Origin of the sequence: Dehalobacter sp. TeCB1 (genome assembly GCF_001707455.1) — a bacterium.
GTDB lineage: Bacteria > Bacillota > Desulfitobacteriia > Desulfitobacteriales > Syntrophobotulaceae > Dehalobacter > Dehalobacter restrictus.
Genome location: NZ_MCHF01000025.1, coordinates 1 through 57,671 on the forward strand (window position 1 = coordinate 1; position 57,671 = coordinate 57,671).

The following is a 57,671-nucleotide window of genomic DNA, read 5'->3' on the forward strand; positions in this document are numbered from 1 at the left end:
AGAGAGTGATAAACTAAGCCATTACATATAAGAATTGAAAAACCAGGAGAATGAGTCAATATATCTCATCTTCTGGTTTTTTGGTTGTGTGGTTTAAGCGAAAAACAAAGTGTTTTTCAGTGGCCTCCTAAAATGGCGTTCTTTTTTACTGCGTTATTAATCAGGATATTAATGGAAATGGTTTATTTGTCCACAATTTTTGCCCCAAAGGGAATCAAAGCCAGCTGGGCAAACTTAAGATGCTGGAGTCCAAACGGAATGCCGACGATGGTGATGCAGAAAATAAGGCCGATAATTAAATGATGTACGGCCAGCTCCCATCCCAGAAAAACCAGCCAGAGAATATTTAAAAGTAATCCCCCCACCCCAAAGCCGCCGAGAATAACTTCTTTGCCGAATGGCCACAAAACGAGCAAGGATATTTTAAAACACTGCAGGCCAAAAGGAATGCCGACGATTGTGACACACAAAACCAAGCCCGCCACAAACCACAGAATTGCTCCGATAATGCCGCCGAATATCAACCAAATCAGATTGCCGATGAAGTTCATCTTTGTTTTCCTCCAATCCGCATTGAATGTCGAAGCCTATAGTCTTCGTTCTGCTTGCCATTCGCATAACCGAAAAAAGCATATTGGCTATTGCAGTTTTCAAAGGTCACATCCCGCAGCGTGGCTTCACTCAAGTTAATCCCTATCAGCTTACAGTCAATAAATTCGACCCGATGCAGGAGGGCTTCACTAAAATCAGCATTGGATAAATCACAATTCTGGAACCGGACATTCATCAGGTCGGCATACCGGAAGATTGCTTCAGTAAACATGACTTTTTGGAAGACGACTTGTTTAAACGTGATACGATCCGCTTCAACATGATCGAGCGTGCAGTCGCTTACTTCCACGTAGGAAAACATTGCTTCATCCGTGATATTCTCTCTTGCCAACGTGGCAGGTTCCAGTTCGTTATCAAATATTGGGCGGGTCGCATAGAATTGATCATTCCGCATTGGCACTCAGTGCTACCGGGATCTGAACCCATTTGCCCCTCTTTTTATCCCCTGCATAAACAACATAGGTATCGCCGATGATATCAGTCAAGGCCTGTTTCCGGGGATGAAACGCGCAAATCAAATAACCCAGATAGGTGCCGAGCAGCTGTGCCAGTGTTCTCCCGACGACTTCCCGCATGGTGACTGCAGACCAACTGAGCGGGCTGCCATCTTTGCTTACAACTTTTATTCCCATGATCATTTTCCCGAGTGTTTGTCCGAAATACATCGTCAGCAAAACGAAATATATACTTCCCCAGATGCCTGGAAAGAGTGCATTGATTAGAAAAAATGATTTGATGGTTGTCGTTTCAAGACCTGCCGGCCATATGACCCGGAAAAATATCTGACTGCTCATCGCAATGACTGCCAGATCAATGATAAAGGCCCAGAATCGGGTCCAAAAACCAACGATTCTTAAATCTACAACATTGACACTTTCCACTGTATTTGAACTTTCCACTGTCTGATCACCGCTGTTTGTCATATTATCAATATCCATGGCTGAATCACGCTCCTTTAGCGATACAGGTACATCACGGTAGGGGCCGCGCTGTCCTGCAAATTCTGTTTGATCCCCAAGAAATCAAGTTGGGGCGACACCATGGAGAAGAGCCGATTCAAATTAAACAGCGTTTCATTTTGATATTGGATAACGGTGGGATCACTTTCGTTAATCATTTTTGCTGCTTCGGCAATCGCTCCATCCAGATCGCCGATCTGATCAATGAGGCCCAGCGATTTGGCCTGCGTCGCTGTATAAACCCTTCCATCCGCAACTTTGATGACAGCCTGACGGTCCATTTTTCTTCCTTTAGCCACTGCATCGACAAAATAGCCATAATACTCATCAATGATTCCCTGCATGATCTGCTTTTCTTCCTCCGTCGCTTCACGCATCGGATTCATGATGTCTTTGTTTTTACCGCTTTTGAAAACAATTTCCTCAACACCCAATTTTTTTGCCAGCTCACTGTAATTATACGTGCTCATAATGACGCCGATGGATCCGGTCAGCGTATCCCGAGTCGCCAAAATTTCATCCGCAGGCATCGAAATAAAGTAACCACCTGAGGCTGCCAATGTACCCATGGAAACAACCAAAGGTTTGGGGTATCTTTCTTTTAAACTGATTAATTTCTGATAAATCTCATCACTTTCATACACACCGCCGCCGGGCGAATCAACTGCCAGGACAACCGCCTGAATCTCAGGATTGGTAAAGGCATCTTCGATTTCCTGTAAAAATATCTGGTGATTATAGGTATCGGTGGATGACAATGAATCAGTCCCCGACTGAATGGTTCCGTTGACGTTGATCAGAGCAATCGTTTTACCGGTTCCTTCCTGATAAGTCCCCGTGGTGAATGAGGGCTCCGAAGGCAACAGGGATTTTTCCAATTTTCCCATGTTTGTTCCTCCGGAAATAACATCTGTCTGTACGTATATCACCAGCAAAACAACGATAACCGCGATAGAAATCCAGCGTTTTTTATTCATACTCTCCTCCTACTGTTTTTCAACATTGATCATAAATTAAGATTGGATATGATTTTGTATCTCTAGATGTTATTCTATGCAAAACCTTTCGTATTTAAAAACGGAACTATTTCCTTTTCTGTTAATATAAACTTTTAGAATAATTCGCTAAATTTCTGCACTTTCCTTCAAAAAATCCATATTTTAGACGATAAACCTCCCGAGATAATTGCTCGGGAGGTTTACGGATCTTCCTCTATCACGTTTTTGACAAGTAAATTCAGCTATCTCTACTCTTCCTATTCGATGGGCATGACAATTTCCGTAACATACTTATTGGGGTTCCCCCTGAAAATCATCCCGGGACCTTTATGATAAATCTCCCTGGAAGGCAGCTTATACTCCAGGCTATGCTCGCTGGCATAATCTAGCACAGCTTTATAGGCGAAACTCAAATTTTCATAACTGCCGACATGCGTTGTGCAGATTGCTTTGATCTTCGGTAACTTTTTGCAGCATATATTCGGTCCGGCCACCGGTCCTTTGACCGGAACGCAAAGCTCGATATCCGCTTCTTCTTTGAAATCCTCATCGTAATAGCAGCAAAATGGTTCTCCGAAAGTCTTTCCTCTTGCTTCTTTATAAATGATCCCAATGTACTTCCCGACGTCACTGTACCTGCCTTTATACCGGATTGCGGCGACTGTCATTTCCTCAAATTCTTTCGTTTCAATGTTGTAGTTCATACTCCCTGCCTCCATTTCTTTGGGTTCAAGGTAGAGGTTCATCTTTTTAATCAGCTCTTTCTCTTTCCTAATCTGTTCCGCGAGCATATCTTGTTTTTCAGCTAAATAGTAGGATAGATCATCCGGACTTTCACAATGGGCTAGGATGTCCTTAATTTCTGAAATAGAAAAACTTAGATCACGCAATAAAACAATCAGCCTTGCCCGGCTAAAATCATGGTTATCATAATAGCGATAGGAATTTTCCGCACGGTAAGACGGTTTCAAAATATCTTGGTCATCATAATACCGCAAGGCCTTAACTGTTATATTGGTGATCTTGGAGAACTCACTGATTTTATACACGACCTCACCTCCCTGCAAGCAGTATAAACCCTCCACTACGGGGGAAAGTCAAGAGAAATTAAGAAATTGCTGGTTCTTTCCAGCTATTACTCCTTTTTCTCTTTCTTTTTCTTTCGGGATAAGGACGCCCCACCGAAGCCACTGATTACAGCAATATAAAAGCCAAAATCATACCACCAGCCTGTATTTATAGTCTCATAGATTCTGATATTGTCCTTAAATAACCCGACAATCAGTGAAATCGGCGCAATCCACCCATGCCAAACGCCCCATAAAAACCCTGCCGGTCTTTCAGATGTATACGTACCATCTCCCGGTATACATCCTGTCAATGTGAATGAAATTAAGATTGCCATAATCATGAAGATAATATATTTCTTTTTCATATATAGGCCTCCTTACGATTGTTCATATTCACCATTTTACATTTGTTGCTGCCTTTTTAAAAGGTAAATTTGACAGCCTGTTTGCAGCCAACTACAATTAATTTCAGACTTAATCCATTGAGAAATGATATCACACTAAACGATGGCAGGAGATAAATCATGGACTATTTAGGCAAAAATATACGGAAGCTCGGTTTTGGACTGATGAGGCTTCCGATGATCGAAAAAGAAATTGACCTTGAGCAGACCAAAGAAATGGTTGATCTGTTCATGACCAAGGGTTTCACTTACTTTGATACGGCGTACGGCTACATCAACGGGAAATCGGAAGAGGCCATAAAAACAGCCCTTGTTGACCGCTATCCCCGCGAAAGCTTTCAGCTTGCTACTAAGCTTCCGGCCTGGGCGGCTGCCACTGCCGCAGAGGCCAAAGAGATGCTCCATACCTCGCTTAGGCGCACAGGAGCCGGATATTTTGATTACTATCTGATGCATAATGTGAGTGAAAGCCGCAAGAAGGTCTTTGACGACTTCGGTATCTGGGATTATATGCTGGAGCTGAAAGAGAAGGGACTTGCCCGTCATATTGGTTTTTCCTACCATGACAAGGCTGATTTACTCGATCGCATCCTGACTGAACACCCGGAGACAGAATTTGTTCAACTCCAGATCAACTATGCCGATTGGGAGAGCGAATCCGTCCAGTCGCGCCAATGCTATGAAGTGGCACTTAAGCATAACAAACCGATCATTGTCATGGAGCCTGTCAAGGGCGGCGTACTGGCCAACCCAGCCGACAGTGTCCGGAAAATATTTGAAGAAGCCGATCCTAAGGCCTCTTTGGCATCTTGGGCCATTCGCTTTGCCGCTTCTTTGGACAAGGTCATCACTGTGCTAAGCGGGATGTCTACCACCCAGCAGATGAAAGACAATCTTTTCTATATGGAGGATTTCCGGCCTTTGAGTCCGGAAGAAACGGCCGTGATCGTACGGGCACGGGAGGCTCTCCGTGCGATTCCCTCTATTCCTTGTACCTCGTGTGCGTATTGCGTTAAAGGATGCCCGCAGCAAATTCACATACCGGTTTTTTTAGATGCCTTGAACCGGAATATGATCTTCGGTGATTTACAAGGTGCCAAAAGGACTTATCAAATTGCCTTGATGCTGGGCAGCACAAAGCCTTCCGCGTGTATTGCCTGCAGCAACTGTGAAGACGTCTGTCCTCAGCAAATCCATATTATTGACACGTTAAAGGATGCTGCAGCTCTCTCGGAATAGGATTAATTCGTTTGCAGTTCAACCATCTTCGCTTGAATTGCCTTCAATAAATCCTGCCAGGTCTTGTTATATTTTTTAAGGAACGGGATTGGATCAATATGATCTGTTTCCCGATAGGCATAAGAGATATCCATATGACTGAAGATATCTTCTTGGGGGTCCCAACCATATCGGATACAAGCATCTGCAACCAAAAGAACGGTCTGATCCCAGACTTTTTTAAATTGCTCGGGCTGATTCCCTTCCGGTTCACACATTTCTACGGAAAGGTACCTTTGGTTGGCTGTTTGAGCAGCATGCCAGGCCATCTCGTCTTCCTGAATCATTTGCACGGTTTCAGTCCAATCCGCAACATAATGGGTAGAGGAATAACGGTTGGGGTAATTAAAATATTGAACTATTTTCTGCGCGGTGGCCCCAGGATCCGCTGTGGAATGAATGACAAATCCTTTTGGGGATAAAGGCGTAGTCGGCCGGTTGTAAGAGAGCAGCTGTATCCCCACTTTAAGACTCGGGAAACGAACCGGAAGCGTCCTTGACTCCGTAAGACTTCCTGAGCTTGGTCTGAGAATCCCTGAGCCATCTGCATCCGCGATCACCTTAAAACTGTAGTTGCCAACGTCCTGAACGCTTTTGTCATTGAGTGTCAGGATTATTTTTTGACCGGTCGTAACGTTCAGTCCCGATATCTTGACCCTTCGTCCAGCATCGGAAATCTGTTCAGAGGTCAATGAATTCATGGTTCCGTTTATCGTGATTTTATCCTGTCCGGCTATTGCCAAGTACCTATCCGGAAGGAAGAACTCCACGGTTCCGTTGTTCATGTTCTCCCCAGGAAGATAGACCAGGTAAATATTCTTGGTGGCTCCCGCGATTGTACTCGCCGGAGATACTGAAAGTTTGCCATCGTTGGTATTGGCTAAATTAATGATCCGCTGCAGTACCGAAGATCTAACTGCATTCTCTCCTCCAAGTCCCGTCACAACCGTAAAAGGTGTGATCTTCCCTTTGAGATATTTTTGCGTAACCTCCGGCAGGGTGTCACGCACGAGAATAAGCGGGGATGATGACTTAGCCGCCAGTACAGCACCGGTTAAAGCATCGGCGAACTCTGTTCCTTTGGGCCCCTCACCCACCGCGACAAACAAGCGGGAAAGGTCCAATTGGCCGGAAAAGTGCTCTAAAACTGCTACATTGGTGGCATAACGGTCAGAACCAGCTAACCGGAAAGCTCCCGGCACTTGTTGGGCTACCCCCTCGCTGATTACGCCTGTACCTCCAACAATATAGGCTTGCTGAGTGGTCTGTCTTTGCACATATTCCTTAACGCTTTGCGGCAGCCTGTCTTTACCGGCGAGTAAGATCGGTATTTCCGCTTGAGCTGCCACCACCGCAATGGAGAGTGCATCCGGATAATTCTTCCCTGTCGCCAGAATCATCTTATTGCTGTTTAACGCTTCGGCAATCTTTACCGAGGTCTCATAACGGTCTTTACCGGCGAGACGAACAATCTCGATCACACCGGCTTCACGCAACGTTGTCTCAATCTCCGCAGAGATGCTCGAAGTCCCGCCTGTAATAAATACGCGCTTGACACCAAGCCGTTGAATCTCACTCCGTGCATCAGCATTCAGGGATTGAGACTCAGTCAGTAGGATCGGAGCATGATACTTCGCCGCCAGTGGTCCCGCGCAGAGAGCGTCTGCAAAGTCATCGCCGCGGGCCAAGACAGCATACTCCGACGATTCCCATCCTTTCTGAGAAATGGCTGCCGCTGTGGCATAACGGTCTGAACCATAGATTCGATCGATTTGAGTCGTATCTGCATTCGCTGCGCTTGTCATCCATCCGGTGAAAAAAAGAAAACAAAGCATAAGCAATCCACCGAACCGAAGATACCGTAATAATTTTATGTACAATCTGCTTTCCTCTTTTGTTTTATTTCTTGCCAAATCATGATGTTTCCATAAGAGAATTGTACTATATTCGTTCCTTTCACCACTAGTTGATATGTTTTCCTCTTTTAGAAATAGATGTAAAACCTCCAAACAAAAAATTGTAAGGAGGTTTTACAAATCCAGGATTTTATTTTTGAATAACCGGCATTACAATTTTGGTCAGAAGTTCACTCTCCGGAACATCGCTGGGGGCATTATAGTAATATTCGTAATACTCGCCTGCCGGTTTGCAGCCATTTTCTTCGATCCAGCGGAACATTTCGTTATAAGGCTGCTGCATCCCGCTATAGGGTCCTTTGTAAATGCAGCTGACAAATTTGCCGGCTGGAATCTCCCGAGGATGAATGTCCTCCTTATCCGGGAAAAGCTTAGCAACGGGGAACCCCATTTCTACATCCAAGTTCTCCATATCCAGGTTGTAGTAGGCGGTATATGGAGCATCGACCGGCTGGACACCCAGTTCATTCAGATACCCCATGATCTTCCCATAGCTTTCGCCAATCACTTTCGGCAGTTCGGCCACGGCCGTTTTCGTCCTGACCATCAGAGCAGGTTGAGCTTTACGCTCCGAAAGTTCAATTTGAAACATGACACTTTTCTCCCTTTCAAATATTTTTGTTCCATTAAGTTTTCACTATCTCTAAGTTTTCACTACCTCTATCTTACTGGAATGTATTGACAATAGGATGTCATATTTGAGGAGCTTCGTATTTTTCTAGAGCCTGTTTTAACCGTTCGGTCACGATACGCCGGATATGTACAGGCTCCAATACTTCAACATAGCTGCCAAAAGAAAGGATATAGCCATAGACCCACTCATCTTCCGGAAAGTCCACCTCGACGACCAAAGTGCCGTCCTCATTTTTCGTAATGAGTTCTTCGGCAAAATCATCGTAAATCCGGTTTAAGATCCTAGGCTGAAACTTTAGTTTAAGATGGACAGAATCCGGTAGGCCGCTTGCCTCTTCTTCCCATTCCGGACAAAGCCTCGGGGTAAATGTTTCTTCCAAGACCGTAACGTTTTTAACTCTGGTCAGACGAAAAATGCGGTGCTCTTCCCGCTTACGGCAGTAAGCAATTAAATACCAGGTATGGCCTTTGTACAGCAGCCTCTCCGGCTCAGCCGAACGGCTGCTTTTTAGGCCATTGGAATTTACGTAATCAAAGGAAATTACCCTGTGCTGCCAAATCGCTTCTTTAATATCGTTGAATTTATTCTTTTCATTGGGCGTGCTGCTCCAATATGAGAAATCGATCTCGATCCGATCTTTGCGGGAGGGCTCCTTAAACACTGCTCCAAGTTTTGTCAGGATATCCTCACTTTGCGGATATCTGGTAGCTTGCAGGGTCTGCAAAGCAAGCAGCAAACCGTCCCTCTCCTGCTCACTGATCATGACCTTGCTCAGAGAATACTCCTCCAGCAGCGATATTCCCCCGCCGTTGCCTCTGGTCATCACCACCGGAACTCCGGACGTGGATAGAATATCAACATCCCGGTAAATCGTCCGCACAGATACCTGGAACCGGTCGGAGAGTTCACCGGCAGTGATGGTCCCTTTATTCAATAAAAGAATAATCATTTCCAAAAGCCGGTTGATCTTCATCGTTTCACCGTCTTTCCATGTCAGATTTTTGTCGGCGCTATAACCCTCAATAAAAATAACCGGACGAAAAAAGAGCTGCCTGTCAGAGGTTTGATAGGCCGTCATCTACTACCTGATGTATACCTCCGGCTTTTTGCCTCTCTTAGAACATATGTTCTATTGGTATTTTATACCACAACAAGATTAAATGCAAGAATTTTGAGGTTAAAATTAAATGTTTTTTCATCCTGACAAATCTTAATAATCTAAATATATAGGAGGCCAAGTGGCTGATAGGAGATCTCGCCTATTGCTATTTATTCAATAATAGCTAATACTAAATACCAGAGTTTTTTTATACATAATGGCAATTATCTTTTGGAAATATCCTCGCTTACTCAAAATAATATGATCATGAAGGGGTTAACAGATGAAAAAAGCAAATTCCAAACATCGTCCTGAGAAACAAACTTCCCTTATCGTTGATAAAGAAAATGAATTGTTAAAATTCCTTATCGCTCAGTTGCCACAAAAAGGGAGAAACTCTATCAAGTCACTTCTCGCCCATCGCCAGATTTCTGTAGACGGCGAGGTAACAACTTTGTTTAACTATCCGTTGGTTGCAGGTCAAAAGGTTATCATTAATCGGAGCAAAGTCTATCAAGAAAGAAGAGAGCTCAAGCCCCTGGGGCTAAAGATTTTCTTTGAAGATGAATATCTTATCATCATAGAAAAACCTGCCGGAATGCTTTCGATCGCGACCGACAGAGAAAAGGAATTAACAGCTTATAACGTTTTAAGTACACATATCAAAAAAAGAGATAATCAGAGTCGGGTTTTTATTGTACATCGGCTGGATAAAGAAACCTCCGGGGTCATGATGTTTGCCAAAAGCGAAGAGATAAAGGAAAAGCTCCAAAACGCCTGGAAGGAAGTTGTTCTGGAAAGAAGTTATGCCGTGGTTGTTCATGGTCCCCTAACCGACGATCAAGGGATCATTACCTCTTGGTTAACAGAAAATAAAGCGCTTCGAATGTACTCCAGCAAGACTCCCAATGGTGGGCAAAAAGCCGTGACCCATTACAAGGTATTGGAAAAAAACAATTCCTATTCTTTATTAGAGGTAAAACTGGAGACCGGCCGCAAAAATCAAATACGTATTCATATGCAGGACATCGGGCACAGTGTTATCGGGGATATAAAATATGGAGGAGTAAAGAGCAGCATCAACCGGTTAGGACTTCATGCTCACATCCTGGCTTTCAAGCATCCGGTAACCAATGAAATCATGCATTTTGAAAGTCCGATTCCTAAAGGGTTCTTGAGTCTCTTTCATAAAAAAATAAAATAAGTGATCCTAAGGAATGATTTGCTTTACTCGACCTACAATGCCATTACTTAGCCGGACTTTAATTCCATGAGGATGATTCGATGAATTGGTTAGAATATCTTTAACGATTCCTTCGGTCAATTTTTCTGTTCGCTGATCTTGTTTTTGTACGATTAAAACATGTGTACCGGGCTTAATATTTGCACGGTTATTTCCATCCATTAATATAAACACCTACTTATTACTAATTTTTCCGGCAGCTAAATCTCAGAAAATATATCAGGTAACAGTATCTCCAAACCTGGAAAGACAGTCGATTGGATCGTATCACCCTGTTGGTAGCTTTGCGGGTAATTGATGTCTCTTTCTTCAGAAAAAGAATATTGAAGAATACTTTTGTTTTCCAGGTTTACAACCCAGTATTCTAAAACGCCACTTTTCATATAGAGATTTAATTTTGCTACCAGATCTTTGGCTTTGGTAGATGGCGACAAGACTTCGACCGCCAGTGTCGGTATACCTTCATACTTGTTCTTCTCATTCACCTTGTCTTCATCACAGATCACGACGACATCCGGCTGAACCACATTCGGATCTTCTTCGAACTTCGTCGCATAACCAAATAGCCGGACATCCAAGGGTGCGGTTAAGGAACGGCAAGGTTTTCCCTTAAAATAGTTATAAAAACAACCTGAAATTTCGTTAACGACTACCTGATGGGTGAATGATGGCGACGCTAACAGATAGATCTCACCGTCGATCAGTTCATACCTTTGATCAGAGGACTCCACCAGCTCCATGTATTCTTCATAGCTTACCTTTTTGGTAGGTTGATATTTTTTTGCCTCTTCATGGACAAGAAAATAGTCCGGTTCGTTATAGCGGATGAGTTTGGCAACACTCTTGCCGTTCTTTGTAATAATAATATCTTCCTTCTCTACCAGAGAAAGATATTTTCCAAAAGCATTTTGCATATCTGTGGTATTAATACGCATAGGATCACCTTCATCCTGAATTTACTAATTTAGGTATAATTATAAAAAATATTAGCTACTATGTCAACTTATTATTAGCTAATGTTCTTCTCTCACATTTTTATAAAGCGAGAATGATCTCGCTTTCTTCCGAGAAAGGAGTAGTTCAATGGAAATACATGAAATCACCGAAAACCAACACCGCTATTTTTTCAGCGGCAAGACTCGCCCTGTAGAATTCAGAATCTCGGCACTCCGAAAATTGCAACGTGCCTTGCGCGAAAATGAGGATGGTTTATGTACTGCAATGATGCAGGACTTCAATAAGCCACCCTTCGAAACCTATATGACGGAAATCGGTATTGTATTGGATGAAATCAGATTCCATATTCGTCATCTGCCCGGATGGTCAAGAGAACGCAAGGTCAGAACGCCCCTCTCCCAGTTCCACGCCAAAAGCTTCCTATCACCAGAGCCTTATGGCGTAGTGCTGATTATAGCACCGTGGAATTACCCGATACATCTTTGCCTTGAACCGTTAATCGGTGCAATATCCGGCGGGAACTGTGCGGTCCTCAAGCCTTCCGCTTATACTCCCAATACCAGCCGCATTTTAGCTAAAATAATTTCCGATATTTTTGACCCTGAGTATATCACAGTCATCGAGGGCGGCAGAAATGAAAATCAGGCGCTGCTGGATGAAAAATTCGACTACATCTTTTTCACCGGAAGCGTGGCCGTAGGGAAAACCGTCATGGAGGCCGCATCCAAAAACCTCACACCTGTGACGCTGGAGCTGGGAGGAAAAAGCCCTGTTATTGTGACCGAGACAGCCAATTTGCATCTGGCAGCAAAGCGTATCGCCTTCGGCAAAGTGCTTAATGCCGGGCAAACCTGTGTCGAACCAGATTATCTGATGATCCATGAGTCCGTCAGGGATTGCTTTCTAACCGAATACGCCAATGCCCTAAAAAATTTTTTCCCTTCGGCAGATATGTCCGACATGCCGGTGATTGTAAATGAAAAGCATTTTAAGCGCCTTGTCGGGCTGATGGACGGCGCAACCAAGGCCATAGGCGGCGGATATGTCGAGCCAAGGCGTTTTATTGAACCAACCGTATTGATCGACGTTGGACCCGAATCTCCCATCATGCAGGAAGAAATCTTCGGTCCCATTTTACCCGTGATGACCTATACAGATATCGAAACGGTTATTGAATATATCCGGAGCCATCCCAAGCCTCTGGCGCTCTATTTGTTCACCTCAAGCAAAGCGATGGAGGATAAAATCCTGGAAACCTGTTCCTTTGGCGGCGGCTGTATCAACGATACGATCATCCATCTAGCCACACCGCACATGGGCTTCGGCGGTGTGGGATATTCCGGCATGGGTCAATATCATGGCAAACTCAGCTTTGATACTTTCACGCATTATCGCAGCATTGTCAAAAAGTCCACTTGGCTTGATCTGTCCATGAGATATCACCCTTATACAGATGAAAAGTTCAAACTAATCAAGCGTTTTTTGAAGTAGAGGTATTATTCTTTCATGGCAATTGCTGCTACGGAGCAGAATAGCCCGAACGTACAATCCCCGTCCTGCTATGACAAAATGATCGACAAAATATCGCAAGAAAAGGGAATTTCTAAGGAAGAAGCTAAAGTTCGATTAGAGGCAAAGCTCAAGGAGATCGCCCAGAAAAAAGGTATTACGGTCGAAGAACTGAAAAAGCGGATGGCGGAGGGAAAATGCTGCAAAGGCCACGGAAAAATGGATGAAGCGAAACTTAAGGAAATAGCTGAAAAAAAAGGCATAACGGTTGAAGAGCTAAAGCAGAGGATAGAAGAACACCATAGCAACAAGGAAAAAGCTCTTCAGTAGCGGATAGACACCCTGCTGACAACATGATTATTCTTGCCCTTTCCTTTACCATTCACCTCAATACTGATCCCTTTGAGCACTCATTTTCTTTTTTCCCGGGTTATCGTTCAGCATTTTTTGCAGGGCGTCGCGCCCGTAACACATACCATTTTGGTAATGATCCTTTATTTCGTGGTACAATATATCGGGCGATTAGGATGTAACCGACAATAAGAAGCCTCACCGCTGACCATACCAGCGATAAACTGTGATTTGCAATCTGGGAGCAAGATATGATTTTCTTCGGACATTTAGGATTGACAGGATTAGCTGCAAAAGCAGTCGAAAAATCCTTAGGAAACATCAAAATTGATTACAGAGTAGTCTTTGTCGGGTCCATTTTGCCCGACTTGATTGATAAACCTATCGGCCGTTTTTTGTTTGCCGAAACCTTCCATACCGGTAGAGTATTTGCACACACGTTATTGTTTATCTTTCTCTTATTGGGGATTGGATACTATCGTTGGCATAGATATCAAAAAAGTGGTTGGTTGGTGTTGACCGGAAGCTGTCTTTTCCATGACATATTTGACGCCATGTGGATGATTCCGGAGACATTTTATTGGCCGCTTTACGGCATGAAATTTTATGCGTCAACAGAAGGGTCATGGCTTCAAGCAGATTTGACCAGCCTAATGACCGATCCGGCATCTTATGTGCCGGAGATTACGGGGTTTATCATCATCCTGTATTTCATCCGAAAATTGATTGTACACCATAGGGCTAAGGCTTTCCTCCAAAATGGCGTACTATAAAGAGCAGTGACTCGGCCGCCCGGCACATGGATACATAGAGACTTACGTTTTAAGCGTCCGCAGGTACGCCTTTGCTTCGTCGCCGATCCGGTAACTCTCAATCGCTTTCTGGATAGCTTTGTTGTGCGTCCACTTCTCCAAACGCTGTTCCTGTATGTACGGCAAGACCGCTTCGTACTGCTTGGCCAATGCCGTTGCGAAATACCAGGCGATCATCATGTTGACATAGTATTCGTCTGACCGGATAACCGCCACAAGCTCAAGCATCTCCGGCTGGAAATCGTCATCGAGATAGAAGCGCATCAGCATTCCGATCCCAAACCGCACCGTATAAGTCCGGCCGGATACCAGCCATACTTTGATTTTTTCGTAGAGTTCGGGCAGGTGCTTTTTGAATATCTTCGGTGAAATGAGGTCACAGGTTGCCCAGTTGTCTATGTACGGCAGAAACTCGTCAACGGCGGCAACAGCAGTATCATAATCCCTGATCGTTTCAATCAGGAAACCGTGCAGGTTATTTTCTTCATAATACGCATGCGGCAGGATTTTGAGGAACTCCGAAGCCTCCGGCGTTTTGGAAAACTCCCTGGCGAGCTTCCGCAGATCCGGCGTGCGGACGCCGATCACGTTTTCCGGGTTCACCGTCGGCATAAGTTTGCACGCAAACTCTTTGTATTTCAGATCCTGCAGCTCGAATAGCCGGCGCAGTATCTCTTCTTTGCTGCTCATATCGTTATCCCTTTCATCAACAGAATGTTATTCTGGGATTTATTAACCGAGTAAGTGCATCATTTGTTTCCATAGGATTCTCCTAATCAACAATATCCTTCACTAAAAAGAAATAGACCGCCCAAAAGCGGCTGTTACGAGGAATCAGGTATCAGCATGGTTCCTCTTTGCTTATAGTATATACCATACCTAAGTTAAATCACATACTAATTGTAAGATTTTTGAACGACAATTTTCCTCTTGACGTCCATTTAGTTCCGGAGTAGAATTAAATTACTTCGAAGGAGGAACTAAGTTTGGATGCTGAAAAACTCTTAATGGAAGATACCCTATTTCAGTTCATCGACCGGATCAGACCGCTGATCTCCAATGAGTTATGGGCGAATATTCTGCTGAACGTCACCAAAAATGAATTACTCGTCCTCCTGCTTTTATATCGCCAAGAGGATGTCACCATGTCGCAGGTCGCCCAGTATCTGCGTGTTCCACTAAACACGGCAACCGGCATTATCTCCCGCATGGAGAAGCAAACATTGCTCAGCCGCGAGCGGAATGAAGATGACAAGCGTGTCGTAACCATTCGTCTCAGTGCGTCCGGCAGGAATCAGATCCGACAGATTCTTACGACCTTCAGGCAATACGGACAAAAGGTTCTTTCCGAGCTGACCTCCGAGGAAACAGCCCTGATCTTCACGATCATCGAGAAAGTCATCTCTGTTATGCAAAAGGAGCAGTTCCAAGCGATGAACAGTCCCGCGCAGACGATACGAAAAATCATCATCGAGTGAGTCTTCAAGTGAACATCAACTGAATGATCAATGAGTGATTGATTACGATTAACGATTGTGACTCAGGCTGCCGGACGGGCAGTCTGCTTTAGAACGAATACTTCCATCATGGAACTATTCGTCTGTCGAATCTAAGAAAGGAGTTTTTGAGATGGGTACGATTTTGATCTTTACAGGCAAAGGCGGCGTCGGTAAAACAAGTGTCGCTGCAGCCCATGCCATGCTTTCCGTGGGTGATGGCCGGAAAACGCTTCTTGTCAGCACCGACATGGCCCATAATCTGGGCGACTTATTTGAATTGACACTCGGCAGTGAGATCACGGCCCTGGATAACGGCCTTCATTTGCTGGAGATCAATCCGCATGACGTTATGGAAAACGACTTCAAGGATATGAAACAAGCCTTCCTCCGCCTGGTTGCTTCCAGCGGCATGGCCAGTGAACAATTGGAACAGATTGCTGTTTTTCCGGGTATGGATGAACTGTTTTCCTTGCTTAAAATCTTATCGCTTCATCAAAGCGGCCATTATGACCGCATCATCGTCGACTGCGCGCCCACAGGCGAAACACTGGCGCTGCTTAAGTTTCCCGAACTGCTGTCCTGGTACATGGAGAAAATGTTCCCGATCGGCAAGGCAGCGCTAAGGATCCTTTCCCCGATATCCAAAACAGTCTTCAAAGTACAGCTGCCTGACCGGCAGGCCATGACGGATATCGAGAGACTCTACGTAACACTCCTTGAATTTCAGACCCTTCTGAAAGATCCCGCAACAACGGCCATCCGCCTAGTCACCATACCTGAAAAGATGGTTGTGGAAGAAACGAAGCGCAACTTCATGTATTTGAATCTTTACGGCTTCAATGTGGACTGTCTTTTCATCAACCGGATCTTACCGCAGGATCTGAATAATCCGTTTTTTGATGAATGGATCGCCATCCAGACGCGATACACCGAGGAACTTGAAAGTTTATTTACCGGCAGGACTATCCGCCGCATCCCCTGGTTTGACAGCGATTTAAACGGTGTCGGCGGCATCGGACGCCTGGCGGAAATCCTTGCTGAGAGCAGTCCTCTGTTTGAGCTGCAGCCGCCATCAGCGGGTGAGCATTATGAAAAGACAGAAACAGGCTATGCCTTAGTCCTGGATCTGCCATTTGTGGAAAAAGGCGACATCCGTTTCAACGAGTCCGCAACCGATCTGATTTTGAAAATCGGGAACTTCAAACGCAGCATTCCAAAACCCGCAACCCTTCGCCACTACCTGGTCAACTCCGCCAAGTTAACCGATGGCAAGCTCACTGTACGGTTCGAACCAAAATAAAGGAGGTCATATCATGAATACCGCCATTAATCCGGAATTCATCCAAAAAATGCTCGAAGCGAAACGGCTGCAAAAGGAAGCCTTGGAAACCTTGATGCCTGAGAACGTCAGACACCATCTGTCCGTCATTGAAAAAGAAGTTAAAGATTTGCTGCTGGAATACCTGATGGACGGCTCCGAAACCTCAAAAAACACAGACCAACCTGAAACTCACAGCAACGTTCACTCGGTAACCATCAATTAGGAGGAAAACAGCATGCGTATCATTTTATATACCGGAAAAGGCGGTGTCGGCAAGACCTGTGTCGCCGCTGCAACCGCCATTAGGCTGGCCAATGAAGGCCACCGCGTACTCCTAATGAGCACCGATCAAGCCCACAGCTTGTCTGATTCACTCGCCATGAAGCTTGGCAGTGAACCAACCGCAGTCATCCCCAACCTGGATGCCCTGGAAATCGACGTCGTCAAGGAAAGCGAAAAAGCTTGGGGAAGCTTAAAATCCTATATCAAGCAAATGATCCTGTCACGGGCCGAGGGCGGGATTGAAGCGGAAGAACTCCTCATTTTTCCCGGCCTTGAAGAGCTGTTCTCCTTATTTACGGTGTTGGATTATTACGAAAAGAAAAAGTATGACGTGATCATCGTCGATTGTGCCCCAACGGGTGAAACGCTGAACCTGCTGAAATACCCGGAAATGCTCGGGGAAATCGTCAGCAAAATTCTTCCCATGAAGCGTCAGGCCGTCAAGATTGCCGGACCGGTCGTCGAAAAAGTCCTTAAGGTGCCGATGCCCAAAGATAATGTCTTTGAAGACCTGACGAAGCTGATGGCTAAGCTCGAACGTCTTCAGGCCCTGATGCTCAACAAAGAAGTCCTCACCGTGCGCCTCGTGACGACGCCTGAAAAAATCGTCATCAAGGAAACAAAACGCAGCTTCACTTGGCTGAGCCTGTTTGATTACCAGGTAGACGGCATCATCGTCAATAAAGTATTTCCGCAGGAAGCGCTATCCGGCTATTTCAACCGCTGGGTCGAACTTCAAAATGAAGGCTTGAACGAAATCAGGGAAAGCTTTGCTGATCTTCCCGTCTTTTACCTGAATCTGCTGAAACACGAACTCAAATCGGTTCCCGTACTGGCCCAGATCGGGGATCTCTACGGTAAAATGAATCCGGAGGCCGTTTTATGCCGGACACGGCTAATGGAGACCTTCCGGGATAACGATCAGGATGTCCTGATTTTCCACCTGCCCTTTGCCGACAAATCGGAAATGGCGCTTTCTCAGGCCGGCGGCGAGATTCAAATCACCATAAAAAATGAAAAGCGGTGCATGATGCTGCCACCGCATTTATTAAATAAACAGATTACTTCCGCCAAGCTTGATGAGGGGAAATTGCAGATCCGGTTTAATCATCATCATGCTTGATCACTTCCCACCACTGGATATGTCAACAAGCATATCGATGTATTAAAACACCCGAGGGAATTCTCCCTCGGGTTTCTTTAAAAAATCTAGCAGCAGCAACCACGCCTCCGTCTTACAGGTGGATGACATGGCGGATGATGATAAGCAGGCGGCCTATGGCTTGGCGGCCAATGACGCGTTCCTGCTAATATGGGCGATACTATCCCCACCGTATTATTAATCGGCGCGACTACAGGTTTTCGTATAATATATTTGGCCAGAAAAGGGAGAAACGCTAGACCGGAAAGATACATATAATCATCTCCTACATTCTGTTTTCGTCTCCCAATACTATCTTATGTAGACATCCTATTGGTTGTCCCAAAATAGAAGGTTATCGAAAAAAACTACATTCTCTCCTGCATCGCTTTGATTAAAAAATCATTCACTTGTTTTTTATACGCTCTAAATATATGGAATATTTTGTAAATATATGTTATGATAGCCCTGCAACAGATGGCGTGCAGGGCGGTCGGCATTCCCTCCGGAAAGGAGGTGATGCCCATGGAAGTATTTCAAGCTTTGATGTTGATGGTTTCATTTGCGACTTTGGTCGTTTTGATACTATCATTTCATAAAAGGAAATAGACCGCCAACCTGCAAATGATAACGGTCTATTCCGTTTACTAATGCCGACCGCCCTCAAAGCGGCTGTTGTGAGGAATCATGTATAGAGCATGGTTCCTCTTTTCTTATAGTATATAACAAATCCGATATAAAATACATATTAATTGTAAAATTTTTGAAGTCTAGAACGTTGCTCAAAGATCATCGCTATCAAGACCGCCCATATTCTCAATTTCCGGATTCATTTGCTCCCCCTGGCTTTTCTCCCGGTAGATTTCCAGCACGGTTTTATTGGCCACCGCTCCCAGGTAAGCGATCAAAACAATGGCGATGATGATTCCTGTCCTTCCCAGACCCGCAAGGACATGAATGAAAATTCCCAGAAAAGAGAAGATCAGGCCGAAGTAGATGGCCATGATCAGGGTCAGCTTCAAATTTTGCAGAAGAAAACCAATTCCTCGTTGAAAATTTTCTTTGATCGACCCTTCATCGACGACAATCGCATACTGGACGTAAACAAACACGACGTTAATCAACCCCAGAAAAACCAGTTCGGGGTTAATCAGCATCAGGATCAGCGGCCAAAGGCCCAGGACTTGTAAGACTAAAAACCGCAACCAGAACTGATTGCCAAGCACAAAGAAGTCCTTCCAGCCCATGGGCCTGCGTCCGGACTCGGCCAATACACCCAAATAGCCGCTGTGAAGGAAACTAAGGATCAGCGTCGCACTGAGAAGCAGCAAGATATTAAACAGGGTCAACTGGTTTACGATTCCGGACACGCTGCCATTGTTAGCCTGAAAGAGAGGCGACGGAAAGTCCTCAAGGATAGACCGCACACTCGGCGGCGCCGATACAAGCCCGATCTTCAGGTTTAGCAGCTTATGAGCAGGCAGGTATTCTGTCCGGAAAATTTTCTCATAGAGCAGATAGTTCGCCAGATCCAGGATGATGGGGATCAATACTATCCCAATGACGCGGTGGACCGGTTTGAATTGATCGTAGAACTTATCGCGCATCGACATGGCTTTTCCTCTGACTCTTCCATTTATTTGTATTATAATAAAATTATACCACAGATACGGAGGCTATTATGAAAAAGTGATTGTCAGAAAGGATACCGGCAGTGCTGAGCAGACGCCTCCCATCCTTTAAAAGGAAATAAACCGCCCCTGTCAAGGTGATATGCTCCCTTCATAGAAACAGTTTTATTATTTTAACTGTCTACTACGAAGGGAGCATATCAGTCAAGGGAGTAGCGGTTTATTTCCTTACTCTCAATGCCGACCGCCCTTAAAGCGGCTATTAAAATTGCTATACAAGGAATCTTCCGATTCGGTTGTTGACTAAATCATCGACCGCTTCGCTCGCTTCAAATAAATTAGCTGCATAGGCATCCGCTTTTATACTAGCTGCATATTTAACCGTTACCGGTGCACCACCGACGATGACTTTAACCTGTGAACGCAGCCCCTGTTCGGTTAATGCGTTAATGATATAGCCTAATTCCGGCAGCGTTGTAGTCAAAAGCGAAGACAACGCCAGAACGTCCGGTTTATACCTTCGGACAGCCTCGATAAATGATTTCACCGTGACATCAATGCCCAAGTCAATAACCGTGTACCCGCTGCCCTGAAGCACCATAACGATTAAGGACTTTCCGATATCATGTAAATCTCCTGCAACTGTGCCAATTGCCACAATCCCCTTTTTCGAACCACTGTGTCGTGATATTATCGGTTCCATTACATACATCGACGCATGTGCCGCTCTGGAGGACATCAGCACATCTGTCACATAAATTTCCCCATTAAACATTCTTAATCCAAGATCTTTAAACGCCGGGTTGATGGCAGTGTCAATAATCTTATCTGTTCGAAGCCCGTTATTGAGAGCTTCTTTTGTCTTATCCATCGCCATCTGGGTCTGGCCTTTTTCAATGGCTTCCTGAAGTTCAACAAGTACTTTTTCCATTTTTCATCCCTATCTTTTATGGTATTTTCGGAATTGAGTTGGCGTAATCCCTTCAGATGTTTTGAACACCTTGGTAAAATAACCAGAGTCCGAAAAACCGACATTTTCAGCAATAGTCTGAATTTGATAGTGGGGATTCAAAAGAAGTTTTTTCGCTTTTTGGATGCGTACCTTTAACACATAATCATTAATTGACATGCCCATATGGTCTTTAAACATTCTACTGGCGTAACCAGGGCTCAGGCAAACCGAATCTGAGATAGCTTTCAATGAAAGATTTTTCATATATTCATTTTCAATATATTCGATCATCATTTTTATATTTGCGTTTAAGGGTTTATTTTGTGTTTCCTTGATGCGTTCTAAGTACGCGTCCACAGCTATTGAAGCAAGAACACAGAGGTTTTCAACAGAATTTGTTTCATAAATCTTACCGATATAGTTGTTATTGATATCCAGAAACTGTGACATTTCCAAGCCCATCTGGTTTGTAACCCGTAACAGAATTACCAACAATTCGGTCATTTTGGCACGTACCACAGATAAATTGTTGTGTGATTCATACCTCAGCCCAAATATGACAGTCTGAAGATAGGCTTTTGCTGATTTTTCGTTTTTGTACAACTCTATCATTATTTCGTTTTCGTCAACCAGCGAACCGCCTGAACTGCTGCCGAGCTGTTTTTCCAGGATTTTTCTGTTTTCAATTTCAGCATAATACATTGACTGCTGGCTGGCGAATTCCTTAATCTGTTCATAATTCTCCCACCCAGCTTTCGTGATATAATTGGCAACCACATAGAGCAGATAAGCTGCCGCCTGAACCTGATGACCAGATATAATTGGAAGTTCGCGCACCGCTTCAAATAGATCCTGAAAGTCTGTGGTAAGCGACTTGTTCATTTCTCTGAGTTCAATCCAAAAGAACTCTTCCGGCTTCCACATCAGCACTTGACCACAGATAATCGTTCCCACATGCTCTCCGTTCAGTATGATCGGTGCCGCCCATTCAATCAGACCTGACGGACAGCGGAAAATGTATGGTTCACCAAACATGGCTGCCTGTTTCCCTGCCCTTTTATAGGCACTCTGGCACCTATTGTTTCCATCTTTCAGTCCATATATAATACGGCAGAATCTACAGCATTTTTTAATACCGCTTCTTGGGAAAATAGATATGCCCTCAACATCAACAATATCGGCCATCAAACTGGTGGTCGTTGTAAATGAGTCCAATATTTCTTTCAAGGTTCCGATATCCACAAAGTCAATGATTCTGTTTTGACTTGTTTGATCTTTCATTCTGACCGCCTATAAAAACAAATATCTTACCTTCAGGTATTATTATATCATCAATTTTCAGAATTAAATATGAAGGATAAACAATTATAGAACTCCTAGTGGACAATGTCTTATATATTCTAAAAACCTCCTGCATAATGTTTTTTCCATCATCCAGGAGGTTACCGTTTTTACCATGTTTTGTTTTGTTCAAATATATATCAGTCAACGCCTATAGTTTATTTACCTTATGCCATGCTTCAATCATTGGCCCCAGGCGATCATCACCTACCATTACAGAATTGCCTTTTTCATTCATAAGTACCGGTACTAGAATGTAATTACCTTTCGGCCCATATTGCTTAGCACATCTTAAAGCTTCGGCAATGACGTCCTCAGTAGAAGCACCAAGATAGCTCACCGGTCCGGATGAATCCCAACCCCCTTCTACAATAAGGCGGCCTTTATATTTATCCATAATTCCTTCGAGATCATTGCTGATCTGTGCAGCATTCCATATTTTTACACCCATTTCCACATAATCTTCAATAATTTCTTCACATCGTCCGCAGGTATGTTGTGCAAAGATGACACCTCGGGATGTCACCGCTTCGATGATTCGCTTATGTGAAGGTTTGATTAATGATCGATACACAGCTGGCGACATAAACAGCCCATTGGCTGTGGCCAGATCATCAAAATAGGTGATGATACCCGGCTGATATACTTCAATAAAGCGGTTGTGACATGCAATCTTGTAATCAGCCATGGCTTCAAAAAATTCCTGACATGACTCCGGATCTTCAATTAACGAACAGAGGGCATTTTCAAATCCCATGAAAGCTGCCAGTCTTTCAAACAAACCAGTAGTACTAAAAACATTGACAATCTGCTCGTCACGATTGCAGCCAGCCAATTCAAATTGAGCGACCCCTTCAATGCCTAATGTGTCTATATTGGGGAAATGAACATATTTTTTCCAATCAGCAATATCATCAAACAAAAATTTATTCGGTTCTGGAATCACACCTTCTTTGGTTGCTATCCAATTGACGCCAAAGGGATCAAGTCCTCCGTTCCAAGGTTGATCAATTTGATTTGCTCCTAATAAACACACTTTATATAACTCCATGTACAATGGAATAAACTCAGGCTTTCCTCCATCCAACATTACTTGAAAATTTTCTCTCTGATTCATTTGAACCCATCCTTTCATTAATAAGTTTAGAGTTTATAAAATCCTTATAATCTCTAAATCTTTGTGGATACAAGGTTATCCTGATCATTTATCTTAGGAAACTAACTCCTTCGCCTTTACAGCAGCACCGCCTGCATCAGGAGCATAAGCATCGGAACCGATTGAAGCCGCGAATTCTGGTGTAACAGGTGCTCCACCGACAATGATCTTGAAACCAGTCATTCCGCTAGCTTTGATTGCTTCAACAGTAGCTTTCAATGCGGGCATGGTGGTTGTTAGAAGTCCTGACAAGGCCACTAAGGTAACGTTTTTAGTTTCTTTGATAGCCTCAATAAATTTAGCGATCGGTACGTCTACACCAAGGTCGACTACTTCAAATCCAGCGCTTTCAATCATCATAGCTACCAGATTTTTGCCGATGTCATGAAGATCCCCTTCAACCGTACCAATAATGCAGGTACCTAAGGAAGTGGAGCTTCCTCCAGCTAGAAGCGGTTTTAGCACCTCGACACCCTTCGCCATCCCTTTAGCAGCCATCAACATTTCAGGAATAAATACTTCTCCTGAAGAAAATTTGTCTCCCACAACTCCCATGGATTCTATCATCGCCTTGAGTATACTTTGAGCATCATTTCCCGCGTCTAACGCTTCTTGTACTAACCCTGGAACAAGTTTCGCTTTTCCTGCCTCAACCTTTGCTTTTAATTCTTCCATCTTAGGCATTTCTACGTCCTCCTCTTTAGTTGATTTAATTTCGAGAGAGTTATTTAAAATTATTTTTTTTGACCAAATAATTCTTCTCGATATGCACCAATGTATTCCATGCAGTAGTCGTCTTTCCCTAAGAGTGCTTCTGTTGCATAGATCATCCCCATTAAATCTTGGTTAGTTGGAGCGATAATCCCACTATCCATTCCCGCGTTCATCGCCAGTACGATAAATGCCTGATTCACCAGTCTTCTAGCCGGAAGATTAAAGGAAATATTGCTTAAACCCCCGGTTACATGGATAGCTGGATACTGAGCTTTAATGTCTTTAATAACGTCAACCACCATATTAATACCATCTTCAGACGTACAGAGCATTTCTACCAACGGATCGATGTGCAAGCGTGATGGAGCAATATTGTGTGCTTTGGCTTTTTCCATGATCTTCCTAAACACTTCCATCCTTTTTTCGGCTGTCTTAGGAATTCCGGTGTCATCGCACAAGAGGGCCACGCATTCCCATTTCGTATCCGCGATGACAGGAAACACGAGTTCGATCTTGTTCCCTTCGCCGGAGACTGAATTGATAATCCCTGGCTTTTTGCAGAACTTCATGGCTTCAACGCAGATATGGGCATGGGGACTGTCTATCGCTATCGGCGTATCGGTAACTTCCTGAACCAAGTCGATAAGCCATTTCATTGTTTCGAGTTCAAGGCTATCTTCCACTGATGCACATACATCAATGAAGTTTGCTCCTGCATCAGCCTGAGTTTTAGCTAGATTGTCAATAAAGCCTGCATCCTTTTCAGCGATTGCTCTTGCTACAGAAGGAATTGCACCATTAATTTTTTCACCAATAATAATCATGCTTAAGAATCTCCTATCTACTTGTTATAATACTTCTTATAATACTTCTTATACTATTGAACGCCTTCTTCACCTGTGTAGTTCAAATTTCCAGTCGCTTCTCCTTTCTGTGTCACCTCCGATCCGTCTAGGGCTTTCTTGATCATCTTCAAGTCTGTCAAATATTGCGATCAGTTGTTCTTCCAGTCCTAATTGTGAAACATTAAATACGATCAATACTAAACTGACTTGTACATCTTCATTTATCGAACCTGCTGATTCATGGGTGTGGCAGTATACTTCATCCCCTGTTGAAGAAATCATAACCGAATGATTGTTGGCAGAAAGAAATCCTTTGACATGTCCGATAATACCGCCTCGGTCCAAGACCCAGGAATTCAGCGCCTTGATTTCATTTTCTATGATGTTTTTTATCTTATTACAATCCTCATGCTGAATCGTATTTTCACCTGAGACTGCAAATGCGCCTTCCTGTATTGTCGTTTTAATTCGATATTTTCCCCGTTTTGACAATTCTGTATCGCTGCTGAATTCAACCACTTCTTATCACCTGCAATATCGTCTCATCAATTTCACTCATCCCACTGATGCGGTATAATGCGGCTTTGTCATTTAGGTTTCGAACGTCATTTTCGATTTTATTCAGTGTTTCTTCATCTACAAGATCTGTTTTATTGATAAGAATGATCTGTGCATTACTCAGTTGTCCTTCAATCAGTCTCTCTAAAGGAATGCGGATCCGTTGCCAGCGGCTAGCATCAACTATTGTCACGATTCGGGCTGTCATCCTAAGATTATTGTAAATTGAATCTGAGATGCTGCTTGGATATGCAACGCCTGTTGCCTCAATGATCAGCCATTCGGGGTCATTTTTACGCGCGATGTCTTGAATGCCTGTGATGAGATCGTTGTTTAAACTACAACAGATGCAACCTGAGAAAATATCTCTTACTTCATAACCATTTCTTCGTAATACTTTATCGTCAATCCCAACCTGACCAATTTCATTTTCTATAATTGCAACAGTTGTTTCTTTTATTCTTTCAGAACTGTTAACAATAGAATGCGCCAACTGCAAGAGGACACTGGTTTTCCCTGAACCCAAAAACCCGCCTAGAATAATTATTTTGATTGCAAGTCCCCCCCAGTCTCACAGATTATTTAAGAATTTAACCTATTACTTCGTTATATGTGCTCATTATATATAAACGAAATAATAGCGTATATGGACGAAATGGTATAATTTTATAACAATCCAACCTTGTCAACACGGCTGTGATGCCGGTTTTTTAATTTTGGTAAAATCACGCTATTATATACGCTCAGAATGGTAAATTTCAGTTATTCTGTTAAAGACTACGTGACAAGCCTGCCTGAAAGACACGAAATGAGTGAAACCTTAATTAGGCTATTGCCTCGATAAGCGAAGACAATAGCCATTACGATCTGATTGCAGAAAATGAATATTTATGGAAATAACTATTCTTGTCCAAACAACTGGAAAGTGATATGATATTGCTAAAGGTCAGGAGGGCGAGCCTATGGATAAATCGGATATAATCCTGGATAAATTAAATTCAATGGAAAAATCTTTGCGAGCAGAAAATAAAACGCTTAGTGACAAAATAGATAGACTTGAGAACAAAGTTGAAAAACTCGAGAACAAAGTTGATAAAGTCAGCGAAAAGCAAGATATGTCCTGGCAGGCAATACAAGAGATACGGGATGATTTGACGGAAAACAGTGCCCAAATTAAAATCATTGATAACAAGGTGAAGGCTTTATAGCCTTTATTTTTATGTTTTTCACCTCAAGAAGTTTACAGCGCATTGATTATACCCTTTTATTGGGCGCAAAAGTCACCGTCACTTCTTCTGTTGGGATGTGTTTGGTTTCGGGAAAATCCTGAAAAGGTTTGACCGTTAACCGAAACGGAATATGACTGACATCATCGGGAAGAGGCGGGGTGACCACAAAATAATGCATGATACTTTTAGCCACACGACAGATAGCAAGCGGCAGTTACTTTCCCTCTTCGTCCACGATTATCACCCCATAATCGAGTCCTTCGACCTGCACATTTTTGGGGATCTCCAGATACAGAGCAAAATTCATTTCATGAGGGTTATCATACTTCTTTTCAGCTACGCCTAAGAATTGCCGGATAGGCAGTTCATAGCGGAAACTGTAGTATTTAAAATCCGCAAGCTCTTGCAAACGAACCTTCAAAATCCCACTTTGTAGCGTGACATAAGGGGGTTTAACCTTGTCCGAAACATCCAATCCGTTAAATGTAGAAATACTTGTATAAAATTTAACTGCAATTATCCCGTCATCCGTATTTTTTCGTTGAGCAAACACAAAGATTCCCCCATCAGAATCAACCACCAATTTCTCACCGCTATAATCAAAAGTCTGCAGATCCAGTCTATGAATTCCTTCTGTCTGGTCGAATTTGCCTTGTCCGCCTAATTCATAGAAATTTGATCCACTAATGATTTGTGGCTGAGTTACACTGCCTTGAAGGAGTTGATCCGCAGGCAGTAAATATAGGGCAAAAAGGCCGGCGATCAAAATGAACCCGTACACGCCGGCTACCCACTTAAATAAGTGTACAGATACTTTATGGCCGCTGTACCTGGCAATCGCAACAATAATCGCTGCCAAAACAACAATAAGAATCAACAGAACTGTCATTTTCTCACCTCCATACGGTTGGTCATCAGGGCTGTGACGGCGAACAGCAAACCTGTTGTCAGAAGTGATTTAAGCATAAAAAGCCACAGGGTACTTTCACTCGTGTAGAAATTCCAGAGCTGCCTGATAAAGCTAACATGCTCGTCACCGGCAACAGTAATGCCAACGGTGTTGAAATAAAACAAACTCCCGATGATAACGGCCGGAATAATGATGGCAAAAATCCGATAAAATTGAATGATCGCCCCAAAAAGATATCCAATGGCACTCAGCAGCCATAAGTAAGTAACCGTGACGATGATTCCCAGCAAAAGATAACGCGGGGGCAAGCGAAAAGCTTCACCTTCGCTTAGAAACTGTGTGCCATGGATAGCATAGAACAGGACGCGCAACAGGACACTTCCCAAAACAGCGGAAATGCCGCTGACGATGCTGGTCGTCAGTAGAAATAATGTATTCGCCAGATTGCTGGTCAGACGGTTGGATACATGGTAAAAATCGCTGTTGCGACGATTGGCCGTGGCTAAGGTCCCGGCAATGATAAGGCACCAGATCATGGTGAAAATAATGATCATATCCCCTGTCAATGTACTATAACTAAAACTCAGCCACTGGTTTCCAGTGTAGGAATTCATAACGCCATTAAATGACAGGCAAAGGGCAAGTATTTGCACGATGATCATGCTGATAAAAAAACCGGTATTCGTTTTCCATTTATAAATAAACTGTTTCTTAACGAGGCTTAAGAATCTAGTTTCCGCTAAGGACATCATCGATTCCTCCCTTCTTCTGATCGGTTAAGTAAATACACAGATCATCGGTCGATACTGCTGAAACAGCAATACCCAGCTTTATGGCTCTGTGCCGATCGTCTTCGGATAAATCGTTCTTAACAACAGCATAGACGGTATCATTACCGAATGTTTCCCGGTGATAAAGTGTCCTGCCCTGACCAAAATCCGTGACGATTTCTGCCTTGCCCTGAAGTCCGACCGCCATTTCCTTTAGATCGTCCACAGGCTGCTGCAGTACCAGTTCCCCGTTTTTGATCAGCACAATATTTTCCAAGATGTCTTCCGTTTCATTCAGTAAGTGGCTGGAGAGGATCATTGTGCGCGGAAATTGCAGATAGTCTTTAAGAAGGGCCCGGTAAAAATCCTTACGGACAGCCGAATCCATCCCGGTCGTCGGTTCATCCAGGATGGTCAGCGCCGCCCGGCTTGACAAGCCGATGATCATATTGAACGTACTCCGCATTCCCTTGGAGAGTTTATGATAGTTTTGTTTGGGGTTTGGGAAAAAGTACTCAAGTAAACGTTCAGCTAATCCCCTGTCCCAATCCGGATAAAACTTGCTTTCAGCCTTTAAAATATCTTCCAAGGATAAGCTCACCGGCCAGCTCATTTGATCATCGATAAAAATCAGATTGGATGATACCTTGAGGCTGTTAAATGGATTTTCACCAAACACACGTATTTCACCGGATGTTGGATGGTAATACCCGGCTATCAGCTTTAAGAGTGTTGTTTTTCCAGCCCCATTGCGTCCGATGAGTCCCGTTATCGTATTTTCCTCAACGTGCATGGACAGTTGATCAACCGCCTTTACATGGCCATAAGCTTTGGTCAGCTCTATACATTCAATCACAGACGTCACTCAGCCCACTCCCCTTCTCCGTCAATTCTTTAATCAGCGTTATAAGTTCTTCTGTATTTATCCCCAGTCGATGGGCTTCTCCGATAACCTCGATTACCATGTTCTTAAGCGTATCGTTTTTGCGCCGGTTGAGGATTAGCTTGGCGGCATCGGCCGAAACAAACATACCCAACCCTCTTTTTTTGTACAGGATATTTGCCTCCGCCAAAATCGTCAGCCCTTTTGCCGCGGTAGCAGGGTTGATATTATACATTTCAGCAAGCTGATACTGCGAATATATCTTTTCATTGACACCGATGGCCCCATTTAATATTTCGGTTTCCAGCCATTCCGCAATTTGCAGATAAATCGGTTTCATTCCTTCAATTTTCAATTTCATGCCTGCCTCATCCTAAATAAAACTATAGTACATTACTACTATAATGCACTATAGTTTATTTTCCTTTATCTGTCAAGTAAGTACGTCCTCAATCTTCCTGGGGATAAAATCGGCTCCGCGAAGGAGATGGAAATTGAATGGAATGGATATCAAAAATAGCCTGTTTTACAGGCTATTTTTGTCAATGATGATTTTACTGACCCTCTTCGCCATCGCCATGATCGTTAAAATCGGCGGATTCCCCAAAGACTCAGGGAAAAGCGTTGCATCAGCTACATACAGGTTCTCGGGCAGCCTGGGGTTATGAAAGGTCACGGCTTCGTCTGCGGTAAGCGGCAGCATGCCACCGGGGTGTCCGGCATTGATCGTTCCCAGGAAAATAGTATCTTTTTTTATCCCATACGTGGAAAGGATCTCCATGCAGAGTTCGACTTCCTCCCGCAATCTTTCCTGATCTATATCGCTCAGCGTTTTCCTGATGTTTTTGTTATCAACCGTTCCGGCGCTTGAATCCGCCAGCTTGATCATCAGGGATACAATATCCTGGGCAGGATACCGCCAGCTAGGATGAAAGAAAAAGCTCAGATAATCAAAGTAAGGGGATAAAATAGCATGCTCCCTCTGTACGGCAAAGGGCATCGAAAGCTCTTTGTTCTGAAGACTTCCTTTTTGCCGGGCAGCCACGCAGAGAACCGGATCAACGAATAATCTGCTTTCGCATTCGATCCCCGAGTTTTGAAGAATGACGGGGGTTGAAAATCCGCCTGCCGCCAGGATTACAATATCCGCCGGGTAAAATACGGAGTTGAAGCCTTTTTGGGCCTGGACCCCTTTTACGAGACCCTTTTCCGTTACAAGCTTCACTACCTGACAGCCTGTGATGAGCTCCGCACCCAAATCCTGTGCAGCGTTCAGAAATTGACGGCTGTCCCATTTGACATGATACCGGCAGCCCAGGACACACCTCCCACAGCCGGTACAGCGCTGATAATTACCCAGCTTAGGCAAAGGCACAGGATTCAGGTCCATTTCCGTGCATATTTCAAACAGCCTTTTGGTGGAATTCTGCCATTTAGGCCGATGGTCATCGGTGACAGGGATTTCCCTGTAAAGCTCCTCAAATTCATCATCCAGATCAATGCCAAGATCCTTAAGCCCCTTGTCCATACGCAGCGCATTTCCTGCCGAAAGCGTGGTCGTCCCGCCTAAGCCCCTGCCGCTGACCATTACCATACTATCCGAGGTTTTCCTGACGCTCATCGACGGAAACAGCAGTTGTATTTCCCTCTCATCGAAGAACAGTCCGGTTTTTCTTAACTTTTCCAGAATAGATAAATTGATAGAAAACGGCTTGAATTCCCGGCCTGCCTCCAGGACTGTCACCTGAAACTTCCCCTGCAGTTTCTTGGCCGAGGCAGCCCCTCCCGCACCGCTGCCGACGACGATTACCCTTTTCATGTTGAACCGTCCTTACTTTTTACCTGAAGTTCCCTTTGAAAATATCCTTTACAGCATTCATTGCCTTCCGTAATCCTGTGCTGGAAACACAGCCTGCCGCCACCTGAAAGCCCCGCAGCCAGCCCTTCATCCAGCGCGGAAATCAGTTTGCAGACTTCCCCGGAATAATAACTGCTGAAATAGCACTGCCGGATGATGATTTCCCCCTGCCGGTCACATTGAAAATCAATGCCGATCAACTGATAGATCACCTTCAGGGCCGTAACAGCCTCTTCCCAGGTTCCGATATGCAGGGTTTTTCTCAAGTTCCGTCCGAATCGATAAGCATTTTGGTACAGCCGCTGTTTGACTTGTTCAAGGGGGCGTCCGCTCTGCAAATGATTTTCCGCTTGTTCCTTGGTAAATAAGGTGTATTGCGGGAGAAGCGCAGCCGAAGAAAGCCCCTTTAGCTCCGGCAGCTCACTTTGGAAAGCATCCGCCGTCAAGCGGAATAATTCCTTCAGTTTTTTCCTCTTGATCCATTCAGGCAGGCAGCGCTGGATGATTTTCAGAAGCATCATTGACTCCCTGTTTTTTCAGTCTTCGCCAAAAGCGCTAAGCATTACCGCTAAGTCCGGTTTTCCTTATTTTCAGGTAAAAATACAGTGCCGCTAAACCAATCAACCCATCAACAACGAAGTTGGCAAAAAAAATCAGGTAGGGCTGGTAAATGAAAAATAAAAGCAGAGAAAGGATGGAAGATGCCAGTTTGGCATGGGTCAATAAAAACGGATAGATGTGCTGCGCCGGATTTCGATACATCAGGATGGCAAGCAAAGTAACAAGATACATATAAGCAACTGCCAGTGTCAGATAAAACCCGGCGCCTTCAAACGAAGCTTCGGGTAATCCAAAATAACCGGAAATACGGTTAAAGAATACCAGGGCCGCATCAGGAAAGAACAGAAAAATCAGGCCTACAACGGCAAATATCCCTGCTGCAAACAAGCTGAACAGTTTATACAAGCTCATAACCTATACCCCCATAATCCTATCCCCATTACTTCTTTCCTACCTGTTCATCCCAATGATTTCATCCCTATTGCTTCACTCCAATCATTTCACTTCCACGGCTTTATTCCGATAGCCTTACCCCTTATAATACAGCCGGGAAAATTCGGACAACGGACTGAACCGGACTTCCTTCATCATCTCCAATGTATCTTCTTTGCTAAGGGGTGACTGCCCTTTATAATGTTTTTTCAGTAACGCATAATTTTTGTTCATAAAGCAGCAGCTTTCCGACGGAAAATGCGCTTTCATCTCCAAAAAAACGGCTTGCGCCGATTTATCCCGGACATTGCCGAAGGTTATCGGTGTAAACACACACGGGCTTACCTCGCCAAAGGCATCAATATAGACCATTTTATGGCCTGCATTGCAGCCAAAATGCTCTCCACCTTCAAAATGCCCAAGATAATTCACCGTGATTTTTCTCTCTTGATTGTATTTATCCTGCAAGTGCACAAGGCTTAAACGCTCTTCTTCGGTAAGGACTGCGGCCTCATTCCAAAAAGCTTCCACCGTTGGCTTGGTTTCACTCAACCAGGCTTCATCGATTCCAAGGCTGATCAGGAACGCCAGAAATTTCTCAACCTGATTTTCCCGAAGCATCCTCCTGGAGATGACCGTCGATACACTGACATGAACGCCTGTGCCTTTAAATATCTCGATCGCTTGAAGCGCTGCCTGGAAAGCCCCACGGCATCCTCTGATCCCGTCATGTTCTTCCTCCTGCCAATGATCCAGGCTGATCGAGACATAGCAAAGGCCCGCCCGCTTTAACTCCGCCGCCAGCTCTTTTGTAATACCCATGCCTGTGGTAAACAGCTTAATGGCGCAATCATCTCTGGCGCTTTGGACGATCTCTACGAGATCTTTGTTCATAAGCGGCTCCCCGCCGGTAAAACCCAGCCAGAAAACACCCATTTTCTTAAGATCCTGAATGAGCTGTTTGATTTCTGCCGTATTGAGAAGTTCCCCGCTTCGATTCTTATTGTAACAATAGGCACAATGCTGAGGACAGGCATCGGTCAGGCTGATTTGAGCGTGGGAAGGCCCCTCCGTCCTTGCCAGAAGGTGCTCGTTGATAAAGCGGGTAAAGGCTTTACTGTTTACCGGGGGCAAATGGGAATGAAGGACCAGCTGCCCGCCGACATTCAGTAAACGGAACTTCCCCATGTATTTCATCAGGAACCAATTGATTGAAGGTTTGACCCTGATGATTTGTTTGTTTGCCCATAGCGATCTGGCTAAGGCAATCTTATTCTTGAATTCGGACATGGCCGGCGCCCCTTACATTCCATATATTTCTACTTGATAGTTTATCATAATTATACCTACATCACCATACATTGACCTGCTTGTAATTTATAATGGCGATGAGGCGGCCAGTGAGAAGACGGTAAATCCACGCCGTGATAGATGTGGATTTTTTATTTAATATGGGCCGCAAATGGTGTAGGCTGCCTTATATGTCCCTGCGGGCAAATGTCCGAACTCCCAGCAGAAGAATCAGGAGTACGTAGACGGCACAGTAAACGAGCATCAGGGCACTCGGTGAACCGCTGCCATAGAAGAGGGATGCGGGATCGAAAGGCGTTGCACTGCTGCCGGCGAGGAGTGTGTTCATATAGCGGAACAGGTTATCGGCGGGAAACAGCAAGCTGGAGACAATCCCAATATTAATCAAGGCGATATTATGAAGAATATTTCCCAGTTGTTCAACAAAACCGCCAATAAAGCTCATGCCATAGAGGACGATGAGAATAATCCCGCTGTTGATGGTACTTACAATGGAGCTGAAAAACAACGCCGGTGAAATCACGATAAATGGAACACAAGCGAAAACCAAGCTGGCTTTGAAGATGTTGATGGTAGAAAGATCCGCTTGCAGCGGGCCTCCAAACAGATGATTCACCAAGATGATGGAGAGAAAGAAAAATAACGTATAAACCATTAAAAGGATTCCGTACCCCAGGAATCTTCCAAGAAGAAAATCCAGACGCCGGATGGGCCTCGTCAGGATCGGATCGATTTGATGACTCTCAATATTGCCGGCAATACTGCCGACGGTTGCCAGAATGGTCAGCAGGCCAATAATAAAGTTGGCAAAATAGAGGCCCATGCTTAAGAGCTGCGAACCAACGATTTTAAATTGTACACTCATTGCTGCTTTCTGGGCAGGATCTATTTCGTATAGTGTTTTTAAAGATGATGCGCCTGCATAATGGGTCGCGATTCCATACAGCAGCAAATAGGCCAACGTCATGATCAGAGCAATCAGGAAGATGCGTTTATAGAGGATTTCTTTGAAAGAAAGTTTAGCGATGGTCCACATTTTCCGGCTCCTTTCGGTTCATCCAATAGAGGAATATTTCTTCCAGATGAGGTTCCAGAGGCGTGAGCTCGTAGACCCCTATCCCGTGATCACTCAGTATTCTGACCAAAGACGGAAGTTCTTCGGTGTTTTCAATCTCAATTTGCCATTCAGCTTTCAAGGCTGTGCCAGCTTCAGGTTCGAAATTTTGGCGTAGCTCTGAGCCAATGACATAAGGAAGGTCGCTTAGGACTTCCTGGTCAAGACCGGAAGCGATCAGCTTATAACGGTTTTGGAAACGGCAAAGTTTGCGCCAATCTCCTTGGGTGATCAGTTTGCCCTGGTCGATGATCGCGACCTGGTCACAGACCGTTTCGATTTCCTGCAGCAAATGGCTGTTTAAAAAGACCGTCCTGCCTTCTTGCTTTAATTGCGCCAGCAGGCTGCGGACCTCCATCCGGCCCAACGGATCTAAGGCGGAAGTCGGTTCGTCCAGAAAGATTAATTCCGGGTCACCCAGCAAGGCACAGGCCAAACCGATTCTTTGCTGCATGCCTTTGCTGTATTTGGCGATCTTTTCTTTTTCTCTGCCGCTGAGGCACACCTTTTCCAGTAAAGCCGTAAAGTGCTGTGGCCGTAAAGAAGATTTAAGACCGAGCAGATCGGCATGCGTATGTAAAAGCTGGAGTCCGGTTAACCAGTCCGGATAACGGAAAAGTTCCGGCAGATAGCCTATTTTCCGGCGTGCTTCAAGATCGCCGAGCGGCTTTCCTAAAAGTTCGGCCTTGCCGCCTGTCGGCCTCAGTAAACCTAAAAGCGTGCGGACAAATGTGCTTTTGCCCGCTCCGTTTGGCCCGATAAATCCATACACCACGCCTTTAGGGACCTGGAGGGTAATATTTTGGCATCCCCCTTTGCCGTTGTATTGCTTGCTTAAAGCCTCGGTTTGGATTGCCAAATCCGTCATTAAAGGTCTCCTTTCCAAAACAACAAGTGGGTAACCATAAACAGCATGATATATAATCTGGGTTAGTCTGTGTGTCACAATACTGCTTTTCGGCTGATTGCGCCCTCCATGGCGCAAACAGCCGCGCTACGCACTCCATACTACGCTTGCCGCAGTACTTGTGACCCACAGACTGATTTTAAGCTTTGAGCCGGTATGCATGTCGTGTTTTGCGTAGTTATCCAAATACAAAAATATTCATTTGGGTCTGGTTGCGCCCCACATTCCGCTCTTGGCAGATAGCGCCATCTATGGCGCTATCTGCCGCGCTCCGCATCTATGCTCCGCTTACGCTGGAGCTGTGGCACACAGACCCAGCTATGAAGGTTTAAATATCTAGTTATTTAGAGAACGGTATACTTGTTCCTGCTGACGGTAAGATGATCGTAAGAGAAATTAGAAATTTTCAGCAAGTTTCAGTAAATCCGCTTTTACGGAGTTCCCATCTGCTCCCGCGGTGAGGTTTGCCCGTAGAGAATGAAGCTGACCGGCGTTCTCCCAAAGGAGAAGGGCGGAATGATCTTTGGCCAGGATAAAGACGCCATCCCCGCCGTTCACCATGACCTTCTCGGTGCGGTCAATTTCCGTAGTCCCTTGAATCGCCGGGATAGGAAGGGTATTCTGCCAGTCGTCGATACCGGCAAGCTGGCTGCGGATATTTTCCGGGATAAACGGAAGCTGAAGCAAGGTTGTTCTGAGCTTATCAATGTCGGTCAGCGATGGAGCCTGAATCTCGGGGGAGTTCATGACGGTGTAAGCGAAGTTGGCAAAAGGTTGGGCTGAACTTCCCTGATAATTGATATCAGTAAAGCCGGGCCACATGACACTGAATGTCTTGCCGTTGAGACTGTTGTCGAAGAAGGCCTCCGAACCTAAATTTTTCATGGCGGCATTAATGGTGTCCGTATTCAGCGTCATATCCACTTTGGCTGCCGATTGCACACAGACGTTGCTTACGGTGTAACCTTCAGGCGAGGCGGGTAGACTGACGCCGCCTGCTTTTGCTTCGGCGGCGGAAGCATAGACCTTCTGCTCGAAGTCACCTTCGGCAATCGCTATTTTGCCAATATCCTTGATATCAATCGGGGTGTTTTTACCTGATTCAAAAAAGTTTTCGATTTGCTGAATGTCCTGAGGCGTAATGGTTACCATTTGAATCTTATCCGCTCGGAATAAAGCCAATAGCTCTCCGGCGTATGTCCGTACCTGAGGGACCATTAGAAAAGCAACCAACAAAACGGCTGCAACGAGACCTGTCGTCAGTTTACGGTATTTTTTCATGAGAGTTTTCCAACTCCTTTCAAAATATGCGGGGGAACCGTTCGTTAAGGAAGGGATCAGCGGTGAGGAAGGGTTGATTGGTAAACGTGTGGACTCCGACTCCGGCGTATCCGCAGCGGGGCTGTCAGCGCTGACTGCTCGGCTGAATCTTGCCCAGGCTGATTCAGGATTGGCTTGTTCAGGAGAAGATACGCATGCATCGGGAAAAAAAGCCTGGCTGAAGACTTGATCGGACCATTTTCCAAGGCTGTCCAATTCTGCGAGCTGATCACGGCAGGAAGGGCATTGTTCAAGATGAATCATCAAAGCTTTGCGCGCTTCTTTATTCAGTTCTCCGTCCAGATACGCTTGCAGATCGTTTTCGAACGAACAGATCATGCCTTTTCCCTCCCTTTCTGATAAAGATTTTTAAACTGCTTTCTGGCCCGCGCCAGAAACGTGCCGACGGAAGCGGGGTTAAGTTCTAGGGCTTCAGCGATTTCCCGATAGCTGTAATCCTGGTACTTCAGCAGAAGGAGCAGCCGGTCCCGCTCTTCAAGGCCTGACAGCACCTCAAAAACAAAACGTTTGGTTTCTTCCCGGATCAACAAATCTTCGATCAGGTTTTCTTCACTCGATTTCATTGTTGGATAACTCATCTGGTATTCCAAGGCTTCCCGGGCAGCTCTTCTGTTTTCTCCCCGGAAATAATTGCAGGCGGCACGAAAACAGCATTTTGCGAGCCAGGCATCCAGATGATGGATTTGGGTCCAATCCAAATGGTATAAACGGAGAAATACTTCCTGAGCTAGATCTTCGGCTGTGGTGATGCTTCCGGTGAACCCGGAGATTTGGCGGACAACCTTCGGATAGTGCGTCCTGAAGATCGTTTGAAAATCAGGATCGGGCAGTTTCTTGATCAAGGTTGTACCCTCCATTTCCGTCTATCCCCCCTTTGCGGTTCCATTCTCTAGAAACCGCTGCCGGGAGTTTTGTGACACTAACTAATTCTTTTTGTCCGCGCCAAGATGGCGCGGCCTTGACCGATATGTCGTAGAATGGTTGCGGATTACCGCTGCGTTATACTACATGCATATTGACCAAGTGGCAGTAACCTCTCCAATAAAAAACATATCAGATTCTTGCAAAGCTCCTAATCAGATCCATACTTGGCACCAAGGATATTTCCTGTTGCGGCATCAACGTAAATAAATAAGAAGCTGCTCGTGGCGCTTGAATCCCTGAAGCAAACTTCATACATTACTGCTGCTACCGGTTTCGTTTCTTTGTTGAAGTTATCCAAAGAAAACACATAATTAGGTGTACATAACGCCAAACTGGTTTCTCGGTGCTCTATTTTCGCATCTTTCCAATAAGGCACGGTTTCCCTGGCCTTTTTTGCGGCTTCAAGAGCTATTTCTTCCGCCACCTTGGCGGTTATCTTGGCCTCAAAGAATTGGTTATTTATCACCTTGCCGAAGGCATCCACATAGATGACCTGCATTTTGGAGTAATCGCCCTGATTGCCAATGGCGAAAGCTTCTACTTCCAAATCTTTGCTGTACCCCGTATTCCAGGGATAAAAATCATTGTCTTTGTGTATCATTGGTCTACTCAGTAATATCGTATCGAATTTCGCTTCCGGCCAAAGCTCCGCTTGCACGGATTTCAAAACTGCCGCTGCCGTTTTCATGGCGATAACCTCAGCTTGGTTGTCTGTAAAGGCTGTCGCTTCTTTCTTAGGTTCATTTGCTTGATTGTTTGCTTCGCTATTCGGTTTTTGTTTATTGCTTAGTTCACTGTTTACGCCGCTTTCAATAACAGCAGGCGTATTGTTATCAGACTTAGACGGCGCGTTATCTGTCTTGGTGCTTGGCTGGCAGCCCAACAAGGTTAGAGACAGAAGACAAGCTGTGAAGCCAATGAAAAACTTTCTCACCTATTTCTCCTCCTATGCCGAACATTAGAAACGTTAATGGGGTGTATCGTTTAGCACCTCTTTATTACCGGTGTCCATAACTGGCACGCCCCTTTATTGCCATTAGGAGTATAACCTGAATTGGGCAAAGTTTTGTCAAAACACGCTGTCCAAGCATCCAATTAAAATGCGGTTCATCATGCGCCTCCCGCCTAACATAAACTCGGACGGCACCAATCTTCTGTTAAGCTTAAAGCCGAATATAGATCTTACGGTGATAAAGAACACCCATAATCACCAGCCAGACCATTACGTAAAAAATGGAGAAATACAAGGAATCCAGCCCATGTGCCCATGGGCTGATAAGCCTTGTCGTAAGCCAAATTTTAAGCGTCATTGTGCTGCCCGTAGCGTCCTGCACCGGAATTAACCAAAGCGTTCTCCGAATCAGCTCTGACACAAAATAGACGAAAATAGCGCTGGCCCCTATGGCTTTAAAAGGCTTAAAGATTTTCCCGCTTTTCATCCGGTCCGTAAGCAAGTAGAAAAAAGCCAAAAGCAGGATGCCAAGGCCGGATGTCAGCAGAACATAGGAACTCGACCAGAGGTTTTTATTATACGGAAAGACAGTATTCAACAATGCCGCAGCTAGAAGCAGCAATCCCCCGCTGCCTATAAAGACAGCCATTTTTATGATCCATTTATTTGGCTTTATCAGGATCATGCCTGCTAGAACCCCTATGATTCCCGAAGCGAGAGCCGGCAGGGTGCTAAGAATCCCTTCGGGGTCCCAGTCGGGTTTATAAAGATGTCCGGGCAGGAGTTTCAGATCAATGTACTGGACAAGATTCCCTTGAAGTTCCATGACCCCTTGCCCATATCCGGGAACATGTACAACCTTTAGCAATACACCATACAAAAGCAGGAGAAAAACCGACGTCAGAAGCTGGACACCCATCTGAACCGTTTCTTTTTTGAATATGGACTTGCAAAGCAGGTATAAGAGAGCCGAGAATAAATAGACTACGGCAATCCTCTGCAGGACGCCCGGGATCCTGATCGTATTCAGATCAAAAAGTGGGAAACCGTTCAACACCAAACCAAGTAAAAAGATCTGAATGCTGCGGAGAAAAATATGAACGATGATGGTTATTTTGCCGGTGCCTTTTGCCAATCTGTTATTAATGGAAACCGGTACGACAACGCCCATGATAAATAAAAAGAAAGGGAATACCAGGTCTGCCAGCGTAAATCCATTCCAAGAGGCATGCTCCAATTGGACAGGAATCGTATTCGGATTACCCGGATTATTCACCATCAGCATCAGCGCCATGGTCAGCCCCCTGAAAATATCAATGCATTCCAGTCGGGCTGAACTGTTATTGGTATCTGATTTACTTGCAAGCGTCATTATTATTACCTCAAATATTTTCATTAAATTTAAGGGTTAAATATCTTCTTGATATGTACTTTCTGTTCTTCCTCTACATTTAAACACCTCCAAATATGGCAATAATTATCTCCTTTTACATTTTATCATGATTTCTCTATATTTCTTATGATTTCTCCAACTATTGCATCCTTGCACAGAATGTATTTCGTGCAAGGATGCATCACCCAAAAAAGAAAAGACGCCTCAAATGAAGCACCTTATCAAATTCTTTACCGATGAAGGCAGCTTTCCCATTTAATAGAACTTCCTGCCCCGACTCGGGAAACTGAGTATGTGAAACTCGTACTGAATTTAATTATTTTCCAACTGCCTAAAATATCCCTTTAATTTTTCCGAAACTTCCGTATCCATGTTGATATACCTTTCCCAGGAACTACTACTCATACCATTTTGGACATTGAAGTGCACGATAACAGTATTGGTGTTATAGCTTGTTCTCGAATCATCCATATTGAATAACTCCGCAATCACTTCAGGCTCTTTAATTTCCACCTTCTTGGGGATTACTGCTTCACCTGAATTTCTTGCACTATTTGCTATCATCCTTTCTTCATAGTTTTCCAGCTCGACAGATTCGATGTCCTCCAAGAGCAGGGCAAATTGGTCGTAATATCCCTTTTCTTCAAGCCACTTTATCAGCAAAGTAAAACTGCTTTGAAGCATGATGTTTGTTGTTTTATCTTCATTGTCCAGCACGGAGATGTTGATATTTTCCTTCTTATTTGACGTCATTTCCTGATAGGACATTTTACTTATTTCATCTTTCAGGATTTCTGTAAATTCCTTAAGGTCCGTGCTGCCTGTGAGAATGAGCGGCTTTTTGCTGCTGCGATGATCGCTGAGTGTGATCAGTTTGATATCTTCCGGCTTTAGGCTCATTACCGGGTATCTCAAGCTTTTATACTCACCGGATTCATAAATCGGTTTTAACAAAGCAGCATCTTCCTGATCGGCTTCATTAACGTTGTATTGCCTGATGATATAGCCCCCGCTTTTCAGTGTATAAATAAGATAACGGGGTTGGCCTTCAGCCTTATTCCTTTCTTTTATCAAATAGTTGTGAAGCTCCGTCATTCTTGCAATATTTTCCTTGCTTACAAAGAATACAGGATTGTTATTTTCGAAGTAATACTTCCCGTACCGATATTCCAGGTATTCCGGCTTTTTTTCTTTTTCATAATAAGTCCACTCTTCGATGTTATACCCAATATAAACTTTGTCCACTTCCTCCGGGTTTGGTACACGGTTAACAAAGCCACCAACATCCAGAGAGATTGCTCCAAAAAGGATCAGAATCACAGCGGAATAGCATAAATAGCCCTTATAGGAATGCAAAACCTTAAAAGATTTATGAATCAAAATTTCGGCAATAAAGTACCCCAGGACCGAACCTAAAAAATAGCCAATCATCAGCAAAGGCAAAGACTGTCCGGCAAGACTGCTAAAATAGGACCCTCCAACAAGCATCAAACAGAAGGTTACCCCATATTTGAATACCGGGTATAAGGCGGGAAAAGCAATAATGTCTCCGGCCGTTTCGAGTTTTCTGTATTTGTAAACCAACCATCCCAAGCCCAAAAATAGCACTGCCGCTATCAGGTATACAATAAAGTAGCCGACAGTATGCACCGTATACGTTGTTCCCATCAGCCTCCCATTTAAAAGCAAGAATATCGGATAAGTATCCTCGAAAAACAGTGAGTAGGTGTTGGCGAATCCGTGCAATAATTGCCCTAAGCTGTAGGTAATCAAAGCATAAATTCCCACCGGCAGTACATGAAAGATATAAGTAAACACGATTTGGGCAATGGAAGATCCGGTGAACATGCCAACAAATACAGTTACACTATAAAACAAGACACTGAACAATACGTGTAATCCCAGCCACATTAATATCTTAGGCAGCGTATAATAACTTCCGAGTACCGTAACGTATTTTAACAGTATGAGAATGAAACAATTCAGCACTGCAGGCAGCAGTAAAAGAACGAGGCCTGAAAAACAGCGGCTGGCATAATGAGAACTCCTGTTATATGGCAAGCTGTGCATCATAACGGATGACTTGTCTGCCTGCAAGTATCTGAATATGAGCACTGCCAATAAAACCGGCACCGTACAGAGTAAAATATTCTGAAGCCCGTTTTCTGAAAGGCTTAACGTCCTGTCTACCGTATCTTGGAGCCATTGTGTATTGAAGATTTCTATTTTCAGCGTGTCCATCAGGTGCCTGAAAGGCATATCAATAAAAAGAGCCAGGGCATACAGGACGCTTAGCCACCAGTAACGTTTAAAATCACTTAAGATCAACGCTTTTTTAAATAAGGATATTTTGAATGTCATAGCCCATTCCTCCCAATTCATAAATAAAAATTTCTTCCAGCGTCAGGGGAAGTACATCCAAAATAACCGGATTCGCTGATTTTACTTTTTGCATTAATTCGTCCTTATCTCCTCTGGCAATAAGCAGCAGTATGCTTCCTGTCTGGGTCTTGTGCAAAATATGTGTATCTTCGAGGAATCCCTCCGGAATGCCATCAGAGAATGCAATCTGAAATTTGTGGATATCCGATTTCATGTCATCAAGTTCTCTCTCCACAACGATTTTTCCATTGTGAAGTATTCCGACGTGATCACAGACATCTTCCAGTTCTCTCAAATTGTGGGATGACACCAATACGGTTACCTCTCTTTCGGCGACATCCTGAAGTACAAGACTCCATACTTTTTTTCGCATGACAGGGTCAAGACCGTCGACGGGTTCATCAAGGACCATCACCCTGGGCATTGCGCAAATCCCCAGCCAGAAGGCCACCTGTTTCTGCATCCCTTTCGAGAGTTTGACAACCCTTCTCTTGCTGTCGATAGGAAATACCTGCTTTAATTGCTCATACCTGTTCCAATTCCATTGGGGATATATTTTTGCGTAAAACTTTGCTGTTTCATCGATGCTGTATTGAGAAAAGAAGTATAAATCGTCAGGTATGTAGACTATTTGAGCCTTAACCTCAGGATTTTCGTAGACCGGCTTATGGTCAATTGTCACTGTTCCTTGATCTTGGCGGTATAATCCGGTTAAATGCTTAATCAGCGTAGTTTTTCCGGCACCATTCGGCCCAAGCAGGCCATATACCGATGCTTTCCTGACATTAATACTTAAGTCATGCAAAACTTTATTTTTGCCAAAACCTTTCGTCAGATTTTTAACCTCAATCAATTTTTTCGCCCTCCTTCTTTGAATATATTGCTTCAATCCTGGAAATAAGCTGTTCTTTGGGTATATTCATATAGGCAAGCTCTGAGACAAGTTTATCTATCTCCAGCATCAAGTCACCCCTTCTTGCTTGATTGACTTTGTCATTAAAGGGTGTAACAAAGCTTCCTTTGGCACGGATGGCGTATATATATCCTTCCAGCTCCAGATCTTTGTAAGCTTTCTGAATGGTATTGGGGTTTATGGTGAGAGACTGGGCCATTTCACGAACAGACGGAACCCTTTCATTGGGTTTTAAGACGCCGCTGATGATAAGTGCTTTTAATTTTTCCTTAATCTGTTCATATAAAGGCCTATGATCCAAATAATCCAATTGAAACATCGTTACCTCCAACTGTATTATTTTATATAGTACAGTTAATACAGTGATTATATTATCTGATCCTCCATTTTTTGTCAATAGAGAAAAAAAAAGAAATCCAACTGTCCGGTGCAGCTGGATTTCTTCTTATTGAATAAAAGCCTCCAAGGCAAATCGGAATACGAAGATCAGCCAATTCGAACTTTGTCGGAATCAGTGCACCGATGCGTCTTGAAAACAGAAATTGGAGAAGCACCTTTCGGCACTTCTCCCGCTGGATTATTTCTTTTCCACCGCGACCCAGATTTCGCAGGTGTAGCCGGGGTCCGTCACATTGTCCGAGGGGTAAGCCTCAAAATCCGTACCGCCGCAGGGCTGATACTCACTGGTGGGGAAAAACTCGCTGTAGATCTGCTGATAAAGCTTCTGAAACGCCTCCGGCATCTTGCCGATGCAGGGAAACACCACATAAGTGTGAGCAGGAATATTCTCCACAGTCAAGCCGGTATCGCTGACAGGCATTCCGTTATAATGGACGCCGATGGCGTAGGGAAACTCCGTGTCACTGGCATCCTTGCCAAAGCTGGCGCCTACGATGCAGTTCGGAAAGATATTATCCTCTGGGATGTACTTGCACAGCGCAGGAATGGTGCCGTCCGTGCTGCTAGCCTGCCAGAAACGGGAGATTTCCTCCGTCGTTAGTTCCGCCTTGCAGGAGACCTGCTTTTTTTTGCAGATGATCTGAAATGCGTCCTTGGTCTCGATTCTGTAATTCATCGTGTTTCCTCCGTCTAAAATCAGTTTTACGGAAAGCGGAGAAAAGGATTTGAGCGCAGCGCCGCCCTGTTTCGCCTGCGAGGGTGATACCCCGTGGAATCGGGTGAAAGCACGGCTGAAACTCTCAGGCGTATCATACCCGTACTTGAACGCGGCGTCGATTACCCGGATGCCTGATGACGCAAGCTCGTTTCCTGCCAGAGAGAGGCGCCGCATCCGAATGTAGTCACCTAACGTGAAGCCACAAAGTATGCTGAAAACCCGCTGAAAATGAAAGCTGGACGAATAGGCCTGTTTCGCTGCTTCTTCATAGTCTATTGATTCCGTAATATGGGCTTCCACATAATCCACAGCTCTCTGTATACCTGTGATCCAATCCATCGCCTCGCTCCTTTCCGTATGAGTCCATGATAAAGGAAATTACACTATGTTTCATGACATTCCGTGCGGTTCGATGTTGACCCATGGCAGTGGGACCTTATCAAATTATAACCAGAATAAATATTGCGGCAATTTAGCGGCAATGATATAATTATATTATGCATGGGGAGGTAAGTTATATGTATAAACCACGTTTTACAATTACAAATACAATAGCTCAAAATCTAATGGAAATTCAAAAAGCGAGTATTCTTGTTGAAAACCTACCGCTTCCTTCTTCAATCCTTGACACCTTAAAAAAGGAGTCCAGAGAAGAAACAGTTATTTTATCAACTAAGCTTGAGGGTAATACCCTTGATGAGCAAGCTAAACGGGAAGCCCTCTATCTTCAGAATACATCGGGGGAACAACAAGAAGTTTACAACTTGATGAAAGCGATTGACTATTTAGATGAGTGCGAAGAAAGACAATTGCCCATTACTGAAGAATTTATTAAAAAGCTCCAGCAATCATCAGAGTTATTAACCACGGTCGTAGGCCTCGACTAAGTGAATACAGAACTGAACAAAATCAGGTCGGCAAACGTAATCAAACTAACTGGTATCTTCCCCCTGAGCCACAAGATGTTCCGATCCTAATAGAAGATCTTGTAGCTTGGATCAATTCGCCTAATACTCAATCAATTCCTTCGCCTATTAAAACCGGTATATTCATGTGGCAATTTCTGACTATACATCCTTATATGGATGGAAACGGAAGAACCGCTAGAATGATTGCAACCTATATTCTTAAGCTTGGTGGTTTGGGTTTAAAAGGACTTTTTGTTCTAGAATCTTTTTATGACCGCAATTTAAAGGAATACTACAAGAATTTACAAATGGGTTTACAGCACAATTATTATTACGGTAGAAACGATTGTGACATTACTCAGTGGCTTGAGTTTTTCATTTCCGGTTTATCTGAAGTCTTTGTTGAAGCAGCTAATCTGGTTGAAGAAAAAAGTCGAGAATATACTACGGTTGAACCAGAACTTATTAGAATACTAGACCCAAATCAAAGAATCGTTTTTACAAAGCTTGCTTTTCAAAACAATTGGGCGAGTACTTCTGATTTGAGGAAGTGGTTAAATCTCTCTGATAGAACAATTAGAGATAAGGTTAAGAAATGGATTGACAGCGGTTTCGTTATGCCACGAGATAGTGATGGCCAGCGTATTCGTTCTATAGTTTTAGCCCAAGAATATCAGTCTTTGGCTCAAGAAATCCGCTTAGAACCAGAAAGATACCGATATCTACTAAAATAGGCCAATGTCTGATAACGTTTAAGCATTCCCGCAGCGTCATACCGCTTTCATATTAGCAAAGTTGTGGGAATGCTGTGTTATATGATGTTCGGCCTCCCCAAATGTTTACTTAACCCTTCTGAAATTGTTTTACTATAAACCATGAACCGGTTGATATTAACGCAATGATCAAAATTACTATTGTAATTATCTTTAATTTATTGGAATTTCCTGAGTTTGAGTATGAATCTGACATTCCGTGTTCCGGGATTAGAATTGTCTGATTGTCAGAAATATATTTCTCCAATATAGAACGGTCATTAATCTGCGGGTTTACGATTGTAAATTCATTTAACACTGTTTGCCCATTTATTTGTTCACCTTGTTTCGGGGAATAGTAATTTACTTTCAAGACAACAATACCTTGTGGAGAAAGTGGCTCGAATATCCCTTCTCTATTTTGTAGAAAAATTAATACGGTTTTACCAAATTGATCAAGACGATAATCAATAGAACTTTGAGGAGATTTGTTTTTAGCACCAGGAGTAGTAACTGTAAACACTTCTGCTTTCTGATTCCCTTTAAGGTAATAATAGACCTTAACCTTCCAATGAGTAGCCCATGAGTCAGGCAAACCCTTTGTAGAAATTTTTTCTTCTCTATCAGGACCAATTATTTCACCAATTAATACAACATCAGATTTCTCAATTATTTCTTCTGTACTTAATGCAGCCCAAGATGCGTTAGCCTCTTTAGCCAGAACACCTGCTAATAAGAATAGTCCAACTAATAAGATGACAATACTCCTTTTCAAGGGTAACCTCCCCCTCTCTGCTCACTACCCGCGGGGATATATAACGCTTCACAATCATCTGGAAGTTCATCAAGATTCCAGAATGATTCTGGTCTTGGATTCATTTCTTTTAGATCCTTAACCTCAAGTTTAATAATTCCTGATAAATCAATTTCCGGTAACTCATAGTCAGATGCAACAAATGTAAATCTGCTCAAAATAATCACATCCCAATAGATTACATTCACAATCAAACTGCCGCCATGAATGGCGGCCTTTTGCATTGCATTGCGTAGAACGTTTCGAGAGCTGCCGAAGCGTAAAGTCGCGCGCCCCCAGATTCAGAGCCGACAGGACGTCAGCCCTTAGCTAAGGCAACATTCCATATATTTCTACTTGATAGTTTATCATAATTATACCTACATCACCATACATTGAAAAGGATCCGGCTGTTTGCTGGATCCTTTGGTGAATTCTCATTGGGAGTGATCTTATTATGGCGTAAAGTGAACTTTCTCCTGTTGGTGCAGGCTGGGACTATCAAAAAGCCCGGAAATAATTACATAGGCTAACACGCCCAGACCGGATATCCCCACTACTGTAAAAAACTCCACCGCTGAAATATGGTAAGCCCCTCTGCCCGGTATAACGACCAGCGGATGCTCCATCCCGGCGATCAGGATCCAGAGTTTTTCGGCAAGAACGCCAAAAACTGCTAAAAATGCGCTGACCTTCAAGCCAATCGGAGTCTGAACCTTGAAAAGCAGCGCCAGCGGAATAACCAGCCCGGCCAGGATATAGGCCCAAAAAGCAAGACTTGCTGAACCGGAAAGGAGACTTTGTAATTCCATACCCGTAGAAGCTTCAGAAGCGGCTGTCAAGGTAAGCAATTCGCTTAGCGTCAATAAGGCGGACGCCAGCAGCCCGATTATCAGATATTTGCGAACCTGGAAAACATTTTTCTCCTCTTTCAGTACAAACAGGGAAACAGCACATCCCGCAACGATCATACTGATAATAAATGCCGCCACCGTACCGCTTCCCCAAAAAGCATGCGCGCTGACTCTGGATAGCATCAACCCCTCAGTGATGATGAGAGTCAATGAAGCCAAAATACAGATGACATTAAAGACCAAGCCCGTTTTCCCCGATTTCGCTTTCAGCAAGCCAATGACGGCGACAACCAGGCATATCATTAAGGCCCAAAAATCCTGTGCCATTGATGAGGTGTATTCAAAACTGAAGATCATGCTGAAAATATGGCTTACATTGCCGATATCGATAACGATCAGAACGCCGGCGCTTACAAAGCTGGCCAGTGCAACACTAAAAAGTTTATACTGCTCCCTGTTATCAACCGTATCATCTCTGTTCAGCGCCATGAGCCCAGCCAGGGCTAAGGCTCCGGCTCCCGCTCCGGCGGCGGTAAAGAATCCGGCAATATACATTCCCCAAACGGCATCCTGGGTCAGGCCTGTAACGCCCAGTCCCCGGATTAATTGTAAGATCCATAAACCCATCCCCAGAAGGGTCAAAATCACCCCCAGGCTTAAAACAGGTTTAGAAGCGCCCTGAATAAAACGCGAATTCGTTTTCATGCTGTCCCTCCTATCTCGGCAAATAATAGACCGAAGGTTTTGTACCAACTTGCGGGTGCAGCGGCTGCCCGCTTTTCTGAGCGATCAGAATACTGACCTGGCTGACCGGATTATCCAAATCGCCGAAAATCCGAGCATGCGCTGGGCATGTCGCCACACAGGCGGGAAGCAATCCTTCGGCCAGACGTTCATAGCAAAATTCACACTTGGATACGACGCCTTTGGGGAATTTGGTTTGTTGTACTTTTTCCAGCGGGGTGGTCTCTTTCCCTGGGTAGTATGACTGTGCATCGCCAAACGAAAATTTTCTGGCGTTATAGGGGCAGGAGACCATACAGGCCCGGCAGCCGATGCATTTATCCTTTTTAATGTGTACAATTCCACTATCGTCCCGGTAGGAAGCGCCAGTCGGACAGGCTGATATACAAGGGGCGTTTTGGCAATGCATACATAAAACTGGGGTCGATTCGATATTTGAATTTGGGTATTTCCCCTTTTCTTCTACAAGTACCTGGGCCCAGGCAATGTCTTTGGGCGTAACATTATGGGTCTTACAAGCTACTGTACACGCCGTACAGCCAATACATCTCGCTAAATCAATAACCATTCCGTAGTGCATACTGCTCCTCCTCCCTACGCCTTACTAATTCGGATTAAAGGACTGATTTCAATGGCGCCTGTCACGGGGTCTATCGTATTCCAGGCAATCGGGATCAGCCTGTTCCATGATACCGGTGTCGTATGGTTTACCGGGTCCATGCCAAAGGCCTTCCGGTGATGACCTCCGGCTACACCTGCAGCGTCCGGATGAATGCTTTCAGATGTTTTCACCGGGACCGGACCAATCTTAACCCCATGCTGATTCTCAACAAAAACCATATCCCCGTCATTCAAACCCTTTTTTACTGCCGTTTCGGTATTGAGAATCAGTTTTCCATAGAATGGATTATGACTCGCAACCTCCTGCAAAACCGGATTACCCGTACTATTATTCACATCATGAAGAAACTGAGGGGTTCGCCAGCCGACAAGGTTCATATCGAAGCCATCTTTCCCATGCGGAAACTCCGTACCCTCAAACCAATGCGGAATCGGTTGATAAACTTCGCGAATGGTATTGTTGCCAGCCGGATGTTCAACGCCTGCTTTTTCAAGCATTTCCAGCATCTGAACCCGGGTTTTCTGCAGGAAGATATTATAGATCGGCAGTTTAATCTTCTTATCCGGCGCATAGTAATATTGATATATTTCATGCTCCGCCAAAGACGGGGGCACAATCTGCCCTAATTCGGCCACCTTGTTGAAATCCCATTCTGCTCCGTATTTTCCTTTGATCCAGGCATCATAAACAACCTGGATTTTGTTGGTCATCGGTGGAATATCACCTTTGATCCCATTCATTCCCTTGGCCATGCCATTGGTTGGCGGCAGCGTGCCAATTCTTGCCGCCAGGTCTATCAGGATCTCATCGCCATGTCGCCCGTTATAAAGAGGCTTCACCAGTGCTTTGCGTGCTCCCATGGGCCCATACATATCCCGCTGGGTGGAGGGCCTTTCAAATATGCGTTCATAGCAGAAGACCGTCTCGAAATGGTTGGCTTCCGGCAGGATAATATCCGCAAAATGAGCGTGTTCATCCAACACGGTGGCAATCGCCGCCGCAAATTCCAGAGAAGCCAGACCCTGGGATATTTCTTCTATACTGCCGCCTTTAGAGAACAGATTGCCACCATAAAACAAACCGACTTTGGGCGCATAGTCCAGCCAGTATTTCTTTGGATCCTTGATGGTATTGGTATACTGGTATCCCACATCATGGGCCAGCGGAATCAAGTTGGACATATCCAGCGTTGTAGGGGGGAACTTAATCTTGTTGCCAACTGCGCCCAGATGATATATCTGCGGTTGACCATCCTCATCCTTGGCATATCTGAAGTTATTAAAACCAAGGCTACCTCCCGGAACATCAAAGGCCCCCAGAAGGATATTAATCGTCATCGCCGTATAATAGGCAACATGTCCAAACTGATGATTGGTAAGCCCTTTGTAAATACTGATGCAGGCAGGTCTATAAGGCAGGGTAATTCCATCAATGCTAATCGTACTGCCAATACACGCTTCTTTAACCAGCTCGCCGGCCAGGTACCTGATTTTAGCCGCCGGGATGGTGGTGATTTTCTCCTGCCATTCCGGCGTATAGTCTTTAATCTTATCTTTGATCAGAGAAAAGGCCGTCTGAGCCGGGACACCGCTAATCTCAAAACTTCCTTCCAGCGCCAGGTCTCCTATTGTCTCGTCATCAAACTCTTTGGGTTTATTGGCTGCCGCATCCCAAACCAAAGGTTTGCCGCTCGTGGCGTGGCGTACATAAAAACCGTCTTTCCCAATAAGATAGGAGGCATTGGTCCTGTTTTTCACAAATTCCACATCAAACGTTTTAATTTCGTGTAAGATGACATATTCGAGTGACAAGACGAATGCGAGTTCGGTTTGCGGCCGGATGGGAACCCATTCGCTGCTGCTGAACAATGTGGAGTTGCGGGGATCAACCTTAATGATCCGCGTTCCCCGGTCGACCACACTGTCGACATCCCCCTGAGTTTCTCCGTCTGCAGAACCGTTGTTTAATTGCCCTCGGCCAATATCAATTTTAAACTTGCAATATTTGGGGTCCGCGCACTCCACAAAGGAACCATGAAGGATCTCTGATCCGGAATGTCCCGAGCAAAAGCAACCCGGAGAAAAAATGATATTCGGCGTACCAAGCGCCGTGGCAAAAGGCCTCATATAAAGAGAGTGATAAGCGCCAAAACCTGAAAACATGGCAAATAAACGGGGATCCTTACTTTTTGCTTCCTTAATCTTACTTGCCGTTATGCTTAATGCCTCTTCCCAGGTGATTTCCACCCAACCCGGATCCACATCCAGCCCTTTTTTCGGGTTTGTCCGCTTAAGCGGTGTTTTTGTCCGCCAGGGATTGTAAAGGTTCATCACTTGCGCCTGTCCCCTGGAACACAAATTTCCTTTGTTATAAAGCCCTTCGGGGTGTCCTTCAACATTTAGAAGGACTCCGTCTTTGATTTTATATCTGGTCCGGCATTTTTTATAAAGGCAGCCGTCACAGAACCCATTCACATATTCCGTGCCATTGGCTTGCTCAGCTGAATCCGTACCGGCAAAAACGGCAGCGGATTGATAGGCTAATCCGCCTCCCATGGCAACAAGCGCCATAACCCCGGCAGACCCTTTTAAAAAACTTCTGCGCGTTAAGCCCTTTCCACCGCCCGTCTTGTTCTGATCCATTATTCATTCTCCCCTTCCTGGAACTTGTTGACTTAATTCAGATATGTGCTGCATTCATACTCTTTAAGCTCCTGTATAAACGTTGGCAAATAATTAAGAAGTCCCCGATAAAAATCTGTCCGGGCAAAACCTTTAGCCTCGCGACTGAACAATAAAACCCATTGACCCACATGTTCTGAAATGAATTTTATCGTGCGTTCCTTAAATCTTTGGACTTCTTCGAGATTTCCTTCTTGTATCCGTTTAAGTTCTTCACAACACAAAAAATGCAAATAAGCCATTTGAACACCGATGTAGTCCGGCCGGGAGCATTGACCTTTGGCACACAAGCCCAGTGAGGAATATTCTTTGGTCATGTCAAGAAATACTTTGACGTGATTCTCCTGACTGTTATCTCCCCTATATAAAGCTTCATAAGGCGGTGGCGGACTATACCCCGGTGCCACACCCCTAAAAATCCTGGTCCAATCCACTGCTAAATCCTGAGATACTTCTCCTGCTGTTTGTGTTTTCGTATTTTCGAGATAATTAAGCATCAACCCGGCCCCTTCATCAATCCTATCTTCAGTGTCCGGGAAAGGCATGATTTCCTGGATCCGGCTGCTGCTTTCACGTAAATGGACAATAAGTTCTTCTGTAGGTCTTTCATTCAGCAATAACGATAAAAAATTACAGCTCTCTGTAAAGAATTTTAATTCCTGCTGATAAGTAACTGACGCATTCACACTCTCACCTCCTCTCAAAAAAACGTTTATACAGATTAATTGAACGTTCAACTATATTAATATATCAACCAACAATCATTTGTCAAGACAATTAATAAAATGGCTTTAAACAAGGATAAAATCAACTTTATTGTATTTAAATAAATAATAGTTTCTCTTTCAACAATATTTTGGTGTTTGATTTTTTTGCTTTGCGAATTAACTTATCTAACATAAAAGCAGGAGTGTTGCCTGGCTGTGGCCTAGCAACACTCCTGCTTTAAACATCTTGAGTTTTACGGCTTATTTCATTTAATTATTCACCTGATCCGCCTCATATGCTTCGACAGATACGATCATTCTGTCTAAAATATTACAGAACAAGGTAATTTCCTCCGGTTCGAATCCCTTCGAGATGATACTCACCCATTCCGCAGTAGCATCCTTTAAAACCGGTATCATCTCCTGCCCTTTTTGGGTGAGACCCAGGAGGTGAACTCTGTTGTCCTGGGTATCCCGTACCATGTAGATATGACCTTTATGCAAAAGTTTCTTTACTATTTTTGACAACGTTGTTTTATCCATAACAATATTCGTAGATATTTGATCCTGGCTCAATTCTCTGTAATAGCTCAGCTGAAGAAGAACCGCCATCTCACTGGTCCCTAAGCAATATTCCTTCAATTTTTTAGCAAAAAAATCCCGGTCCATGCGGTAGAGAACCGCAATTCTGCTCCCCGGCGAACGATATGGGCTTGATTTGTATATACAATCTTCCATTTTCATTACCTCAATAATTTTAAATTATTTAGTTATAACGCAAAATTAGTTGAAAAGCTCAACTAACTAGTATATCAGTAAATATGTGTTTGTCAACTTATGTCATTAAATAGCCAATCACCATACCGGTCCATTTCCAGGAAAGCACGTTTCACGGCTTTACCTGTCTCTTGATCGAACTGAAAGCAGAAGCCCGGCCAAGCGAACCGGGTTTCTGCTTATAAACAAGAATATCATTAACCTATCATATCCTATGCCTTGTCCGGGATTTTTGTTACATATAAAAAACAGAGACTGACCGATTCCAAGTATGAAAGCGGAACTCTGATCTTACCTGTTTTTCTCCGAGCGTGCGAAAAAAAATGTACCAATGATCAGGCAAACCACCGTCAACACTGCAATCGCGATAAAGTTCACCACCGGATTAAACAAGACAACACTGCCGTATTCCGGCGTTCCTGCGTAGACCACCGCCCGTGCCAGGTCAAGGCAGTAGGTCATTGGCATGGCATGGCTTAAGGCATAGAGGACACCACTGGAGTGGTTGATCGGGATAATCGCGCCGGAAAGGAACATCTGCGGCATGGTGATAAGCATCACGGCAATATTCGCCGTCCTACTGCTTTTGACAAGCCCGATAATGATCATGGCCAGCGCGCCCCCCGAAAGGCACATCAGCGGCGACAGCGCTAGAATTAGCAGCAGCTGCCCGGGACTTAGGGTAATTCCCATGATCAGCCCAACGATCAAGGTGCCGGCCATACTGACGATTGCTCCAAAGGAAGAGCCGAAAATCTTACCGATCACGATCGCATACCGGGAAACGGGAGAGACCAGTATTTCTTGGGTAAAGTCCGTGGTACGGTCTTCGACCAGCGACGTCATCCCCGTAGTTGTGACCATAAAGAGCATATTGACCAGCATCCCGACCATCATAAACTTATTGTAGTCAAAACCGAGCCCGCCCGCCATATTCTGGGCAAGGCTGCCGCCCAGCATCCCCATCATCATCAGGGGCATCACCAAGCTCATGATGAGAGAGCCGGGAGACCGGAGCGCGATGGTAATGTCCCGCGCGGCGATCGTAAGCACGGCATTGATTTCACGTCTGGATCGGGACTTTTCTTTTCCTCTTGACCAGGCAGTTTCATTTATGGCAGTTTCATTCATGGTAATCTCACTCATGCTGCTGCGCCTCCCGTCTTGTTCAGATATTCCACATAAGCGTCTTCCAGCGTCGGCTCATTGATTTTCAGCAGCGTCAGCTTGGTATTCAGCCGGGCGATAATTTCCTGTGCCGTTTTGTCCTGATAAGGGACGATGATATGCGCGTCCTTTTTATGGAACAAACCCAGTTCCGAAAGCTCTCCAGTCAAGCCCTCCCGATCGTCGGCGTCCAGGACGAGTTCCTGGCGTAACAGGCTTTTTTTCATTTCTTCCGGCGAACAGCAGCTGGCGACCCGTCCCTGATTCACAATGCATACTTTGTCCACGTTCTCGGCCTCGTCGATGTAATGCGTGGTCAGGAACACTGTGGTGCCGTGTTCCTTGCGGACAGTGTTGATGTATTCCCACAAGCTTCTGCGGCTTACGGCATCCAGTCCCTGCGTCGGTTCATCCAGAAACAGCACCGACGGCGTATGCATCAGGCTGCGGATAATTTCCAGCTTGCGCTGCATACCGCCCGACATCTTTTTGACAGGCTTAAACAAAGCATCCTGAATACCGACGATTTCAGCCAGTCCCATTACGCGGTCTTTGTATGCGGAGGGCATGAGTTGAAACGTTGGCCGGTAGCTGAACATCCCGTACAGGCAGGCGTGAAAACGGATATTTTCTTCCGCCGAGAGCTGCAGGTCAAGGCTGGGCTGCTGAAAAATAATTCCGACCTTCTCGCGCACCTGCCTCGCCTCCTTCTCCACGTCATAGCCCGCGATCGTGACGATGCCGGAAGTCTTGGAAAGCGTGGTGGTCAGAATGGAAATGGTGGTTGTCTTCCCGGCGCCGTTCGGGCCGAGAAAGGCAAAAAATTCCCCCTCGTTCACCGCAAAGCTCACACCTTTCACTGCGGGCGTTTTGGCTTTATCGTATTGTTTGACCAGTTCTTCTACATAAATCATAGCCATAAAAATAACCTCCTGTTTTTTTACTACGGTGACAGTTTACCGCTGTAAAGTAAACGGAGGTTAAATGGAATTTAAACGAAATGTAAACTGAATGTTCAAACATCAAACATATATAATATTGTTTAAGCTTTGGGCAGGTCTGTGTGTCACAATACTGCTTTTCGGCTGATTGCGTCCTCCTGACGCAAACAGCCGCGCTACGCAATCCTACTCCGCTTGCCGCAGTACTTGTGACCCACAGACTAATTTTAAGCTTTGAGCTGTTTTGCATGTCATGTAGTTATTGATAATACGTTCTACTAGATAGAAGTTCACCGAAAATCAGTGGGAAAAATGGCGTGGCAGCGTGATCGTAAACGTTGTGCCTTTCCCGATCGCGCTTTCCGTCGTAATATGCCCGCCATGCAGTTCCACGATTTTCTTGGCGAGCGAAAGTCCGAGGCCGTTACCGCCAAGCGCGCGCTCGCGGGCCTTGTCTACCTTATAAAAACGCTCGAAGATATGGATCTGGTCCTCCGAAGCGATCCCGATACCGGTATCGGCAATCAGACAGCACACATCTGTCTGATCCGCTTGCAAAACAACCCGGATCACACCGCCCTCCGGTGTAAACTTCACGGCATTGTGCAGCAGATTCACCCAAACCTGGGACAGGAGTCCTTCATCTCCTTGGATCATTACTTTTTCCAGATCCGCCTCCATGGCGATATTCTTGGCGCACCACTGTGGTTCCAGCATCAGGGCGACATCTGCCAGCTGCTTGTCGAGCCGGTATTCTTTAAAGGATAAAGGCTCGACGCCGGTTTCCAGTACCGACAGTTTCAAGAGGTTGTCGCTTAAGGCGGACAGCCGTTTGCTTTCAGCTTCAATGATGCCCAGATAGTGATTCCGCTGGGCATCTGTCAGGGTGTCGTTTTTTAATAAGGCAGCAAATCCACTGATGGAAGTCAGTGGCGATTGGATCTCATGGGAGATATTGGAGATGAAGTCCTGCCGCAGCTGTTCCATCGAACCAAGTTCTTTCGCAATTTTATTGATCCCCTCCGCAATATCATCGTAAATAAATGCATCCTGTGTATCGATAAAAACATCAAAATCCCCCTGGGCGATCCGGGTCATGGCGTTCAGCAATTGATCATGTATAGCTCGATGCTGCCGGATGCTATGGGTACGCCTGATCGTGATCCATCTGAAAATAAAGGCCGCACCGATAAATAAAATCATCCCCGTGAGGCTGGCAATAAGCGACACCCAGAATTGCGACGGCGTACCGGTCCACCGGTAAATCAGCGATACAAGGCCATACCCTGCAGAAAAAAAGCAGCCAAAAGCAAGGATGAACGAGATTAAGGCAATTGCTGCCGGCGGGCGTTTCGGGCGTTTCGGCTGTTTCATCCAATCACCTCCAGCCTGTAGCCAAGTCCGCGCACGGTCGTGATCTTAAAGCCGGACTGGTTCTCCGGGAAACGGTCACGCAGGCGGTTCACATGGACGTCCAGGGTCCGTTCGTTCCCCTCAAAATCAACGCCCCAGATATCCTCAATCAGCTGATTGCGGGAAAATGTTTTGCCGGGAAAGCTTGCCAACTTGAAAAGCAGTTCAAATTCTTTCATGGGAATATTCTCGTGCCCGCCGTTTAATGTGATGCTGTAGCTGTTCTTGTCGATCAGGACATTGCCAATCTGAATCACTTGGGAAGCCTCAATTTTATAACGCCGCAGCAGCGCCTGAACCCGAACGATCAGCTCATCTCCCTCAAAAGGCTTGGTCAGATAATCATCAGCGCCAAGTCCGAAGCCTTTGACCTTGCTCGCCAGCTCCCCTTTCGCCGTTAGCATCAAGACCGGCATATTTTCGTAATAGCGCCGCAAATGACGGCAGAGCTCAAAGCCGTCCATGTTCGGCATCATGATGTCGACGATGGCCAGATCCGGGTTATCGTTTAGGATTTTTTGCAGTGCGTCACGCCCGTCTGCCGCTGCGCAGGCTTCAAAGCCGTTGTTTTGAAGCAGGGCCAGTACAAGCTCACGGATGTTCGGGTCGTCGTCCACAATCATTATTTTACTCATATTTATCACCAATTCCGCTCATTTTTCCCCTTGATATATTGCCCATTGGATCAAATCATTCTCATTTTGTCATTGTAACACATCAATGTAAACGGAGATTAAACGAGGATGTGTGCCGACGGCTCATTAAAGCACAAACCGCTGCTTTTTTAACGGTTACGATCGCATAAATCAGCTGCAGGTTGGTCTTTTTATGGTGTTTCTATCCCGTACAGTTCTTCCGCCGCAAGCTGCATTTCACCGGTTTTATCTTTTTCCAGACGCATCGTTTACTCCTCAATCTCCGCTAAGATTTGCGGGAACATGGCAATACTTCGTTTCAGGATTCCCTGCATATAAGCGATCAGGATACCGTAATTGGTCATAGGCACCTGCTGGTCCTCAGCGCATTTCTGGCG

Annotated in this window: 62 protein-coding genes (1 of these 62 running past the window's edge); 12 read left to right on the forward strand and 50 right to left on the reverse strand. The window is 44.7% G+C overall.

All coding sequences use genetic code 11. The features are described from left to right. Positions 1-182: 182 nt before the first annotated feature. The 6 genes from A7D23_RS07110 to A7D23_RS07135 all read right to left on the reverse strand — a co-directional run bounded on the left by A7D23_RS07110 (position 183) and on the right by A7D23_RS07135 (position 4,004). The gene (locus tag A7D23_RS07110; protein WP_019226941.1) at positions 183-551 is read right to left on the reverse strand and encodes a YccF domain-containing protein; all 369 of its coding nucleotides are present in this window, start codon (positions 549-551) and stop codon (positions 183-185) included. After that, a complete protein-coding gene (locus A7D23_RS07115; protein ID WP_019226942.1) occupies positions 548-1,006 on the reverse strand; it encodes a pentapeptide repeat-containing protein in 459 nt (152 codons plus the stop codon). The genes A7D23_RS07110 and A7D23_RS07115 overlap by 4 nt, the downstream gene beginning before the upstream one ends. Beyond that, positions 996-1,550, reverse strand: a complete 555-nt coding sequence (locus tag A7D23_RS07120; protein ID WP_015044427.1) for an RDD family protein — start codon at positions 1,548-1,550, stop codon at positions 996-998. The genes A7D23_RS07115 and A7D23_RS07120 overlap by 11 nt, the downstream gene beginning before the upstream one ends. 17 nt (positions 1,551-1,567) lie before the next feature. Continuing rightward, positions 1,568-2,548: a signal peptide peptidase SppA gene (gene sppA, locus A7D23_RS07125; protein ID WP_015044428.1), complete on the reverse strand. Its 981-nt coding sequence runs from the start codon at positions 2,546-2,548 to the stop codon at positions 1,568-1,570. Between the two features lie 278 nt (positions 2,549-2,826). Further along, positions 2,827-3,618, reverse strand: coding sequence for a MerR family transcriptional regulator (locus A7D23_RS07130; RefSeq protein ID WP_015045374.1), 792 nt, complete (start codon positions 3,616-3,618; stop codon positions 2,827-2,829). An 86-nt stretch (positions 3,619-3,704) separates the two neighbouring features. Continuing rightward, a complete protein-coding gene (locus A7D23_RS07135) occupies positions 3,705-4,004 on the reverse strand; it encodes a hypothetical protein (protein WP_015044430.1) in 300 nt (99 codons plus the stop codon). Between the two features lie 159 nt (positions 4,005-4,163). On the opposite strand from A7D23_RS07135, the gene A7D23_RS07140 reads away from it, so the two are divergent. Further along, positions 4,164-5,282 (forward strand): aldo/keto reductase, encoded by a 1,119-nt coding sequence (locus A7D23_RS07140; protein ID WP_015044431.1) that lies wholly within the window; start codon positions 4,164-4,166, stop codon positions 5,280-5,282. A gap of 2 nt (positions 5,283-5,284) precedes the next feature. Here A7D23_RS07140 and A7D23_RS07145 read toward each other — a convergent pair whose 3' ends face one another. The 3 genes from A7D23_RS07145 to A7D23_RS07155 all read right to left on the reverse strand — a co-directional run bounded on the left by A7D23_RS07145 (position 5,285) and on the right by A7D23_RS07155 (position 8,949). Further along, positions 5,285-7,156 (reverse strand): cell wall-binding repeat-containing protein, encoded by a 1,872-nt coding sequence (locus A7D23_RS07145; protein WP_015044432.1) that lies wholly within the window; start codon positions 7,154-7,156, stop codon positions 5,285-5,287. Between the two features lie 211 nt (positions 7,157-7,367). Then, a complete protein-coding gene (locus A7D23_RS07150) occupies positions 7,368-7,829 on the reverse strand; it encodes a GyrI-like domain-containing protein (RefSeq protein WP_015044433.1) in 462 nt (153 codons plus the stop codon). Between the two features lie 100 nt (positions 7,830-7,929). Next, on the reverse strand, positions 7,930-8,949 hold the full coding sequence (locus tag A7D23_RS07155) for a YafY family protein (protein ID WP_015044435.1): 1,020 nt from the start codon (positions 8,947-8,949) through the stop codon (positions 7,930-7,932). A 304-nt stretch (positions 8,950-9,253) separates the two neighbouring features. On the opposite strand from A7D23_RS07155, the gene A7D23_RS07160 reads away from it, so the two are divergent. Further along, the gene (locus A7D23_RS07160; protein WP_015044436.1) at positions 9,254-10,174 is read left to right on the forward strand and encodes an RluA family pseudouridine synthase; all 921 of its coding nucleotides are present in this window, start codon (positions 9,254-9,256) and stop codon (positions 10,172-10,174) included. Between the two features lie 6 nt (positions 10,175-10,180). Here the strand turns inward: A7D23_RS07160 and A7D23_RS07165 are convergent, their stop codons facing one another. Beyond that, complete coding sequence (locus A7D23_RS07165; protein WP_015045375.1) at positions 10,181-10,375, reverse strand: YwbE family protein; 195 nt, start codon at positions 10,373-10,375, stop codon at positions 10,181-10,183. A 38-nt stretch (positions 10,376-10,413) separates the two neighbouring features. Next, entirely contained in the window at positions 10,414-11,148 is a 735-nt protein-coding gene (locus tag A7D23_RS07170; protein WP_015044437.1) for a type II toxin-antitoxin system prevent-host-death family antitoxin, read from the reverse strand. A 148-nt stretch (positions 11,149-11,296) separates the two neighbouring features. Between A7D23_RS07170 and A7D23_RS07175 the strand changes: the two genes are divergently transcribed. From A7D23_RS07175 to A7D23_RS07185, 3 genes are all read left to right on the forward strand, one after another. After that, complete coding sequence (locus tag A7D23_RS07175; protein WP_015044438.1) at positions 11,297-12,661, forward strand: aldehyde dehydrogenase; 1,365 nt, start codon at positions 11,297-11,299, stop codon at positions 12,659-12,661. Positions 12,662-12,676: 15 nt separating this feature from the next. After that, the gene (locus A7D23_RS07180) at positions 12,677-13,009 is read left to right on the forward strand and encodes a hypothetical protein (protein ID WP_015044439.1); all 333 of its coding nucleotides are present in this window, start codon (positions 12,677-12,679) and stop codon (positions 13,007-13,009) included. A 272-nt stretch (positions 13,010-13,281) separates the two neighbouring features. Continuing rightward, positions 13,282-13,803, forward strand: coding sequence for a metal-dependent hydrolase (locus A7D23_RS07185; protein ID WP_019226200.1), 522 nt, complete (start codon positions 13,282-13,284; stop codon positions 13,801-13,803). Between the two features lie 42 nt (positions 13,804-13,845). Here A7D23_RS07185 and A7D23_RS07190 read toward each other — a convergent pair whose 3' ends face one another. Then, entirely contained in the window at positions 13,846-14,532 is a 687-nt protein-coding gene (locus tag A7D23_RS07190; RefSeq protein WP_026071878.1) for a DNA alkylation repair protein, read from the reverse strand. A 317-nt stretch (positions 14,533-14,849) separates the two neighbouring features. Between A7D23_RS07190 and A7D23_RS07195 the strand changes: the two genes are divergently transcribed. The 4 genes from A7D23_RS07195 to A7D23_RS07210 all read left to right on the forward strand — a co-directional run bounded on the left by A7D23_RS07195 (position 14,850) and on the right by A7D23_RS07210 (position 18,067). Beyond that, the gene (locus A7D23_RS07195) at positions 14,850-15,320 is read left to right on the forward strand and encodes a MarR family transcriptional regulator (protein WP_141690648.1); all 471 of its coding nucleotides are present in this window, start codon (positions 14,850-14,852) and stop codon (positions 15,318-15,320) included. A 151-nt stretch (positions 15,321-15,471) separates the two neighbouring features. Continuing rightward, positions 15,472-16,641 carry an ArsA family ATPase gene (locus tag A7D23_RS07200; RefSeq protein WP_019226202.1) on the forward strand — a complete coding sequence of 390 codons (1,170 nt, stop codon included), beginning with the start codon at positions 15,472-15,474 and terminating at the stop codon, positions 16,639-16,641. Between the two features lie 13 nt (positions 16,642-16,654). After that, positions 16,655-16,885 (forward strand): hypothetical protein, encoded by a 231-nt coding sequence (locus A7D23_RS07205; RefSeq protein WP_019226203.1) that lies wholly within the window; start codon positions 16,655-16,657, stop codon positions 16,883-16,885. Between the two features lie 12 nt (positions 16,886-16,897). Continuing rightward, complete coding sequence (locus A7D23_RS07210; RefSeq protein WP_019226204.1) at positions 16,898-18,067, forward strand: ArsA family ATPase; 1,170 nt, start codon at positions 16,898-16,900, stop codon at positions 18,065-18,067. An 800-nt stretch (positions 18,068-18,867) separates the two neighbouring features. Here A7D23_RS07210 and A7D23_RS07215 read toward each other — a convergent pair. From A7D23_RS07215 to A7D23_RS07250, 8 genes are all read right to left on the reverse strand, one after another. Continuing rightward, positions 18,868-19,698 (reverse strand): hypothetical protein, encoded by an 831-nt coding sequence (locus A7D23_RS07215; RefSeq protein WP_019226207.1) that lies wholly within the window; start codon positions 19,696-19,698, stop codon positions 18,868-18,870. Between the two features lie 289 nt (positions 19,699-19,987). Next, positions 19,988-20,647, reverse strand: coding sequence for a cobalamin-dependent protein (locus tag A7D23_RS07220; protein ID WP_019226208.1), 660 nt, complete (start codon positions 20,645-20,647; stop codon positions 19,988-19,990). Positions 20,648-20,656: 9 nt separating this feature from the next. Next, the gene (locus tag A7D23_RS07225) at positions 20,657-21,949 is read right to left on the reverse strand and encodes a PocR ligand-binding domain-containing protein (RefSeq protein WP_019226209.1); all 1,293 of its coding nucleotides are present in this window, start codon (positions 21,947-21,949) and stop codon (positions 20,657-20,659) included. A 211-nt stretch (positions 21,950-22,160) separates the two neighbouring features. Further along, on the reverse strand, positions 22,161-23,126 hold the full coding sequence (locus tag A7D23_RS07230; protein ID WP_019226210.1) for a uroporphyrinogen decarboxylase family protein: 966 nt from the start codon (positions 23,124-23,126) through the stop codon (positions 22,161-22,163). Between the two features lie 93 nt (positions 23,127-23,219). Continuing rightward, positions 23,220-23,849 carry a corrinoid protein gene (locus A7D23_RS07235; protein WP_019226211.1) on the reverse strand — a complete coding sequence of 210 codons (630 nt, stop codon included), beginning with the start codon at positions 23,847-23,849 and terminating at the stop codon, positions 23,220-23,222. Positions 23,850-23,899: 50 nt separating this feature from the next. Then, positions 23,900-24,703 (reverse strand): methyltetrahydrofolate cobalamin methyltransferase, encoded by an 804-nt coding sequence (locus tag A7D23_RS07240; RefSeq protein ID WP_019226212.1) that lies wholly within the window; start codon positions 24,701-24,703, stop codon positions 23,900-23,902. Between the two features lie 69 nt (positions 24,704-24,772). Continuing rightward, complete coding sequence (locus tag A7D23_RS07245; protein ID WP_019226213.1) at positions 24,773-25,243, reverse strand: hypothetical protein; 471 nt, start codon at positions 25,241-25,243, stop codon at positions 24,773-24,775. Continuing rightward, positions 25,236-25,835 carry a GTP-binding protein gene (locus A7D23_RS07250; RefSeq protein ID WP_025205254.1) on the reverse strand — a complete coding sequence of 200 codons (600 nt, stop codon included), beginning with the start codon at positions 25,833-25,835 and terminating at the stop codon, positions 25,236-25,238. Before A7D23_RS07250 ends, A7D23_RS07245 begins: the two co-directional genes overlap by 8 nt. A gap of 409 nt (positions 25,836-26,244) precedes the next feature. Between A7D23_RS07250 and A7D23_RS07255 the strand changes: the two genes are divergently transcribed. After that, entirely contained in the window at positions 26,245-26,490 is a 246-nt protein-coding gene (locus A7D23_RS07255) for a hypothetical protein (RefSeq protein ID WP_019226215.1), read from the forward strand. 235 nt (positions 26,491-26,725) lie between these two features. Here A7D23_RS07255 and A7D23_RS07260 read toward each other — a convergent pair whose 3' ends face one another. From A7D23_RS07260 to A7D23_RS07350, 18 genes are all read right to left on the reverse strand, one after another. Then, positions 26,726-27,400, reverse strand: coding sequence for a hypothetical protein (locus tag A7D23_RS07260; RefSeq protein WP_019226217.1), 675 nt, complete (start codon positions 27,398-27,400; stop codon positions 26,726-26,728). Next, positions 27,397-28,173 carry a hypothetical protein gene (locus tag A7D23_RS07265; protein WP_141690649.1) on the reverse strand — a complete coding sequence of 259 codons (777 nt, stop codon included), beginning with the start codon at positions 28,171-28,173 and terminating at the stop codon, positions 27,397-27,399. The genes A7D23_RS07260 and A7D23_RS07265 overlap by 4 nt, the downstream gene beginning before the upstream one ends. Then, complete coding sequence (locus A7D23_RS07270) at positions 28,151-29,056, reverse strand: ABC transporter ATP-binding protein (RefSeq protein WP_019226219.1); 906 nt, start codon at positions 29,054-29,056, stop codon at positions 28,151-28,153. The genes A7D23_RS07265 and A7D23_RS07270 overlap by 23 nt, the downstream gene beginning before the upstream one ends. Beyond that, a complete protein-coding gene (locus A7D23_RS07275; RefSeq protein WP_019226220.1) occupies positions 29,040-29,435 on the reverse strand; it encodes a GntR family transcriptional regulator in 396 nt (131 codons plus the stop codon). Before A7D23_RS07275 ends, A7D23_RS07270 begins: the two co-directional genes overlap by 17 nt. Before the next feature lie 165 nt (positions 29,436-29,600). Continuing rightward, entirely contained in the window at positions 29,601-30,893 is a 1,293-nt protein-coding gene (locus tag A7D23_RS07280) for an FAD-dependent oxidoreductase (protein WP_019226221.1), read from the reverse strand. Beyond that, positions 30,890-31,453 (reverse strand): hypothetical protein, encoded by a 564-nt coding sequence (locus tag A7D23_RS07285; RefSeq protein WP_242837029.1) that lies wholly within the window; start codon positions 31,451-31,453, stop codon positions 30,890-30,892. The genes A7D23_RS07280 and A7D23_RS07285 overlap by 4 nt, the downstream gene beginning before the upstream one ends. A 34-nt stretch (positions 31,454-31,487) precedes the next feature. Next, the gene (locus tag A7D23_RS07290) at positions 31,488-31,904 is read right to left on the reverse strand and encodes a hypothetical protein (protein ID WP_019226223.1); all 417 of its coding nucleotides are present in this window, start codon (positions 31,902-31,904) and stop codon (positions 31,488-31,490) included. Between the two features lie 117 nt (positions 31,905-32,021). Next, positions 32,022-33,215 carry a radical SAM protein gene (locus tag A7D23_RS07295; RefSeq protein ID WP_019226224.1) on the reverse strand — a complete coding sequence of 398 codons (1,194 nt, stop codon included), beginning with the start codon at positions 33,213-33,215 and terminating at the stop codon, positions 32,022-32,024. Between the two features lie 187 nt (positions 33,216-33,402). Next, positions 33,403-34,272 (reverse strand): ABC transporter permease subunit, encoded by an 870-nt coding sequence (locus A7D23_RS07300; RefSeq protein ID WP_019226225.1) that lies wholly within the window; start codon positions 34,270-34,272, stop codon positions 33,403-33,405. Continuing rightward, entirely contained in the window at positions 34,256-35,218 is a 963-nt protein-coding gene (locus A7D23_RS07305; protein WP_019226226.1) for an ABC transporter ATP-binding protein, read from the reverse strand. Before A7D23_RS07305 ends, A7D23_RS07300 begins: the two co-directional genes overlap by 17 nt. Before the next feature lie 435 nt (positions 35,219-35,653). Continuing rightward, positions 35,654-36,916, reverse strand: a complete 1,263-nt coding sequence (locus A7D23_RS07310; RefSeq protein WP_019226227.1) for a zf-HC2 domain-containing protein — start codon at positions 36,914-36,916, stop codon at positions 35,654-35,656. After that, complete coding sequence (locus A7D23_RS07315) at positions 36,913-37,455, reverse strand: sigma-70 family RNA polymerase sigma factor (RefSeq protein ID WP_019226228.1); 543 nt, start codon at positions 37,453-37,455, stop codon at positions 36,913-36,915. The genes A7D23_RS07310 and A7D23_RS07315 overlap by 4 nt, the downstream gene beginning before the upstream one ends. 215 nt (positions 37,456-37,670) lie before the next feature. Continuing rightward, complete coding sequence (locus A7D23_RS07320; RefSeq protein ID WP_019226229.1) at positions 37,671-38,456, reverse strand: hypothetical protein; 786 nt, start codon at positions 38,454-38,456, stop codon at positions 37,671-37,673. 229 nt (positions 38,457-38,685) lie between these two features. After that, positions 38,686-39,846, reverse strand: a complete 1,161-nt coding sequence (locus A7D23_RS07325; protein ID WP_019226230.1) for a DUF5009 domain-containing protein — start codon at positions 39,844-39,846, stop codon at positions 38,686-38,688. Between the two features lie 333 nt (positions 39,847-40,179). Continuing rightward, positions 40,180-42,228 (reverse strand): DUF6449 domain-containing protein, encoded by a 2,049-nt coding sequence (locus A7D23_RS07330; protein ID WP_019226231.1) that lies wholly within the window; start codon positions 42,226-42,228, stop codon positions 40,180-40,182. Further along, complete coding sequence (locus A7D23_RS07335) at positions 42,203-43,102, reverse strand: ABC transporter ATP-binding protein (RefSeq protein ID WP_019226232.1); 900 nt, start codon at positions 43,100-43,102, stop codon at positions 42,203-42,205. The genes A7D23_RS07330 and A7D23_RS07335 overlap by 26 nt, the downstream gene beginning before the upstream one ends. After that, complete coding sequence (locus A7D23_RS07340) at positions 43,095-43,481, reverse strand: GntR family transcriptional regulator (RefSeq protein ID WP_019226233.1); 387 nt, start codon at positions 43,479-43,481, stop codon at positions 43,095-43,097. Before A7D23_RS07340 ends, A7D23_RS07335 begins: the two co-directional genes overlap by 8 nt. Positions 43,482-43,739: 258 nt before the next feature. Continuing rightward, positions 43,740-44,618 (reverse strand): AraC family transcriptional regulator, encoded by an 879-nt coding sequence (locus tag A7D23_RS07350; protein WP_019226235.1) that lies wholly within the window; start codon positions 44,616-44,618, stop codon positions 43,740-43,742. Positions 44,619-44,797: 179 nt separating this feature from the next. On the opposite strand from A7D23_RS07350, the gene A7D23_RS16260 reads away from it, so the two are divergent. Beyond that, complete coding sequence (locus A7D23_RS16260; RefSeq protein ID WP_199269248.1) at positions 44,798-45,166, forward strand: hypothetical protein; 369 nt, start codon at positions 44,798-44,800, stop codon at positions 45,164-45,166. Further along, complete coding sequence (locus A7D23_RS07355; protein ID WP_282432012.1) at positions 45,139-45,921, forward strand: Fic family protein; 783 nt, start codon at positions 45,139-45,141, stop codon at positions 45,919-45,921. Before A7D23_RS16260 ends, A7D23_RS07355 begins: the two co-directional genes overlap by 28 nt. 109 nt (positions 45,922-46,030) lie before the next feature. Here A7D23_RS07355 and A7D23_RS07360 read toward each other — a convergent pair whose 3' ends face one another. From A7D23_RS07360 to hydF, 12 genes are all read right to left on the reverse strand, one after another. Further along, positions 46,031-46,714, reverse strand: a complete 684-nt coding sequence (locus A7D23_RS07360; protein WP_019226236.1) for a hypothetical protein — start codon at positions 46,712-46,714, stop codon at positions 46,031-46,033. After that, complete coding sequence (locus A7D23_RS07365) at positions 46,711-46,941, reverse strand: hypothetical protein (RefSeq protein ID WP_141690650.1); 231 nt, start codon at positions 46,939-46,941, stop codon at positions 46,711-46,713. Before A7D23_RS07365 ends, A7D23_RS07360 begins: the two co-directional genes overlap by 4 nt. Before the next feature lie 246 nt (positions 46,942-47,187). Continuing rightward, positions 47,188-48,291 carry an NrfD/PsrC family molybdoenzyme membrane anchor subunit gene (nrfD, locus tag A7D23_RS07370; RefSeq protein ID WP_019226238.1) on the reverse strand — a complete coding sequence of 368 codons (1,104 nt, stop codon included), beginning with the start codon at positions 48,289-48,291 and terminating at the stop codon, positions 47,188-47,190. 10 nt (positions 48,292-48,301) lie between these two features. Further along, entirely contained in the window at positions 48,302-48,910 is a 609-nt protein-coding gene (locus A7D23_RS07375) for a 4Fe-4S dicluster domain-containing protein (RefSeq protein WP_019226239.1), read from the reverse strand. A 14-nt stretch (positions 48,911-48,924) separates the two neighbouring features. Continuing rightward, complete coding sequence (locus A7D23_RS07380) at positions 48,925-51,594, reverse strand: molybdopterin-dependent oxidoreductase (protein ID WP_019226240.1); 2,670 nt, start codon at positions 51,592-51,594, stop codon at positions 48,925-48,927. A gap of 32 nt (positions 51,595-51,626) precedes the next feature. Then, positions 51,627-52,319, reverse strand: coding sequence for a molecular chaperone TorD family protein (locus A7D23_RS07385; protein WP_019226241.1), 693 nt, complete (start codon positions 52,317-52,319; stop codon positions 51,627-51,629). Positions 52,320-52,610: 291 nt separating this feature from the next. After that, positions 52,611-53,078, reverse strand: a complete 468-nt coding sequence (locus A7D23_RS07390) for a MarR family transcriptional regulator (protein WP_019226242.1) — start codon at positions 53,076-53,078, stop codon at positions 52,611-52,613. Positions 53,079-53,408: 330 nt separating this feature from the next. Beyond that, a complete protein-coding gene (locus A7D23_RS07395; protein ID WP_176714399.1) occupies positions 53,409-54,248 on the reverse strand; it encodes an ABC transporter permease in 840 nt (279 codons plus the stop codon). An 11-nt stretch (positions 54,249-54,259) separates the two neighbouring features. Further along, positions 54,260-55,204: an ATP-binding cassette domain-containing protein gene (locus A7D23_RS07400; RefSeq protein WP_019226244.1), complete on the reverse strand. Its 945-nt coding sequence runs from the start codon at positions 55,202-55,204 to the stop codon at positions 54,260-54,262. 321 nt (positions 55,205-55,525) lie between these two features. Next, positions 55,526-56,599, reverse strand: coding sequence for a HAMP domain-containing sensor histidine kinase (locus A7D23_RS07405; protein ID WP_019226245.1), 1,074 nt, complete (start codon positions 56,597-56,599; stop codon positions 55,526-55,528). After that, entirely contained in the window at positions 56,596-57,273 is a 678-nt protein-coding gene (locus A7D23_RS07410) for a response regulator transcription factor (RefSeq protein WP_019226246.1), read from the reverse strand. Before A7D23_RS07410 ends, A7D23_RS07405 begins: the two co-directional genes overlap by 4 nt. Positions 57,274-57,542: 269 nt before the next feature. After that, a protein-coding gene (gene hydF / locus A7D23_RS07415; protein WP_019226247.1) for a [FeFe] hydrogenase H-cluster maturation GTPase HydF crosses the window boundary here: on the reverse strand, positions 57,543-57,671 show its final stretch. Its footprint extends 1,077 nt past the window's final position; the window shows 129 of its 1,206 coding nt (coding positions 1,078-1,206); the start codon falls outside the window, past its right edge; the stop codon is at positions 57,543-57,545.

Excerpts from the sequence above, each read along its gene's own strand:
- A7D23_RS07110 (WP_019226941.1), bottom strand. The coding sequence starts at position 551 with ATGAACTTCATCGGCAATCTGATTTGGTTGATATTCGGCGGCATTATC.
- A7D23_RS07115 (WP_019226942.1), bottom strand. The coding sequence starts at position 1,006 with ATGCGGAATGATCAATTCTATGCGACCCGCCCAATATTTGATAACGAA.
- A7D23_RS07120 (WP_015044427.1), bottom strand. The coding sequence starts at position 1,550 with ATGGATATTGATAATATGACAAACAGCGGTGATCAGACAGTGGAAAGT.
- sppA (WP_015044428.1), bottom strand. The coding sequence starts at position 2,548 with ATGAATAAAAAACGCTGGATTTCTATCGCGGTTATCGTTGTTTTGCTG.
- A7D23_RS07135 (WP_015044430.1), bottom strand. The coding sequence starts at position 4,004 with ATGAAAAAGAAATATATTATCTTCATGATTATGGCAATCTTAATTTCA.
- A7D23_RS07140 (WP_015044431.1), top strand. The coding sequence starts at position 4,164 with ATGGACTATTTAGGCAAAAATATACGGAAGCTCGGTTTTGGACTGATG.
- A7D23_RS07145 (WP_015044432.1), bottom strand. The coding sequence starts at position 7,156 with ATGCTTTGTTTTCTTTTTTTCACCGGATGGATGACAAGCGCAGCGAAT.
- A7D23_RS07150 (WP_015044433.1), bottom strand. The coding sequence starts at position 7,829 with ATGTTTCAAATTGAACTTTCGGAGCGTAAAGCTCAACCTGCTCTGATG.
- A7D23_RS07155 (WP_015044435.1), bottom strand. The coding sequence starts at position 8,949 with ATGACGGCCTATCAAACCTCTGACAGGCAGCTCTTTTTTCGTCCGGTT.
- A7D23_RS07160 (WP_015044436.1), top strand. The coding sequence starts at position 9,254 with ATGAAAAAAGCAAATTCCAAACATCGTCCTGAGAAACAAACTTCCCTT.
- A7D23_RS07165 (WP_015045375.1), bottom strand. The coding sequence starts at position 10,375 with ATGGATGGAAATAACCGTGCAAATATTAAGCCCGGTACACATGTTTTA.
- A7D23_RS07170 (WP_015044437.1), bottom strand. The coding sequence starts at position 11,148 with ATGCGTATTAATACCACAGATATGCAAAATGCTTTTGGAAAATATCTT.
- A7D23_RS07175 (WP_015044438.1), top strand. The coding sequence starts at position 11,297 with ATGGAAATACATGAAATCACCGAAAACCAACACCGCTATTTTTTCAGC.
- A7D23_RS07180 (WP_015044439.1), top strand. The coding sequence starts at position 12,677 with ATGGCAATTGCTGCTACGGAGCAGAATAGCCCGAACGTACAATCCCCG.
- A7D23_RS07185 (WP_019226200.1), top strand. The coding sequence starts at position 13,282 with ATGATTTTCTTCGGACATTTAGGATTGACAGGATTAGCTGCAAAAGCA.
- A7D23_RS07190 (WP_026071878.1), bottom strand. The coding sequence starts at position 14,532 with ATGAGCAGCAAAGAAGAGATACTGCGCCGGCTATTCGAGCTGCAGGAT.
- A7D23_RS07195 (WP_141690648.1), top strand. The coding sequence starts at position 14,850 with ATGGAAGATACCCTATTTCAGTTCATCGACCGGATCAGACCGCTGATC.
- A7D23_RS07200 (WP_019226202.1), top strand. The coding sequence starts at position 15,472 with ATGGGTACGATTTTGATCTTTACAGGCAAAGGCGGCGTCGGTAAAACA.
- A7D23_RS07205 (WP_019226203.1), top strand. The coding sequence starts at position 16,655 with ATGAATACCGCCATTAATCCGGAATTCATCCAAAAAATGCTCGAAGCG.
- A7D23_RS07210 (WP_019226204.1), top strand. The coding sequence starts at position 16,898 with ATGCGTATCATTTTATATACCGGAAAAGGCGGTGTCGGCAAGACCTGT.
- A7D23_RS07215 (WP_019226207.1), bottom strand. The coding sequence starts at position 19,698 with ATGTCGATGCGCGATAAGTTCTACGATCAATTCAAACCGGTCCACCGC.
- A7D23_RS07220 (WP_019226208.1), bottom strand. The coding sequence starts at position 20,647 with ATGGAAAAAGTACTTGTTGAACTTCAGGAAGCCATTGAAAAAGGCCAG.
- A7D23_RS07225 (WP_019226209.1), bottom strand. The coding sequence starts at position 21,949 with ATGAAAGATCAAACAAGTCAAAACAGAATCATTGACTTTGTGGATATC.
- A7D23_RS07230 (WP_019226210.1), bottom strand. The coding sequence starts at position 23,126 with ATGAATCAGAGAGAAAATTTTCAAGTAATGTTGGATGGAGGAAAGCCT.
- A7D23_RS07235 (WP_019226211.1), bottom strand. The coding sequence starts at position 23,849 with ATGCCTAAGATGGAAGAATTAAAAGCAAAGGTTGAGGCAGGAAAAGCG.
- A7D23_RS07240 (WP_019226212.1), bottom strand. The coding sequence starts at position 24,703 with ATGATTATTATTGGTGAAAAAATTAATGGTGCAATTCCTTCTGTAGCA.
- A7D23_RS07255 (WP_019226215.1), top strand. The coding sequence starts at position 26,245 with ATGGATAAATCGGATATAATCCTGGATAAATTAAATTCAATGGAAAAA.
- A7D23_RS07260 (WP_019226217.1), bottom strand. The coding sequence starts at position 27,400 with ATGACAGTTCTGTTGATTCTTATTGTTGTTTTGGCAGCGATTATTGTT.
- A7D23_RS07265 (WP_141690649.1), bottom strand. The coding sequence starts at position 28,173 with ATGATGTCCTTAGCGGAAACTAGATTCTTAAGCCTCGTTAAGAAACAG.
- A7D23_RS07275 (WP_019226220.1), bottom strand. The coding sequence starts at position 29,435 with ATGAAATTGAAAATTGAAGGAATGAAACCGATTTATCTGCAAATTGCG.
- A7D23_RS07280 (WP_019226221.1), bottom strand. The coding sequence starts at position 30,893 with ATGAAAAGGGTAATCGTCGTCGGCAGCGGTGCGGGAGGGGCTGCCTCG.
- A7D23_RS07285 (WP_242837029.1), bottom strand. The coding sequence starts at position 31,453 with ATGATGCTTCTGAAAATCATCCAGCGCTGCCTGCCTGAATGGATCAAG.
- A7D23_RS07290 (WP_019226223.1), bottom strand. The coding sequence starts at position 31,904 with ATGAGCTTGTATAAACTGTTCAGCTTGTTTGCAGCAGGGATATTTGCC.
- A7D23_RS07295 (WP_019226224.1), bottom strand. The coding sequence starts at position 33,215 with ATGTCCGAATTCAAGAATAAGATTGCCTTAGCCAGATCGCTATGGGCA.
- A7D23_RS07300 (WP_019226225.1), bottom strand. The coding sequence starts at position 34,272 with ATGTGGACCATCGCTAAACTTTCTTTCAAAGAAATCCTCTATAAACGC.
- A7D23_RS07305 (WP_019226226.1), bottom strand. The coding sequence starts at position 35,218 with ATGACGGATTTGGCAATCCAAACCGAGGCTTTAAGCAAGCAATACAAC.
- A7D23_RS07310 (WP_019226227.1), bottom strand. The coding sequence starts at position 36,916 with ATGATCTGTTCGTTCGAAAACGATCTGCAAGCGTATCTGGACGGAGAA.
- A7D23_RS07315 (WP_019226228.1), bottom strand. The coding sequence starts at position 37,455 with ATGGAGGGTACAACCTTGATCAAGAAACTGCCCGATCCTGATTTTCAA.
- A7D23_RS07325 (WP_019226230.1), bottom strand. The coding sequence starts at position 39,846 with ATGACGCTTGCAAGTAAATCAGATACCAATAACAGTTCAGCCCGACTG.
- A7D23_RS07330 (WP_019226231.1), bottom strand. The coding sequence starts at position 42,228 with ATGACATTCAAAATATCCTTATTTAAAAAAGCGTTGATCTTAAGTGAT.
- A7D23_RS07340 (WP_019226233.1), bottom strand. The coding sequence starts at position 43,481 with ATGTTTCAATTGGATTATTTGGATCATAGGCCTTTATATGAACAGATT.
- A7D23_RS07350 (WP_019226235.1), bottom strand. The coding sequence starts at position 44,618 with ATGGATTGGATCACAGGTATACAGAGAGCTGTGGATTATGTGGAAGCC.
- A7D23_RS16260 (WP_199269248.1), top strand. The coding sequence starts at position 44,798 with ATGTATAAACCACGTTTTACAATTACAAATACAATAGCTCAAAATCTA.
- nrfD (WP_019226238.1), bottom strand. The coding sequence starts at position 48,291 with ATGAAAACGAATTCGCGTTTTATTCAGGGCGCTTCTAAACCTGTTTTA.
- A7D23_RS07375 (WP_019226239.1), bottom strand. The coding sequence starts at position 48,910 with ATGCACTACGGAATGGTTATTGATTTAGCGAGATGTATTGGCTGTACG.
- A7D23_RS07380 (WP_019226240.1), bottom strand. The coding sequence starts at position 51,594 with ATGGATCAGAACAAGACGGGCGGTGGAAAGGGCTTAACGCGCAGAAGT.
- A7D23_RS07390 (WP_019226242.1), bottom strand. The coding sequence starts at position 53,078 with ATGGAAGATTGTATATACAAATCAAGCCCATATCGTTCGCCGGGGAGC.
- A7D23_RS07395 (WP_176714399.1), bottom strand. The coding sequence starts at position 54,248 with ATGAATGAAACTGCCATAAATGAAACTGCCTGGTCAAGAGGAAAAGAA.
- A7D23_RS07400 (WP_019226244.1), bottom strand. The coding sequence starts at position 55,204 with ATGGCTATGATTTATGTAGAAGAACTGGTCAAACAATACGATAAAGCC.
- A7D23_RS07405 (WP_019226245.1), bottom strand. The coding sequence starts at position 56,599 with ATGAAACAGCCGAAACGCCCGAAACGCCCGCCGGCAGCAATTGCCTTA.
- A7D23_RS07410 (WP_019226246.1), bottom strand. The coding sequence starts at position 57,273 with ATGAGTAAAATAATGATTGTGGACGACGACCCGAACATCCGTGAGCTT.